Genomic DNA, 56,362 nt, shown 5'->3' on the forward strand with positions numbered 1-56,362 from the left:
TGGCGACCATAGCGTTTTGGACCCACCTGACTTCCATGCCGAACTCAGAAGTGAAACGAAATAGCGCCGATGGTAGTGTGGGGCTTCCCCATGTGAGAGTAGGACATCGCCAGGCTTTAAATTATGGACACTTGCTGATTACAAGTGAGTGATACCACTGCGGAGTGGTAGTTCAGTTGGTTAGAATACCGGCCTGTCACGCCGGGGGTCGCGGGTTCGAGTCCCGTCCACTCCGCCATTTATATTAAGCCCCAGTCGAAAGACTGGGGCTTTTTCGTTAATGCAAGTATATTTCTCCCTTCGTTCGAATGACTCCCGCAGAAGGCCTACTCGTAGCCCGGATCCGCTGCCACTTTTGAAAGACTAAGACTTTTGGTATCTGTAGTGCCAGCTTTCTCTGTAACCGAGTTGCACAATTCTAGTTGAATGTAATCTTGCCCATTTCTCTACAGATTCGAGCCTATAGTAAATGCTGGAGACCGATGAATCCGCATGAGCTAGCTCGTAGTTTGTATCCTTGTCACTGCGTATTTCGTTAACGCTCTTCTCTAATAAGAGTTTTCTACTGCCACTTCGCACATATTCATCGTTCTAGTGTTCTGGATAGTCCCTAGGAGAATGGATTGCTGGAGTTTGTTACCGCTAGTCTGATTTAGTCATTGGAAGAGAATGAGCGTCTAGACTGTTAAGAGAATAAAGTCATTCGAACATTCATGTCTTTTAGAAAACTTTGTTTTCTTTGCTGATCTTGCTAGTAAAGATTAACCTAAGAGGAGTTCTCGTAGGAGTAAGTTTGATGATGCAACAAATAAAAAATGAAACCTTGAAATCCGTATTTAAACAATGGTCTTCCGAAGAGGGAATTGTGGTCATCAACCCTGCAACTGAGCAAGAGTTAGTTCGACTAAAGCCCAGTGCTCTTGAGGAATTAGATGACATTATTGGTAAGTGTAAAACCGAGCAAATTCGCTGGGCAAAGTTAAGTGCTAAAGAGCGCTCTCGTCGCTTGAAAAAGTGGTATCAATTACTCCTTGATAATGCAGAAGACATTGCCACAATTATTACCTTAGAGCAGGGAAAACCATTAACCGAGAGTAAAGGGGAGGTGATGTATGGCGCCTCTTTTGTCGAGTGGTTCTCAGAAGAAGCCAAACGTGCTTATGGCGAAGTTATACCTGCCCCCACGACAGATCGACGCCTGTCTGCTATTCGCCAGCCTGTAGGAGTATGCGCTGCAATTACGCCGTGGAACTTCCCTATTGCGATGATTACAAGAAAAGCAGCACCAGCCCTGGCGGCAGGTTGTGGCATGTTGATCAAGCCCTCTGAGCTTACACCTCTTACTGCAATTGCTGTTGTTGAATTAGCTTATCAGGCAGGAATCCCAAAAGAACTGCTTCCTGTGGTGGTATCAGAGCAGGCAGCTGAGTTTGGCCAAGTACTAAGTACTGATCCTAGGATTAAGAAAGTTTCTTTTACGGGCTCTACGCGAGTCGGGAAGATTTTGATGAAACAAGCCAGTGACTCTGTCAAAGCGGTTTCGATGGAGTTAGGTGGTAATGCACCTTTTATTGTTTTTGAAGATGCAGATTTAGATGCGGCTGCGGAAGGGCTTGTCGCTTCGAAGTTCCGTAATGCAGGGCAAACATGTGTTTGTACCAATCGGCTGTATGTTCATGAAGGTGTAAAACAAGTTTTTATTGAAAAAGTATTGTCGAAGTTAAGCAAATTACAGCTTGGTAATGGTTTAGATAACGGTGTCACATTAGGCCCTGTTATTACGATGGCTTCTAAACATCGTCTAGAGGCGGTGATCGATCAAGCCGTACAAGAAGGGGCTTCTATTGCCAACTCTCCGCAGAGACGCTCTGGGCGCTTTATGGAGCCCGTTCTTTTGGATAGCGTCAAGCAGCATATGTCGATTGTTCAGCAAGAGCTATTCGGGCCTGTGTTACCTATTATTACCTTTGAGAATGATGAACAAGTTCTCGGAATGGCGAATGACACAGAGTATGGTTTGGCTTGTTACTTCTACACGAATAACTTCAAGCGTATTGTTGCTTTCAGTGAAGGTCTGGAATACGGCATGGTTGGTGTCAATGAGGGGATTATTTCTACTGAGGTGGCCCCGTTTGGTGGAGTGAAAGAGTCAGGAGTTGGCCGAGAAGGTGCGAAACAAGGGCTCGATGAATATTTGGAGACAAAGTATATTTGTCTCGGTGGTTTAAGCTGAGTTGGTTGATTTAAGCAAAAAGCTGGGTTTTACCTGGCTTTTTTTGATCTGGAAGGCGTACCACCCACTATGATTAATTTGGTTTATATTTATTGGTGAACATTGCTTATGGTGGGACTATCGATAGAAAGCAGAGTTGTTGGTGAGCAGATATTCCACTCTAAGTTAAGCGATGCCTTCAAGGTAATGATCTAAACTCTGATTTTCTTTCCTGAGTGACATGAGTAGAAAAGAGTTAGGCTTTAAACCAATGCAAAAAAGCCGTATCAAGAGATACGGCTTTTTCTAATATGGCTCCTCCTACTGGACTCGAACCAGTGACCTGCGGATTAACAGTCCGTCGCTCTACCAACTGAGCTAAGGAGGAACAAATTTTAATAAGTGGTGCCGACTACCGGAATCGAACTGGTGACCTACTGATTACAAGTCAGTTGCTCTACCTACTGAGCTAAGTCGGCACATTTTCGTTAATAAGTAATCGACTTACTAACTGAAAAATGGCTCCTCCTACTGGACTCGAACCAGTGACCTGCGGATTAACAGTCCGTCGCTCTACCAACTGAGCTAAGGAGGAATTGTCTTTTTAAAAGAATAAATGGTGCCGACTACCGGAATCGAACTGGTGACCTACTGATTACAAGTCAGTTGCTCTACCTACTGAGCTAAGTCGGCACACTATATTCTTTAACTATTGTTCGTGCTAAGCACCAACAATTAATAAATTGTGGTGCCCGGAGGCGGAATCGAACCACCGACACGAGGATTTTCAATCCTCTGCTCTACCGACTGAGCTATCCGGGCGACGAGGTGTATTAAACGGTTTTTCGGCTCTTAGGTCAACCATAAAATTAAAATAAAATATCGTTTGATGAAAATGTGCTCGGAGTGGGCTGTTTTTATGCATTTTTGATACAAATCCACCATCAACTAAGCTTTCTTTAATGGAAAGATAGGAGTTTGAAAGTAGAGTAAATGGATAAAAACAAAAAAAGCACGCTTGAAAACGTGCTTTATACTAAACAATTGACTTTAACCTAGTGCTTTACAGAGAACTTGTTTACCCAACCTTCTAGCTCATCCGCCAGCGAAGCTAAACTTTGAGTGCTTGATTGACTCTCCGTTACCACTGAGTTGAGCTGGCTTCCGCTTTCCTCGATAAGATTTACGCGCAGCGCAATATCATCGCTAACCTGAGTTTGTTCGGCTGCTGCAGTCGCGATCTGCTGACTCATTGCAGTGATAGATTCTAACGCCGTTACAATTTGCTGCAGAGCTTCAGAGGCATTCTTAGACTCTGTTACTGTGCCCTCACTGGTTTCTGCACACACTTCCATTGTGTGAATAGCGTTACGGGAACCTTCTTGCAGGTTGGAGATCATATGCTGAATCTCTTTAGTGCTATCTTGTGTTCGGCCTGCCAGGTTACGCACCTCGTCGGCAACAACGGCAAAGCCTCGACCTTGCTCTCCGGCACGTGCTGCTTCAATGGCAGCATTGAGTGCGAGTAAGTTTGTTTGCTCTGCAATATCGCCAATTACATCGAGCACTTTCACTATACTATTTACATCCTGATCTAGATCGGCGACCGCTTTACTTGCAGTATTTAATTGAGAAGCCAAACCTTGAATGTTTTCAACAGTACTGTGAATCAACTTCTGAGTATGCTGACTTTGTTTATCGGCTTCGTCTGTGTTGTTTGCTGTATCACTTGCCGAGTTGGCAACATGGTTGGCTGAAGAAGCCATTTCAGTCATCGCAGTGGCAATCATTGCTGTTGACTGCTGCTGGGATACGGTGAGATCGGCAATCGTATTTGAGCGAGATTCTACGGCAGATAACTCAGCGCGCAGTGCGTGCATGGATTTCTCAAGGTTTGTCACCATGGTGGCTAGTGATTGACTCATATCTTGCACCGCACGATAGATACTTCCTCTCGGCGCCACTGCATCAAAACTGGTCTGAATGTCGCCTTGTGCGACAGCTTGAACGGCTTTGCGCACATCGTTTGGCTCTCCACCAAGTAGATTGAGCATCTTGCGAATCGAGATTATCAGGCCACCGAGAATACTCCCCGCGATAACTAAACACAGTACAAGCTGCCATTGAGCGGTAGCCCAGAAGCGAGCATTCACCTCATTAAAGCCGATCCCTGTACCTACAACCCAGCCCCAATGTGGTGTTTTCTCGGCAATAGAGTGTTTTTCTTCAATGCTTCCGTCGGCCTGCTTTTGACTCCAAGTATATTCGATGATTTGACCTGTTTTGCGCCCCAAAACATCTAAGATAAGTTGGCCGACGCTGTTGCCATCTCCATCACGAAAGTCGTGAAAGCTTGTTCCATGTAATTGAGGGTCAAGCGGAGCTGCAACAAAAATCATGTTCTCATCTGCGACATAAACGTATTCGTTGTCTTTGTAGATATTATTACGGAGTAGGCGAGTGGCTAATGATTTCGCTTCGTCCTCTGGCATTTTGCCTTCGATAGCCATTTTTTCTACTTCGGTAAGAATGCTGTACGCACTTTTGAATAGCTCAGTAACCCGAGCTTTGTTATCAAGGTTACTTGCGACGCGAAGTGTCCATAAGCCCGTTGCGGTCAGTGCTAGGAGTGCTAGCAATATGATCGCAGATAATAAATAGGCTTGAGTTTTTAGTTTCATATTTGGCTCACAAATAAAGTGTCATCACTATGCAAGGCATAGCTAAAAGAAGAAATGTAATAACTCGGGCATCTTAGTGAAGATGAATATTCGCGCATACTAATGCGTATTGAAATTATGATGAGGATTAAATTTTTAGCGTAAAATAAGTATTTTTTAGAGATTGGGCTTAATATTTTGCGATGCTAGAAACAGAGAAACAGAGAAAATGAAATGAGCGTAGGGCAGGATGCCAAAAAGCCGCATCAAAAGATGCGGCTTTTTAAAAATGGCTCCTCCTACTGGACTCGAACCAGTGACCTGCGGATTAACAGTCCGTCGCTCTACCAACTGAGCTAAGGAGGAATTATTCGTGTATCGTGTTTAGCAATGACACCAAATAATGGTGCCTCGAGGCGGAATCGAACCACCGACACGAGGATTTTCAATCCTCTGCTCTACCGACTGAGCTATCGAGGCAAAAGAATGGTGCCGACTACCGGAATCGAACTGGTGACCTACTGATTACAAGTCAGTTGCTCTACCTACTGAGCTAAGTCGGCACACTTTATTCTTTTTAGAAGAGATGAACTCTTCGTTTTAAGAATCTCATTTATATGAAATTCTTGAAGTTGGCTCCTCCTACTGGACTCGAACCAGTGACCTGCGGATTAACAGTCCGTCGCTCTACCAACTGAGCTAAGGAGGAACTATTCTGTTTTGTGTCTTGCCAATGATTTAAAATTAAGCAAGCGCACCAAATATGGTGCCTCGAGGCGGAATCGAACCACCGACACGAGGATTTTCAATCCTCTGCTCTACCGACTGAGCTATCGAGGCAAAAGAATGGTGCCGACTACCGGAATCGAACTGGTGACCTACTGATTACAAGTCAGTTGCTCTACCTACTGAGCTAAGTCGGCACACTTTATTCTTTGTGCTTTTGTCCGTGTTATAACATTTCGTTAAGACACCAACAAATCAAATTGTGGTGCCCGGAGGCGGAATCGAACCACCGACACGAGGATTTTCAATCCTCTGCTCTACCGACTGAGCTATCCGGGCGACGGAGCGCTATTAAACGGATTTTCCCGCTTTGCGTCAACCACTTTTTTTAAATAATTTCAAAAAAGTGCTTGTTCGAACGCTTTTTATTCAACTGTCACTACAAAGTTTGCTTTGAGTTAAATTCCTTTTTGAAATTTGTAACTTTTTCTAGGTAACGACGTGCTTCTGCGTTCGGATGTTTCTTAGTTAATGCCCAATAAACTTGGTTGGGTTGCAACGAATTAAGATCTTGCATTGCGCGTTTGCGATCGTTGCGATTGAATGTGTTTAAAACACCCCCTGTACCGCCATTGTACGCGGAAATCATGCTGTACTCGAGAGAGGTAGGGTGATGGACTTCTCTTAAATAACGATTTTTTAAGATGTAGAAATACGCAGTACCGGTATCGATGTTGTTTTCTGGATTAAACAAATATTCCGGGCTTGGTTGGCCTGAGCGCTTTTTCACGAGCTTGAATACGTCTCGACCGGCGGTTTTAGGTACAACTTGCATTAAGCCATACGCATTTGCCCAACTTACTGCGTACGGGTTGAAGCTGCTCTCGGTTTTAATAATGGCGTATATCAAATCTTCTGGAATATCGTATTTCTTGGAAGCTCGGCGCACGATATCGGCGTATTGGTAGCTGCGTGTTGAAAAATGGTCTTCAACCATGGGGATTTCGACGTAATACGCTTTCTTGAAATCAACGTCTTTGGTCTTGATTTTGTTTGCGATGAGATACTCCGCAAATCGGTTTGCCCGCCAAGACCACTGAATTGGCTTATTGTCTTGGTCAACAACTTGTTTATACAGAAATGGTTGCCCTTCTAACGTGATTCCTTTTGAGGAGAACAAGTCGACGTGAGCTGGATCGTCTGGCGTGAGTAAGGTCGTGACAATCGCCTCTTTGAGGTGCTTTTGGGGCTCGGTCGGTGATACGGTTTCAATCGTGATCACGCCTTTGCGAAAGTCGACTTCGGCACGGCTAAGGTAGTTATCGATATATTTGACGTAATTACTTTTGCCTGCGTACTTAATTTCTTTTTTACCCCAGCGCTTTTGAATGTTACCAGAGAAACTATTGATCAGGGCGTCCAACGCGGCGGTATCTTTTTCAAATTGTCCAGGTAGCTCAGCTAAATTATTGGCAAAACGGTTTGTGGGCTCGTAGTTGACGTCATAAATCTTTTCGACGAATTCACGGCTACAGCCAGCCATTAAAAGTGCGGCAGCAATAAAGACAATTTTTTTCATAAGTATCAGGGCTATTGAAGGTAATAGAAAAATGACACCACAAGTGGTTGTGATGTCATTGTTTTAACTCAAGCGACTTTATTCGCTCGGCGGTGTGTAACCTTCGATATGAACGTCTTTTCCTTCAAAGAGGAAATTTACCATTTCTGTTTCGATCAGTTTGCGGTGTTCTGGATCCATCATGTTGAGTTTCTTCTCGTTGATCAACATGGTTTGTTTGTGTTGCCACTGAGCCCACGCTTCTTTCGAGATGTTGTCGAAAATGCGTTTACCTAGTTCACCAGGGTAAAGTTGAAAGTCTAGACCTTCGCCTTCTTTCTTTAGTCGAGCACAAAATACAGTGCGGCTCATAATGACTCCTTGTATTCAATTAACGAAGTTCGTGGGGTAGCGTTTCCAGCAATAGTTTTACTGGCGCGGCTAAACCGACTTCTTCAGGTTTAGATAAGTTATACCAAAGACCTTTGTTGCCTTCCATTATCACGTCCGGTTGCTTTGATAAATCAATCAAAATTGGCGTGATATCTAGGTGGTAATGGCTAAAGGTATGACGAAAGGTAATCAGTGTTTGCTGCTGTTTGATATTGCTGGCTTGAATGCCGCGTTGATCCAGTAGCAATTCAATGTCGCTTTCTGCATCCACATGTTCGGTTTGTGGGAAGCAGAATAAGCCACCCCAAATGCCTGTTTGTGGTCTTTGCTCCAACCACACCTCATGACCATTTTCGGTGTTGTGGTGAAGCATCACGAAACGAGTTTGCTTGATTGGTTTATCTTTCTTCGGTTTTTTGCCCGGGTAGTCGAGCACATTACCTTGTTGCTTTGCCACACACAGATCAGCAACAGGGCAGAGGCTACATTTGGGTTTGCTGCGTGTGCAGACCATTGCGCCCATGTCCATCATTGCCTGGTTATACTTATCTACATCCGCTTGTGGGGTATGCGTTTCGGCAATTTCCCACAGCTGGTTTTCAACCTTTTTTTGTCCTGGCCATCCTGCAACTGCGAAACAGCGGGATAGGGTGCGCTTCACGTTACCATCAAGAATCGCGTGTGGTTGTTTATACACAGACGATAAAATGGCGGCAGCGGTAGAGCGACCAATCCCCGGTAGGGCGTTCATTTTCTCTATATCAAGAGGAAACTCACCATTGTATGTAGAGGCGACCTCTTGTGCTGCTTTGTGAAGGTTACGGGCTCGGGCGTAATACCCTAAGCCAGTCCAAAGGTGTAGGACTTCATCTTGCTCAGCATTGGCAAGATCGATCACGGTTGGAAAGCGTTCCAAGAAACGTTGGTAATACGGAATAACCGTAGTGACCTGAGTTTGCTGAAGCATAATTTCAGACAACCAGACACTGTATGCGGTCTTATTTTGTTGCCACGGAAGATCTTTTCTTCCATATGCGTCATACCATTCTAGGATGGCACTGGCGAAAGGTGTCACGACTTGCTCTGTATTCTATTATTGGTTAGGTGCAAAATTGCACCACATAATGGGCAAGAAGTACAACGGATAAACAGTAGGGATATAAAGAGGTGTGTCGTTGCTTTTTGGTTGCCATAGACCAAGAGCTCAACAAATACTTGCACCTAAGTAAATTCTTTGGATAATCCCCGCTTTGATTAATCAATGTGCAGGCAAAATCAATGAGTGAAGTAACCACTAACGAATACAACGAAGACGGAAAGCTGATCCGCAAAATCCGCAGCTTTGTACGCCGTGAAGGGCGTTTGACTAAAGGTCAAGAGAGCGCGATGAATGAATGCTGGCCTACGATGGGTATTGACTTCAAAGCTGAACTTCTCGATTGGAAAGAGGTATTTGGCAACGATAACCCAGTAGTGCTTGAGATCGGTTTTGGTATGGGTGCTTCATTGGTTGAAATGGCAAAGAACGCGCCAGAGAAAAACTTCATCGGTATCGAAGTTCATAGCCCAGGCGTTGGTGCTTGTCTTGCCGATGCTCGCGAAGCGGGAATTACTAACCTGCGTGTAATGTGTCACGATGCGGTAGAAGTATTCGAACACATGATCCCAAATGGCAGCTTATCGACACTACAATTGTTCTTCCCAGACCCTTGGCATAAGAAGCGTCACCACAAGCGTCGTATTGTTCAATTAGGTTTTGCGGAAATGGTGCGTGAGAAGCTTATCCCTAATGAAGGTATTTTCCACATGGCGACCGACTGGGAAAACTACGCAGAGCACATGATTGAAGTGATGAACCAAGCGCCAGGTTTCGAAAACATTGCTAAAGATGGTGATTTCGTTCCTCGTCCAGACGATCGCCCGCTAACGAAGTTTGAAGCTCGTGGTCACCGTCTTGGTCACGGTGTTTGGGATATCAAATATAAGCGTATTGCGTAACCAGAGGAGTTCATGGGATGTACCATTACGCGATATTAGCGAATCCGGGTCATAACCGAATTTACTTTGATAGCGCAATGACCATTGCCTGTTCTGAGCTAAAAGCAATTTTAGCTTCACAAGGTGTGGATGTGACAGAAATTGGTAGTAAAGACGTTGGCTTACCTGCTGCGTTGGTGTTTTCTTGTCAGGAAGCGCTAACCGATGAGCAGGCGCGAAGAATCGCAGCCTCTTCGATTTACTATGCGCTATTTGAAGTGCGCGAAGATGGTTTACTTCGACCAGTTCAATCGCCCGTATTTAACACTTTCCCGGAAAGTATGAGTCAGATTTTGCGCTACACCGGGAAAACAAACGAGCAGTTTACCCGTTTGATGGTGAATATCGGCATTAGTGCGTCCAATACGGGAAGTGAACAACTGACCTTAATGGATCCAATGTGTGGTAAAGGTACAACCTTATTTGAAGGCTTGATCCACGGTTTGAACGTGGTAGGGGTTGAGATCAACGCCAAGTGGGTGCAAGAGATCCAGACCTTTATTGTTAAGTTCATGAAGAATGGCCGCTTTAAGCACAAAGTGAGCAAAGAAAAGCGCACTGCGGGTGGCAAGAAAGTGGCGGATGGTTTCGTGGTTGAAGCTGCAGCAAATAAAGAAGATTACAACCAAGGCAATCTTCAGTTTATGAAGCTGTATTCGGCTGATACTCGTATCGCTGATCAAGTCGTGAAAAAGAACTCAGTTGATGTGATGGTGTCTGATCTGCCTTATGGCGTGCAGCACGGCAGCAAAAATGCCAAGGACAGCAAACTGAACCGTAGTCCACTAGAGCTTTTAAAAGAGGCTCTGCCTGCATGGAAAGTGGTATTGAAAAAGCAAGGTTCAGTGGTGTTGTCTTTCAATGAATTCACATTGAAATGGAAAGATGTCGCGGCATTATTTGAAGAGCAAGGTTGGAAGGTACTTTCAGAAGAGCCTTACATCGGTTATCTTCACCGTGTTGATCAATCTATCAACCGCAATATTATTGTGGCAGTAAAACCATAATCGACTTGAGTCGAACGAACCCTATGGAAAAGCCAACGACACGTTGGCTTTTTTTACCTCTGAGCTCAACGAGTTCTCTTGTAAATAGAAGGTAGAGAATGAAACCGACAGTGGAAATTTTGACAGATATTTTGGCGGAAGTACGCCCTTTAATCGGCCAAGGTAAAGTGGCTGATTACATTCCTGCTCTGGCAAAAGTACCCAGCAACAAGTTAGGTATTGCGGTATACACCAACGAAGGTGAGGTTATTAAGGCGGGTGATGCCGATGAACCTTTCTCTATCCAATCTATTTCAAAAGCATTGAGCTTGACGTTAGCGATGTGCTTGTACAAGCAAGAAGAAATTTGGTCTCGAGTGGGAAAAGAGCCTTCGGGGCAGGCATTTAATTCGCTAATCCAGCTAGAAATGGAGCAAGGTATTCCTCGTAATCCATTTATAAATGCTGGAGCGATAGTAGTGGCAGATTTGTTACAAACTCGCTTATCTGCACCTCGTCAGCGCCTGTTGGAATTTGTGCGTCAGCTTTCTGGTGATACCCATATTGTGTATGACAAAGTCGTTGCGGCATCCGAAATGATGCATGGTGATCGTAATGCGGCGATTGCATATCTCATGCGCTCGTTTGGCAACTTCGAAAATGAGGTGATTCCAGTACTACAAAACTACTTCCACGCTTGTGCGCTGAAGATGAGTTGCGTCGATTTGGCTAAAACGTTTAGCTATTTAGCAAACAAGGGCACATCGGTACAAACGGGTAAGCCTGTAGTTTCTCCTGTGCAAACCAAACAACTTAATGCACTGTTAGCAACGTGTGGCCTGTATGATGGCGCGGGCGAGTTTGCTTATCGCGTTGGTATGCCTGGTAAGTCTGGTGTTGGTGGTGGCATTATCGCGGTAGTACCTGGTGAAATGACTATTTCAGTATGGTCTCCAGAGCTTGATCCTTCAGGTAACTCGCTTGCGGGTACTAAGGCGCTTGAGCTGCTCTCAGAGCGAATTGGCCGTTCAATTTTCTAATGTTGGAAATGTGTCAACCTTATTTAGGACGGCACAGTTTCTAAATAAAAAGCCTCTCAATTGAGAGGCTTTTTTTGTTTTGGGGTTGCGTTACTCTTCGCTTTCTTCGGCCATAAAGGCTTCGAGCAAATCATTAAGGAAGAGCTTCCCTTTTTCAGTAATTTGCCAATGGGTAGCCGTTTCACTCAGGTAGCCCATTTCTATCGCCCAGTCGATGGTTTCTTGAATCGTACTAAGCGGTAAGCCCGTGGTGTCCACATAATCTTGCTTCGGACAGGCTTCGATTAAGCGGAATCGGTTCATAAAAAACTCGAATGGACGATCTTCATCCGCGACGACATGTTCTGTATGCAGATAAGGTTTGACCATATTTTGATAAGCCGCTAAATAGCCTCGCGGGTGTTTTACCTTTGTCGTTCGAATAATACGTCCGTCGGTAAAACTGAGTTTGCCATGAGAGCCACAACCGATACCAAGGTAATCACCAAAGCGCCAGTAGTTGAGGTTGTGCTGACACTGATAGCCCGGCTTGCTGTAACCGGAGATTTCATATTGCACATAACCCGCGGCTGCAAGTTTTTGGTGTCCGAGCTCGAAAATATCCCACAAGTCATCATCGTCAGGTAGCGTTGGTGGCTTGTAGTAGAACATGGTGTTTGGTTCGATGGTCAGCTGATACCAAGACAAGTGCGGCGGTGCCAACTCAATCGCTTTGTCCAAATCTGCCAAGGCTTGTTCGATGCTTTGATCAGGTAAGCCGTGCATGAGATCGAGGTTAAAGCTGTTCAAACCGATTTGGTGCGCCAGCTGAGCAGCGTTGACGGCTTCGTCTTGGCCGTGAATACGCCCCAAACGCTCAAGCTTTTGTTGCTCAAAGCTTTGCACGCCGATAGAGATACGCGTTACCCCGGCTTTACGGTAGCCAACAAAACGCTCTGCTTCGATGGTGCCTGGGTTCGCTTCCATGGTGATTTCGATTTCAGGCTTGAACGGAATACGCGCTTCAATGCCCTTAAGTAGACGCTCGATGCCTTCTGCCGAAATCAAACTCGGCGTACCACCACCAATGAAGATTGAATGCAGTGGACGTGGCGCTTCGTTAAGTCTGTATTTCTCAATGTCGGTATCCAAATCTTCTAAAAGGGCACTGATGTACTCTTCTTCTGGAATCTCGGTTTTGAGCGCGTGAGAGTTAAAGTCGCAATACGGGCACTTTTGCACACACCAAGGGATGTGTACATACAAGCTGAGTGCTGGGGGCGTTAACATGGTCTAATTCGCTCGTGATTACTGAGACACTTGCTCAGACAGTTGAGCAAACAACGACTTGAGCGCTTTACCGCGGTGAGACAGTTGTTTCTTACGTGCAGGTTCAAGTTCGGCTGACGCACAGTTGTCTTCAGGAACAAAGAAGATTGGGTCGTAGCCAAAGCCATTTTCACCGTGTGCTTCAGTTAGAATTCGGCCTTCCCATTTACCGTGACAGACGATAGGCGTTGGGTCGTTCTCGTGACGCATGAGGACTAATACGCAGTGGAAACGTGCTGTACGCTCTGCTTCTGGTACGCCTTCCATTGCCGCTAGCAATTTTTCTAGATTCTCTTGATCAGATGCGCTCTCGCCTGCGTAACGTGCAGAGTAAATGCCCGGAGCGCCTTTTAAGAAATCGACTTCTAATCCAGAGTCGTCTGCAATGGCAGGAAGCCCTGTTTCTTGTGCGGCATGGCGAGCTTTAATGATTGCGTTTTCAATGAAAGTTGTACCCGTTTCAGCTACTTCCGATACATTGAATTCACTTTGCGCTAATACTTCAAAGCCGAAGTCAGACAACAAATCTGCCATTTCACGAACTTTGCCTTGGTTACCAGTTGCTAGCACAATTTTTTTCATGGGAATCTCTTTTAATAGTGATAGAGGAGAACAAATCGTTCTCCTCTAGATATTCTTTAACTAATAAGTGGTTTTTAGCCTGCTTAGATCCAAAAGCTTTTGGAACATCACAACCCAATTACTCTTCAACATAAAACTTCTGGGTGAATTTAAGCTTACCTGAGCCTTTGTTTCCAGCTTTTACGTCAATATCGAAAGTAAAAGTTTCTTCGTGGGTAATTGGCAGTTCGGCTAAATAGTATATCGCATTGCCTTCTTTGACTTCACGAAAGGTCAAGGTCTGAGTTTGGCCGATAAGGTTCTTCGCGCGTCCAGCAATTTTTGCTTCTAATGCTGGCTTACCCAATGAAGCTCTATCTAACACGCTAATATTAACCACAGCGAGGTATCCATTACGTTTGATATCGTAGCTACGTGCGACTTTGGGTGTTAGGAATGTTGAGTTAAACGCGACATAGTGTACTTCGATATCTTTCATATTTTTAAACTGATCGGCGAAGCTTGGTAACGACAACAGGCTAATCAGTAATGCGGTAATCCATTTGCTCATTGTTACTTCCTCAAAGCACTTGTTATAAAACAACCATAGCTGCAATTTTACCTTGGTCAGGGGGTAAAAAATGCGTACTCAGTCGTTGGTATTAGTAAGTGTGGTACAAAATCGTAAATAAAAAGCCATCATAAGATGGCTTTAATTTCTGTCGGTATCTGGGTAGGCGATTCTATCCGAACTTGTTTGTGCCGTCCTAATTCACCTTTTTCTATGTGAACCAAACCCTTAGCGATTTTAAACTGCTTGGCTAAGAACTTAGTTAGGTGCGCATTAGCTTTGCCATCGACAGGTGGAGCAGTAATGGCGATTTTGAGCTCTTCACCATGCAAGCCAACAATTTTATCGCGGCTTGCTTTAGGTTGAATATAGAGCTTTAGGATGATGTCCTCGCCATCTTGCCAAACTGCGGCTGACATTATAACTGGAACCAAATTGGACCAATGATATCACCCATCAAGAAGTTCGCGAACTGCAAGCCGATAAACAGTACCAGTACGCTCAAATCAAGACCACCAATAGCCGGGATAATACGACGGATTGGTGCGCACATTGGCTCGGTTAATTGATGGAATACGTACTCGATAGGGCTGCGACCTTGGCTTACCCAGCTCAAAATTGCACGGATCAATAGTACCCAGAACAGCAGACCTCCAGCGGCTTTGATTAATGATAACAAGCCCAAGAACAAGAAATCAGCGCTGAAAGAGACGGAACCGTTCGAAGCTATCAGGATCAGAACGACAAATTTAAGCACACACAACACGTAGGCAAACAACACTGTTGCTAGGTCAATATTCCCCACGGATGGGATAATGCGGCGCAGTGGACCAATGACCGGCTGAGTCGCTTTTACTATGAATTGCGAGAATGGGTTGTAGAAGTCTGCGCGTGCAGCTTGCAACCAAATTCGCAAAATTACGACCATGATGTACAGGTCAAATAGGGTTGAGATGAGAAAACTCATTGAATTCATAAGGTACCCTTAACAAGTGATGGATGATACTAAACGGAGTTCATCCAAATAATTAAAACAGTTTTTCCATTTCTTCCGCGCGAGCCACAGCAGCTTGCATGGCTTTAGCAACAATATCTGAAAGTTGATGTTCGTTGAATGTACGCAGTGCTTCTGCCGTTGTCCCACCTTTCGATGTCACGTTCTCACGCAGGGTCGATAGCTCAGTTTCTGGGTTGCTAACCACCATACTGGCCGCGCCCAATGCAGCTTGCTGAACCAATAGTCGAGCGGTGTCTTTATCAAAACCTTGAGCAATCGCTTCTGCTTGCATCGCCTCCATAAACAGGAAGAAGTATGCCGGAGCACTGCCTGCTGCGGCAATCACATTATTGATGCCAGACTCTTGCACAACCCAACATACTTTACCGACCGCTTCCATTAACTCTGCAGCAAAAGCTTTGTCTTGCTCAGTTACATGGGCTGGTGCGAATAAACCACTCATGCCCAACCCAAGTTGTGATGGCGTATTTGGCATAACACGAACCAAGTTCAATTTGGTGGCTAGCATATCATCCAATCGTGAACAGTTGATGCCAGCGGCAATAGAAATCACCAGTTTATTAGTGAAATCGATCGCTTGCAGTGGTTTACAAACATCAGCCATCATTTGCGGTTTCACAGACAATACCACCACATCCGCTTCGGTCGCAGCTTGGATGTTATCGCTGGTGGTACGGATGCCAAAATCTTGTTCTAGCGGAAGACGGCGAGCCTCTGAAGGAGCTGTCGCGGTAATGTTTTGCGCTGGGTATCCGTTAGCAACCAAGCCAGAAACAATGGCTCTTACCATGTTGCCAGCACCAATGAAGGCGATTTTTTTATGTTCCATTTGTCTGATTTCCATCATGATATTTAGAGTTTGTTGTGCGCTCAGGTGTATAATGGCGCCGCTGTTACTTACTGCTCCTATTGGCGAGTAAGATGATTACGCGATTTACTCTTTAATTTAACGACGAATTTATGTCGCTAGTGAGCGTTTTGTTGATTTAGCTGTAGTCTCGCGCGCCGAAAATAGCGGTTCCAATACGAACCATTGTACTACCAGCTTCGATTGCAGCGGTCATATCACCACTCATTCCCATTGATAATGTATCGATTTCTGGGAACTGAGCTTCGAGTGTTTGCTTCAATGTGGCCAACTTCTGAAACTCATGAAGTTGTGATTCGTAGTCAGACACGTTGGCAGGAATCGACATCAACCCTCTTAAAGTGAGGTTGGGTAGGCGAGAAATCAACTCCGCAAGCTCGAATACTTCCGCTTCAGTGACACCAGATTTAGATGTCTCACCACTGGTGTTAACCTGAATCAGAACTTGTAGCGGTTTAAGTTCATTGGGACGCTGATCATTCAGGCGTTGAGCAATCTTGGTTCGATCGATGGTGTGAACCCAATCGAAATGTTCGGCAACAAGTCGCGATTTATTCGACTGAATCGGGCCAATGAAGTGCCATTCGATTCGATTATCTGGATAATGCTCGGCAAAGTGCTGAACTTTACTGACGCCCTCTTGGACGTAGTTTTCACCAAAGGCGGTTTGTCCCGCTTGGTAGGCTTCGAGAATTGCCTCGACAGGTTTAGTTTTGCTTACCGCTAGAAGTTGCACTGACTCTGGAGTTCGACCACATTTTTGCTCGTCATATCGAATTTGAGAGGTGATATGTTCAATATTTTGTTGAATACTACTCATAGCTGTACTTTAGACTTAAGGATTTTAAATGGATATCACTGAGTTACTGGATTTTAGTGTAAAACATAATGCCTCAGATCTACATCTTTCTGCAGGTGTCCCACCAATGGTTCGTATTGATGGGGATGTGAGAAAACTAGGCATTCCAGCGTTTACACACCAAGAAGTGCATCGTTTGGTTTTCGAAATCATGAACGATGCCCAACGCAGTGAGTTCGAAGAAAAACTCGAAGTCGACTTCTCTTTTGAGTTGCATAACGTTGGTCGTTTCCGTGTCAACGCTTTCAACCAATCTCGTGGCTGTGCGGCAGTATTCCGTACCATTCCAAGTAGCATTCCAACTTTGGAAGAGCTGGAAGCTCCCGAGATCTTCAAAAAAATTGCGAACGCTGAAAAAGGCTTAGTTCTGGTTACTGGCCCAACAGGTTCTGGTAAATCGACGACCTTAGCAGCCATTGTTGACTACATTAACCGTAATCACAACAAGCACGTACTCACAATTGAAGATCCGATTGAATTTGTTCACAACAACAATAAATGTTTGATCAACCAGCGTGAAGTACACCGTGATACGCATAGTTTCCAAAACGCACTGCGCAGCGCATTACGTGAAGACCCGGATGTCATTCTGGTTGGTGAGATGCGTGACAAAGAAACCATCAGCCTTGCGTTAACGGCAGCGGAAACGGGGCACTTAGTGTTCGGCACGTTACACACCAGCTCGGCGGCAAAAACCATTGACCGTATTATCGATGTGTTCCCTGGTAGTGATAAAGATATGGTGCGCTCGATGCTTTCTGAATCCCTTCGTTCGGTTATCGCACAAAAATTATTGAAACGTAATGGTGGTGGCCGTATTGCATGCCATGAAATCATGATGGCAACGCCTGCGATTCGTAACTTGATCCGTGAAGACAAAGTCGCGCAGATGTATTCGATCATTCAAACTGGTGCGGCTCACGGCATGCAAACCATGGAGCAAAATGCTCGTCAGTTAATGGCACAAGGTATGGTCGCTCGTGAAGAGGTCGATAGTAAGATCGGGTTAGAAGTGCAGCAATTCTCGTAACGCTCATACAGATAATGGTGAATACGGAAGATGGATCTAAATAAATTTCTCGAAGGTATGCTGGCGCTGAAAGCGTCGGATCTGTACATCACGGTTGGTGCGCCAATTTTGTTTCGCGTGGATGGCGAATTGCGACCTCAAGGTGAAAAACTCACCGAGAGTGATGTGGCTGCATTACTCGACAGTGCTATGGAGCCAGATCGGCGTCAGGAATTTCGTAAAAGTCGTGAATCGAATTTTGCCATTGTGAGAGATTGTGGCCGCTTCCGTGTTAGTGCTTTTTTTCAACGGGAATTACCGGGTGCGGTGATTCGTCGTATTGAAACCAATATTCCCACCTTTGAGCAATTAAAGTTACCGTTAGTGTTGCAAGATTTAGCGATAGCCAAGCGTGGTTTGGTGCTGGTGGTTGGTGCTACTGGGTCAGGTAAGTCCACCACAATGGCGGCAATGACGGGCTATCGAAACAGCAACAAGACGGGGCACATTTTGACGGTCGAAGATCCGATCGAATTCGTGCATGAGCATAAGCGCTGTATCGTGACTCAACGCGAAGTTGGGTTAGATACGGAAAGCTATGAAGTTGCGCTTAAAAACTCGCTGCGCCAAGCACCAGATATGATTTTGATTGGTGAGATCCGTAGCCGTGAAACAATGGAATACGCGATGACGTTCGCTGAAACAGGTCACCTGTGTATGGCGACTTTGCACGCCAACAACGCCAACCAAGCCTTAGAGCGTATTCTTCACTTGGTACCGAAAGATCAAAAAGAACAATTCTTGTTTGATTTGTCGATGAACCTAAAAGGTGTGGTTGGTCAGCAGCTGATCCGAGATAAGAATGGGCAGGGGCGCCATGGTGTATTTGAGATCTTGCTAAATAGCCCACGAGTATCTGATTTGATCCGTCGCGGAGATTTGCATGAGTTGAAGTCAACCATGGCTCGCTCAAATGAGTTTGGTATGCTGACGTTCGATCAATCTCTTTATAAGTTGGTGATGCAAGGTAAGATCAGCGAAGAGGATGCGCTGCACAGTGCCGATTCGGCGAATGATTTGCGCTTGATGTTGAAAACACAGCGTGGCGAAGCATTCTCTACGGGCAGTCTTGCTAACGTTAAGATCGATATGGATTAAGCGTGTTTAGACGAAAAAAGGTTGGCACTTGCCAACCTTTTCTTGTTTTGAGTATTGTGTTTTATTCACCCCAGAGGGCTTCAAACCAGCTTTCTAGAATCACCACCGCTGACTGGCAGTCCACATTCCCTTTCGATAGGGCTTTGTAGCCGCCCATGCTGAACAACTCCGCACGAGCTTCTGCTGTAGATAATCGCTCATCATGCAGTTCAACAGGTAAGCCGTATCGGCCTTGCAGACGCTTAGCAAATTTTCGTGCACGAGGGGTTATGGTCTCAAGGTCTTTGCCATGAAGATCAGTTGGTAAACCGACCACTAGCAAATCTGGCTGCCACTCTTTGATTTGCTTTTCGATATCGTCCCAATTTGGAATACCGTCATTGGCTTTAAAGGCTTTTAATGGGGAAGCCGTACCAGTAATTTCTTGGCCAATAGCGCTACCAATGCTTTTGGTTCCAAAGTCAAAAGCCATAATTGTGCGTGACATAAGGTGTCTCTATCTAATGTAACTGTATTTCGGACTAAGCATGTCCAGAGTCTGCTGAAAGGTGACTTGGGTCGATGCCCAGCTTTTCGACCGCTTTCTTCCAACGCTCGTTGATTGGTGTATTAAAGATAATTTCAGGCGTCGCTTCAATGGTGAGCCAAGAGTTTTCGACCAGTTCACTTTCTAATTGACCTGCACTCCAACCTGAATAGCCAAGTGCCACTAAGTAATCACTTGGTTCTGCTTCTGTTCCTAACACCGAAAGAATATCACGTGAAGTGGTTACTGCGAGGTCATCGGTCATTTGGACGCTGGACTCGTAGTAATCTTTAGGTTTATGCAGAATAAAACCACGATCTTCCGAGATTGGGCCGCCATTGTAGACTGGTCTATCTAAACTGGCTTCAAATAGACGCGGGTGTACCGGCTGAACTTCCACCTGCTTGAGCATGTTGCCGACGGTGATATCAACAGGAGCATTGATCATCAACCCCATAGCGCCGTCTTCGTTGTGCTCACAAACGTAGATCACGCTGTTTTGAAAGTACGGATCTTTCATCCCAGGCATGGCAACTAAAAAGTGATTTGTGAGATTCATACTCATATTGACCCTTAACTCTCGTAAATGCCCCTAAGCAAACATCATACAGTTTACCTCTAGGTATGTGCATGAGTTTGCTTAAGTTAATGTACTACGCTCTCTATTAACTGTAATACAGTTTGAGTTATTCGCCTTTTACTCGACGCTCAATCGCATCCATCAGTTTGCCAGTGATTGAGATGTCAAAAGCCGCTTCAATTTCGCGAATACAGGTTGGGCTGGTGACGTTGATTTCTGTTAGCTTGTCGCCAATTACGTCAAGGCCAACAAAAATAAGACCTTTTTCTTTCAGTGTCGGAGCGACAGTTTGAGCAATCTTAATATCGGTCTCGCTTAGTGGTCTAGCCTCACCTGTGCCACCAGCTGCAAGGTTACCGCGCGTTTCACCTTTTGCAGGAATACGAGCTAGACAGTAAGGCATTGGTTCACCATCTACGACTAAGATACGTTTGTCACCGTTGCTGATATCTGGCACGAAGGTTTGCGCCATTGCGTAGTTTTGACCGTGGTTGGTAAGTGTCTCGATGATTACAGAGACGTTAGGGTCGTTTTCTTTTACGCGGAAGATAGATGCGCCGCCCATACCATCAAGCGGTTTTAGGATGACATCACCATGTTTTTCACGAAACTCTTTAATTTTCTCTGCTTTTCGCGTCACGATTGTCGTTGGTGTCAGCTCAGGGAACCACGCTGTAAACAGTTTTTCATTACAATCACGTAGACTTTGAGGTTTGTTAACGATCAGTGCACCTTGTTCTTCTGCACGCTCAAGGATGTAAGTCGCGTAGATGTATTCTGTGTCAAACGGAGGATCTTTACGCATTAGTACAGCGTCTAGCTCAGACAGTTCGATCGTTTGCTCTGATTTGAACTCGTACCAACCGTTTGGATCTTCTTTTAGTTCCACCACTTTAGTATCTGCAATAGCAACGCCTTGATCGAGATGCAGATCATTCATTTCCATGTAGTGGATTTCATAGCCGCGTCGTTGCGCTTCAAGCATCATGGCAAAGCTAGAGTCTTTTTTGATGTTAATGGACGAAATTGGGTCCATCACAATGCCGAGTTTGATCATTATTTTTCTCCGTTTAACCAAGATCGCCGAAACGAACTTGTAAGGCTGTAATTGCTGTCAGAGCCGCTGTTTCGGTGCGCAGAACGCGAGGGCCGAGTAGCGTTTCTTCAAATTGATATTCTCGAGTCATCTCGATTTCTTCAGACGATAAACCGCCTTCAGGGCCGATCAGTAGGCGCACTTTTTCAACCGGTGTTGGCAGTGTGTTGATTGAGTAGTTAGCACGAGGATGAAGATTGAGCTTTAAGCCATCGTACTCTTCTTTACACCACTCTTCCAAGCTCATAATTGGACGAATCTCTGGAACGACATTGCGTCCACACTGCTCACAGGCACTGATGGCTATTTTTTGCCATTGCGCGAGTTTTTTCTCAAAGCGCTTTTGGTCAAGCTTGACGCCACAACGTTCGGAAATCAGAGGTGTGATGGTATTGACGCCAAGTTCCACTGACTTTTGGATAGTGAACTCCATCTTATCGCCACGTGAAATAACTTGACCAAGGTGCAGGTCTAAAGGGGATTCAATACTGTTTTCTACACGCTCAGTAATGTTAACCAAAACCATCTTTTTGCTGACTTCACTGATAACCGCTGGGAATTCTGCGCCGCTGCCGTCAAATAGGAGAACGTCTTGGCCTTCTTTCATGCGCAGAACACGGCCAATATGGCCTGCTGCGTCGTCACTTAAAGCAAGTGAGCCAAGTTGATGAATGGTTTCTGGATGATAAATTCGAGGGATACGCATGAGATTTCCAGCAAGAGAATAAACTTAAACCCTAACATGGATGCTTTCCACCGAAAAAACAAGGGGCAAGAAGCGTTTCAATATCAGTTATTGAAACGCTTCAAGGTAGAGGAGCACTAGAGTGCACGACAGGCTTTTTGAACAAATGGGTTATGATTGCCTTGTACTTTGGCAATGCGCTCGTCACGCTCACATTCCCATTTATCGACTGGGTAGGTTTTGTTCCAAGCACTCATCAACTGCGTTTGCTGCTTTGATAATTTAAAACCGTACTCTTTGCTCATGTATAGGTAGGTACGAGCAATCGAACCTCGAGCACGGTCTGGTGGCATGACTTTACGCTGCTTAAAGTTCACTTGCATCTCACAGCGACCATAACTCACGCCATCGATACCGTTCCATTGGCTAAAGTTGTAGTTCGAACGGTCACCGTTTACTTCACCAATGGCAGGGGTTAGGTTGTGCAGGTCTGCTTCCATCAAGCGAAAGGTTTTGTCTTTTTTCTTGCAGTTTTTACGTCCACCATCTTGCCAGCATTGACGCTGGTGGCCAAATTGCCACGCAGGTACAACGTGCTCCCATTCGATTCGTGCGGCCCGCTTTTCCTGTTTACGGACTTGGTAACCGCAAGAGGCTAAATCTGGGGAGCCTTTTTTGCCTTGCCATTGAATGTTGCAGCCACAGTAAAAGCTCGTTGGATGGTCTTGATAAATTTTTACCGCCTCACGTTTGGCGGCAGAGAAGGAGCTTGGTGGCGCGGCAACCGCAGTGCTAGAAAGCGCGATAAGTAACAAAGAGAATAGGTATTTCATGATTAAAGTCTTTATAAAGTATGACTTTATTCATGATAACACGCATAAAATAGCTTTAGTGATGAGTAAGTTAACAATAAATGGCGAAGGGAAGGTTTTGATAAACTAGATCTTTATTTTGGGAACGCAAGTAACACTATGAGATATAGATTACGATAATTGAACGCCTGTAAAGTTAAGTGGTTGGCGGCATTTTTGACAAGAGTACGTCGCCTCTTTGCGCAGCACTTTATTATGACGGCGAATCGATAGAGGGTAGGTCATACAGCCACAACGATACTCAAAGGTTTTACCTTGAACGGATTTTACTTCAAAGCTGTGAGTGGTTTTGGCGGGCACTTTAAATACGGCTTCCATGACACCTTGCCATTCTTTGCCGTGAGGTCTAACTCGTCCGTAAACCTGATAAGTAATCAGGTGAGCCACCTCGTGAGGAATGACTTCATCTAAGAATGCTTGGGTGTTTTCGCGAAATAAAACGGGGTTTAGGCGAACTTGATTTAATTGAAGGTAGGCTTTTCCTGCCGCTTTTCCGCGGACGTTGAAGGTGACCGTTGGAATAGGAAAAGAACGTTTGAAAGCTTGCTCTGCCATCGCGATGCAGTCCGCCATCACTTGTTTGGCTTTATAGCTTAGTTCTATATCCACAACTCACCTCGATAAATCAAATAAAAAAGCCCCCGCATTCGCGAGGGCCAGATCATAGCATCAGTTAATTACGGAGTGTGTTTTTTCTTGATGGTGGCATGGTAAGCGTGCCATGTACCGTAGCCTAGAATTGGCATGGTAAACAACATTCCGATCCCGTACGTTGCAAAGCCGATAAGAATACCGCCGCAGATGATCGCCGCCCAAACAATCATCGCTGGAATGTTGGATTTCACCGCATTAAAGCTAGTAAATACAGCGGTCATCATGTCTACGCGACGCTCCATCATGAGCGGAATAGAAAAGGCTGAAATGCTAAACACCACACAAGCCAAAACAAAGCCAACTAGAGAGCCGATGACAAGGAAGGGGAGGAACTCACTTAAAGATGCCCCTTGAACAGAAGGGTAAAGCGCATGAAGTAGAGCGGCAATACGCATCCAAAATATCATACACACTGCGAGTAACACGGCGAATGCCCATTGAGATGTTGAATTACGACCGATCGCTTTCATTGAATGGAACAAGCTTGCTTTGTGTCCGCGCTCTCTCTCCCAACTGGCATCATACAAGCCGAGCGCGAGAAACGGACCGATTAACATGTAAACAATCAAACTGGGCATGACGACCAAGTGTGTGCCTTGCCACTGAACGAGCAAAACAATGCCTATCGCAGCTGCCATAAAACAGATGCCATAGAAAGCACTAATAAGCGGCATTCGCACGAAATCATGCAGACCTAATGCGAGCCAATGAAAAGGTGCAGAAAGATTGACCGTATTGCACGGTATGGTTCTGGCGTATTCGTTGTCTGGCACTTCCTTTCGCTTGTTGTGGAAGTCCGATGGATTAACAGTTCGAGGCATAACTCCTCCTTGATTTATTCCCACATTATCCGCTTATACCAACTGACAGCGGTTTTTGTTCAGTCAAACTTGAAGCGACTTTTTCAAGTTTACATCTGAGCATTGGCTTAGTTTGGTATCGGCCATAAAGATGCCTGACTCATGTCTTTACTTAAGTGTTGCTTCCACAGTCGCCAGCATCCGACGTCTCTATTTAAATTGGAATTAACAATATTTTAACTATTGGCGGAGATGGGATAATTTACAAATAATTGCTTAAAATTTATTCGGTATAAAAATGAGGGAGAAACAGGACTGCTTTGTGGGGCTGGGCGGTATGAGCTGAAATGGCTGGATAAACGTTGCTGAAAATACAAAGCCCCCGCCATAGGCGAGGGCTTGATTGATTCTTGCTTGGCTTGATTATTTGATGCCAGCGAAATCGCGTAGAAGTGCAGCTTTGTCTGTCGCTTCCCACGGGAATTCTTCACGACCGAAGTGACCGTAAGCCGCTGTCTTCTTGTAGATAGGTTGAAGAAGGTTAAGCATTTCTTGTAGGCCGTATGGACGTAGGTCGAAGAATTGACGAACTGCTTCAATGATGATGTCGTGAGATACTTTCTCAGTACCGAACGTTTCCACCATGATAGACGTTGGATCAGCAACACCGATTGCGTAAGAAAGTTGGATCTCACAACGGTCAGCCATGCCAGCCGCTACGATGTTTTTCGCTACGTAACGTGCTGCGTATGCTGCACTACGGTCAACTTTTGATGGATCTTTACCAGAGAACGCACCGCCACCGTGACGAGCTGCGCCGCCGTAAGTATCTACGATGATCTTACGACCTGTTAGACCACAGTCACCCATAGGACCACCGATTACGAAGCGACCCGTTGGGTTGATGAAGAAGTTTGTTTCTTTGTTGATCCACTCAGAAGGTAGCACTGGTTTAATGATCTCTTCCATTACCGCTTCACGCAGGTCTGAAGTTGAGATTGAATCACAGTGTTGAGTTGAAAGAACAACCGCGTCGATACCAACGATGTTACCTTGATCGTATTGGAATGTTACCTGAGATTTTGCATCAGGACGCAACCAAGGTAGTGTGCCGTTTTTACGAACTTCTGCTTGCTTTTGAACAAGACGGTGAGAGTAAGTAATTGGCGCTGGCATTAGTACTTCAGTTTCGTTACAAGCGTAACCAAACATGATGCCTTGGTCGCCTGCACCTTGTTCTTTAGGGTCAGCTTTATCAACACCTTGGTTGATATCTGGCGACTGTTTACCGATTGTGTTTAGTACCGCACAAGAATCTGCGTCAAAGCCCATATCTGAATGTACGTAGCCTATTTCACGAACGGTTTCACGAGTTAACTCTTCGATGTCTACCCATGCTGAAGTCGTGATTTCACCACCCACCATTACCATACCGGTTTTAACGTAAGTCTCACATGCAACACGAGCCTTTGGATCTTGCTCTAGAATCGCGTCAAGAACCGCATCAGAAATCTGGTCTGCAATTTTATCTGGATGACCTTCTGATACTGACTCAGAAGTAAACAGGTGCTTAGCCATGTTAGCTCCACTATATCTGGTTTAAAACTGGGGAATGATAAACTCTCCAGCGCAAATTAATACTAATTTTTGTAGGTGTATCTACATCTAGACGTCTATTCTAAATTTGATTGCTCGAATTACAAGCTCTTTTTTGGTTTTTGTTATAACCAAACGTTTGCCTGATTTATTGATAATTTTAAGAACTTCGAACGATTTGGCGCGAAAGGTGCAATATTTGTGAGGTTTTGGACTGGAAAACGTTTGCACACCCAACAGGGCTTTGAGAGAATTATGACCTACTTTTCGTTTCGCTTAATGTACTCAGGAGCAGACATGTCGTCTCGTAAACATCTTGCCAATGCAATTCGTGCTCTAAGCATGGATGGTGTTCAACAAGCTAACTCAGGCCACCCAGGCGCACCAATGGGTATGGCTGATATCGCTGAAGTTCTTTGGCGCTCTCACCTAAACCACAACCCATCAAACCCAGAGTGGGCCGACCGCGACCGCTTCGTGCTGTCAAACGGTCACGGCTCAATGCTTATTTACTCTCTACTGCACTTAAGCGGTTATGAGCTATCTATTGACGATCTGAAAAACTTCCGTCAATTGCACTCAAAAACCCCAGGTCACCCAGAGTACGGTTACGCGCCTGGTATCGAGACAACAACGGGTCCTCTTGGCCAAGGCATCACTAATGCTGTTGGTATGGCTATCGCAGAGAAAGCACTAGCGGCACAGTTCAACAAAGAAGGTCACGACATCGTTGACCACTTTACGTATGTGTTCATGGGTGACGGCTGTCTGATGGAAGGCATCTCGCACGAAGCATGCTCTCTAGCAGGTACGCTAGGTCTAGGCAAACTGATCGCGTTTTGGGATGACAACGGTATCTCTATCGACGGTCACGTTGAAGGTTGGTTCTCTGACGATACACCTAAGCGTTTCGAAGCTTACGGCTGGCACGTAATCCCAGCGGTAGACGGTCACGATCCTGAAGCAATCAACGCAGCGATTGAAGCGGCTAAAGCGGATCCTCGCCCGACTCTAATCTGTACTAAAACAATTATCGGTTTCGGTTCTCCTAACAAGTCTGGTTCGCACGACTGTCACGGTGCGCCATTAGGTCACGATGAGATTCAAGCGGCTCGCGAATACCTAGGTTGGGAGTACGGTCCATTTGAAATCCCTGCAGATGTTTACGCTGAGTGGGACGCAAAAGAAGCAGGTGCAGCGAAAGAAGCGGCTTGGAATGAAAAGTTCGAAGCATACGCAGCAGCTTACCCTGCAGAAGCAGCAGAGCTTAAACGTCGTCTAAACGGCGAACTTCCAGCGGAATGGGAAGAAAAAGCGAACCAAATCATTGCTGATCTTCAAGCAAACCCAGCGAACATTGCATCACGTAAAGCATCGCAAAATGCACTAGAAGCGTTTGGTCAAATGCTTCCTGAGTTTATGGGTGGTTCTGCTGACCTAGCGCCTTCTAACCTGACCATGTGGTCTGGTTCTAAGTCTCTAGAAACGGATGACTTCTCTGGCAACTACATCCACTACGGTGTACGTGAATTCGGTATGACCGCTATCATCAACGGTATCGCATTGCACGGTGGTTTCGTTCCCTACGGTGCGACATTCCTAATGTTCATGGAATACGCTCGTAACGCAATGCGTATGGCTGCGCTGATGAAAATTCAGAATATCCAAGTGTACACGCACGATTCGATCGGTCTTGGCGAAGATGGCCCAACTCACCAACCTGTTGAGCAAATGGCATCTCTACGCGTAACGCCAAACATGAGCACATGGCGTCCATGTGACCAGGTTGAGTCTGCCGTAGCATGGAAACTAGCGATTGAACGTAAAGATGCACCAACAGCACTTATCTTCTCTCGTCAAAACTTAGCGCAACAAGATCGTACAGCTGAGCAAGTAGCGAACATCGCGAAAGGTGCTTACATCCTGAAAGATTGTGAAGGCAAGCCAGAGCTTATCCTTATCGCAACAGGCTCTGAAGTTGAGCTAGCAGTAGAAGCTGCGACTCAACTAACAGCAGAAGGTAAGAAAGTGCGCGTGGTTTCAATGCCATCAACAGATGCATTCGACAAACAAGACGCCGCTTACCGTGAAGCAGTATTGCCATCAGACGTAACGGCACGCATCGCTATCGAAGCGGGCATCGCAGACTTCTGGTACAAGTACGTTGGTTTCGACGGTCGCATCATCGGCATGACGACATTTGGTGAATCTGCACCTGCTGGTCAGCTATTCGAGATGTTTGGCTTTACGACTGAAAACGTAGTGAACACAGCAAAAGAATTGCTAGCGTAACTGCTAGATTGTCTCAATAGTCCGAACGTAAAGGACGACTGTTAGATACTAAAGTTGAAAAGGCCATCATTGCGATGGCCTTTTTTGTTTTTTGTCAGGTTTTCCAACCTTGTGGAATGCTTTGGTGAATACAGTCTAAAAGTACGGATAAGCGCAGTGGTGGTCTTCCTGCAGGCGTATAGCAGTTAATGGAGATGGGCTCTGAAAGCCAACCTTCTAAGCAAGGTGTGATTCGACCCGGATGATGTTTCTCGTAGCCGCTTGCTGTCCAAGTTGGCAACAGTCCAATACCATGACCATTCGCGATGCTGTCGATCTGCATTGCGATGTTGTCGCTGTATAAGCGACTCACAAATGGCTCTAAAAAGAACTCACCGTGTTGAGGGTGTGTGAGCATCAATCCATTTTCTTGTACCGAGCCAAAATCGATCCACGGATGCGCTTCAAGCTCTTTGGGGTGCAGGATCGAACCGTGTTGTTCAAGATAAGCTGGAGAGGCAAAGGGCGTGTAACGAAATGAGCCTAATACCTCTTTGCGCCAATCGAGATCTTTACGCTCACCGAGCCAGATGAACAAATCTGGGTCATGGTGCGCTTCAGAAAAGTCACTGGTAAGTTGAACCCTAACGTCAGGATTATCGGCAAGAAAGCCGTTGAGCACACCTCCTAGCCAACTTCTAACTAATGCTGTGTGACAAACAATATGCAGCGGCCCTGAAACTTGGTTTGTTAAACCTTGAAGTGCGTCATAACTCTCTTCACTTAGCTCAAGAATCTGGCGACTGTAGTGGGCAAAAATTTCTCCCGCCCTTGTCAGAACTAATCGGTTACCTTGTCTTGCGGTGAGAGCCTGACCGAAATCTTCTTCTAATTGTGCTAAGCGACGACTCAGCGTTGATTTAGGCTGGTTAAGGGCCTTGGCAGCGGCGGTCAAACTCTTATGCTGATTGAGCGCATCAAAGGCTCGAATTGATGCTAAGTCGTGCATATTTCATTAACTCCTTACTGCGTTATGCACGGGTTCCATAAATGGGAAGAACCGTTCCATAACTCTCACTATGCATCTCATTCTATTTGTGAATAATTCACTTTCGAAAATAATAATCATTATCAATTATGGAGATGTAGATGTCTACTCTTAGACTGCCAGTTATTACTGCAACTGGTATTTTAGCCTTCGTCAGTGTCCCTCATGTGTTTGCCAATGATGCGGTTTCTAAAATGGAAACAGTGGTTGTAACTGCATCAAGTTATGAGCAATCTCAAGCGGACGCGCCTGCAAGTATTAGTGTGATTTCGCGTGAGGAGTTGGACTCTCGTTATTACCGCGATGTGACTGATGCACTAAAAAGTGTGCCTGGTGTCGTCGTAACAGGTGGTGGTGACACTACCGATATCAGTATCCGTGGTATGGGTTCTAAATACACTTTGATACTGGTCGATGGTAAACGTCAAAGCACACGTGAAACTCGCCCAAATAGTGACGGCCCTGGTATCGAACAAGGCTGGTTACCCCCTCTTCAAGCGATTGAGCGAATTGAAGTTATCCGTGGTCCAATGTCGACGCTTTATGGCTCTGATGCGATTGGTGGTGTAATTAACGTGATCACGCGAAAAGACGCGATGGAGTGGACAGGTAATGTTCAGTTAGGCACGGTTCTGCAAGAAAACAGTCGCTCGGGCGGAGAGCAGAGCGCGAATTTCTTCGTCAATGGGCCGCTAGCCGAAAATCTATCTCTCCAAGTATACGGTCAGTATACCGCAAGAGAAGAAGACGATATTGAATACGGTTATGAAGATAAAGATATGCAAAGTATCTCTTCAAAACTGACCTACCAGATTAATGACCGCCATTCTGTGCAACTAGAGGGTGGCACATCGGCACAAAGTCGTCGCGGTAACGTTGGCCTTTCCGTACCAACGACGGGTTGCCGAAGAGGTTGTGAGGATTCACTCAACGAATATCGTCGTAATTATGTAACGCTAAGTCACAATGGCGACTGGGACTCGGTTGGCATCTCAGATACTTACTTACAACGTGAAGAGAGCGAGAACAAATCTCGTGAGATGACGATCACCAACACCACGTTCAAATCGAGCTTGGTGACTGGTATTGGAAACCATACGTTGACGACTGGTGTGGACGCCACTCATGCAGAGCTTGAGGATTTCACCTCCAACAAAGCGTCATCGAAGACCGAAACATCGAATACGCAGTGGGCTGTTTTCATTGAAGATGAATGGAGAGTCGCCGATCCGTTTAGCGTTACGCTTGGTGGTCGTCTAGATCATGACGAAAACTATGGCGCGCACTTTAGTCCGCGTGTCTATGGTGTATGGCGAGTTGACCCGTCTTGGACTGTGAAAGGTGGCGTGGCAACAGGTTTCCGTTCTCCGCAATTACGTGAAATTACTCCTGGTTGGGCGCAAGTCAGTGGCGGCGGTAATATCTACGGTAACCCAGACCTTGACCCTGAAACGTCGCTAAACAAAGAAATCAGTGTCTTGTATCAAGGTGACTCTGGTTTAGATGTCTCTTTGACTGCGTTCCATAATGAGTTCAAAGACAAGATCACACGTGTTGTTTGCCCAGATACCATCTGTACAGATGGACCAAACCAATGGGGTGCAGATCCAACGTACCGCATTAACGTGGACGAAGCGGTCACACAAGGTATTGAAGCGACTTTAGCATCGCCATTAACGGAAACCATTTACCTCAGCTCGAGCTACACATTTACTGACTCAGAGCAAAAAACAGGTGAATACAAAGGCATGCCGCTGCAGCAGCTACCAAAGCATCTGTTTAATGTGGATGTAACTTGGCAAACAACAACAGATCTAGAAAGTTGGGCTAAAGTAACTTACCGAGGTAAAGAAATGGATCCGGTTACTGGCCCATCAAGAAACAGTATCGTAGAGCCTGCTTATACCTTTGTGGACGCTGGTGTGACATACCAGTTAACCGATAATACTCGTATTAAAGGCGCGATCTATAACTTGCTGGATGAGGAAATCAGTTACGAAGAATACGGATATGTCGAAGATGGTCGTCGCTACTGGTTAGGTTTAGACGTCGCATTTTAATTATTGTTGTAATAAGGCCGAGCATTGTCTCGGCCTTTTTTAATCCTGCTTTACTATGATTCAACAGGTGCGTTTTTCAGCCTGATCAGGTAGTATCTGTGACACGAAATTTTTGGTAGGGCGAAGGATAAATGCTAAAGGTTGCGATCAATGGATTTGGACGTATAGGTCGTAATGTTCTGCGAGCCGTATATGAAAGCGGAAAACATCAGCAGATCAAGGTTGTGGCGGTTAACGAATTAGCGCAGCCAGAAGCGATGGCGCACCTACTGCAATATGACACTAGTCATGGTCGCTTCGGTAAAAAAATCTCCCACGACCAAGAACACTTGCATGTTCATCATGACAGCGGCGAATATGACTCTATTCGCATTCTTCACCTCTCTGAACTCGAACTACTTCCTTGGCGCGATTTAGAAGTCGATATTGTCTTGGATTGCACTGGCGTGTTTGGTTCGCAAGCCGATGGGCAAGCGCATATAGAAGCTGGCGCGAAGAAAGTGCTGTTTTCACACCCGGGCGCAAACGACATAGATAATACGATTATCTATGGTGTGAACCACGAAACTCTGAAAGACGAGCACCGTGTTGTCTCCAATGGCTCTTGTACTACCAACTGTATCGTTCCCATCATTAAAGTGTTAGACGAAGCCTTCGGTATTGAGTCCGGTACCATTACCACGATTCACTCTTCCATGAACGATCAGCAAGTAATCGATGCGTACCATAACGATCTACGCCGTACCCGCGCTGCTAGCCAATCTATTATTCCGGTTGACACCAAGTTGCATAAGGGGATTGAAAGAATCTTCCCGAAATTTTCCAACAAATTCGAAGCAATTTCTGTTCGTGTCCCAACCGTTAACGTCACCGCAATGGATTTAAGTGTCACAATTAATACAAATGTGAAAGTTAATGACGTAAATCAAACCATTGTTAACGCATCTCAGTGTACATTACGTAACATTGTTGACTATACTGAATCGCCACTCGTTTCCATCGACTTTAACCACGACCCCCATAGTGCGATTGTAGATGGAAGCCAGACTAGAGTGAGTAACGGGCAACTCGTAAAAATGCTCGTTTGGTGCGACAACGAATGGGGCTTTGCTAACCGGATGCTGGATACTGCCTTAGCAATGCAAGCTTCTTCTCAAGTGGAGCAGTAATGACGAAGAAGTGATGGAGAATTTTTATTTCAAGCCTTGAAATAAATCCATGATATCTCCATATCATCTATAACCAGTTTGAAGAATTAACAGGCTTGGCAGGGTTGCCGAGTTTTCAAAAACTTTAATTATCAATATTTGAGAGGACACATCATGTCTGTAATCAAGATGACTGACCTGGATCTTGCAGGTAAACGTGTATTTATCCGTGCTGACCTAAACGTGCCAGTAAAAGACGGTAAAGTAACTTCAGATGCACGTATCATCGCATCTCTTCCAACTATTAAGCACTGCCTAGAAGCAGGCGCTAAAGTAATGGTTACGTCTCACCTAGGTCGCCCAACTGAAGGTGAATACGCTGAAGAGTTCTCTCTACAACCAGTTGTTAACTACCTAAACGACGCACTAGATTGTGAAGTTAAGCTAGCAAAAGACTACCTAGATGGCCTAGAGCTAAACGCTGGTGAACTTGTTGTTCTAGAAAACGTTCGCTTTAACAAAGGCGAAAAGAAAAACGACGAAGAGCTATCTAAGAAATACGCAGCACTATGTGACGTATTCGTAATGGATGCATTCGGTACGGCTCACCGCGCTCAAGCGTCAACTCATGGTGTTGGTATGCACGCACCTATCGCTTGTGCTGGCCCTCTTCTAGCAAACGAGCTTGAAGCGCTAGGTAAAGCAATGGACAACCCAGCTCGTCCAATGGTTGCTATCGTAGGTGGTTCAAAAGTTTCTACTAAGCTAACTGTACTTGAGTCTCTATCTAAAATCGCTGACCAACTAGTTGTTGGTGGTGGTATTGCTAACACATTTATCGCAGCTGCTGGCCACAACGTTGGTAAGTCTCTATACGAAGCGGATCTAGTCGACACTGCTAAGAAGCTAATGGATGAGTGTGCAATTCCAGTAGCAACTGACGTTGCATGTGCGAAAGCATTCGACGAAAACGCAGAAGCAGAAATTAAACACGTTTCTGAAGTACAAGACGACGACATGATCTTCGACCTTGGCCCAGATTCAACAGCTGAATTAGCAGAAATCCTTAAGAACGCGAAGACTATCCTATGGAACGGTCCAGTAGGCGTATTCGAATTCAAGAACTTCGAAGCAGGTACTAAAGGTATCTCAGAAGCTATCGCAGCATCTGAAGGCTTCTCTGTTGCAGGTGGTGGTGACACGCTAGCAGCTATCGACAAGTTCGGTATCAAAGCTGACGTTTCTTACATCTCTACAGGTGGCGGCGCTTTCCTTGAGTTCGTAGAAGGTAAAGTTCTTCCAGCAGTAGAAATGCTAGAAGCACGCGCTAAGTAATTAAAGCAAAGCGGGGGAGTGATTCTCCCGCTTTCTTGTTTGCTGCAACGTGTGAGGAACTCTGCTAGAATAGCCTCAGTTGTGAGCAAACGTTTGCAAGATTTTCAACTTAACAAGTTTTGTTTAAAAACGACAGATAAATAGGATTACATCCATGTCTAAGATCTTCGACTTCGTAAAACCAGGTGTTATCTCTGGCGATGACGTTCAGAAAGTATTTGAAGTTGCAAAAGAAAACAGCTTTGCACTTCCAGCAGTAAACTGTGTGGGTACTGACTCTGTAAACGCAGTACTTGAAGCAGCTGCAAAAGTTAAAGCTCCAGTTATCGTTCAATTCTCTAACGGTGGCGCTGCTTTCTTTGCTGGTAAAGGTCTAAAACTTGAAGGTCAAGAAGCTCAAATCCTAGGTGCTGTTGCTGGTGCGAAATACGTTCACGCTGTAGCTGAAGCTTACGGTGTACCAGTAATCCTACACACTGACCACGCTGCTAAGAAACTACTTCCTTGGATCGACGGTCTACTAGACGCTGGTGAAGAGTACTTCGCGCAAACTGGTAAGCCACTATTCTCTTCTCACATGATCGACCTTTCTGAAGAGTCTCTAGAAGAGAACATCGAGATTTCTGCTAAGTACCTAGAGCGCATGGCTAAAATGAACATGACTCTAGAAATCGAACTAGGTTGTACTGGTGGTGAAGAAGACGGCGTAGACAACTCTGATATGGATGCGTCTGAGCTATACACTTCTCCAGAAGACGTTGCATACGCATACGAGAAACTAAGCGCAATCAGCCACCGTTTCACTATCGCAGCATCTTTCGGTAACGTACACGGCGTGTACAAGCCAGGTAACGTTGTTCTAACTCCAACTATCCTACGTGATTCTCAAGCGCACGTTTCTGAGAAATTCGGTCTTCCAGCGAACTCTCTAAACTTCGTATTCCACGGTGGTTCAGGTTCTTCTCTAGAAGAAATCCGTGAGTCTATCGGTTACGGTGTTATCAAAATGAACATCGATACTGATACACAGTGGGCAACTTGGGATGGTATCCGTAAGTTCGAAGCTGAAAACCACGATTACCTACAAGGTCAAATCGGTAACCCAACTGGTGAAGATGCACCAAACAAGAAGTACTACGATCCACGCGTATGGCTACGTGCTGGTCAAGCTTCAATGGTAGCTCGTCTAGAGCAAGCATTTGCTGACCTAAACGCAGTTGACGTACTATAATCGTTACTGATTAAGTTACTTAAAAACCCGCTTTTTGAGCGGGTTTTTTTATGTCTATCATTTTGCCCCTATGTTTCTTTCCCTGTTTTCCTATTGATATCTTTATGCGTCAGGTTGTATTTTCTGGTGGGATGTTCCCCCTTTAACGTTTTTAAATAAAAACATAGGAATATCAGTCATAGGAGTGGCGAAATAAGAGTGCATTGCGTAACCTGTAACAAGCCAATATCAGAAAACTCTGATAAAGTCTTGTTTTGCATATCTTTGCGAAACTCTGACTTTGAAAAAAGTCAAAGTTGGGATATTGTGCCAAAAATCTGACACTGTTCAGTGGGGCAATAGGGATGTTGTTTTAGAAAAGAGCCTTTAAAAAACAAGGTTCATAAATTAACGGCAATTGGATTTATATATCTTTATTTTTGAGGATAAGAATTATGGCAGGTGAATCGGTGGGTATCGATACCACTTTAACGGATGGTCTAACTCAGGCTGAAACTTGGCTGACAAACAACTCAGATCTACTGGTTCAGTACGGTGTGAACATTATCTCTGCGCTGCTTATTCTGTTTATCGGTAATATTATCGTTAAAGCAGTCGCTGGTAGTGTTTCTAAAGTACTAGAAAAGAAAAACATGGATAAGGCTGTCGTTGAATTTATTCACGGTCTTGTTCGTTACTTGCTATTTGTAATTGTACTTATCGCCGCTCTTGGTCGATTAGGCGTTCAAACCGCTTCAGTCGTGGCTGTAATCGGTGCGGCAGGTCTTGCTGTTGGTCTTGCGCTACAAGGTTCACTATCAAACTTTGCAGCTGGTGTACTCATTGTTGCGTTCCGCCCATTCAAATCTGGCGACTACGTAGAAATTGGCGGTGTAGCGGGTAGTGTTGAAGCAATTCAAATCTTCCAAACTGTTCTAAAAACACCAGACAACAAGATGGTTGTTGTGCCTAACTCGTCAGTAATCGGTGGTGCAATTACTAACTACTCTCGTCATGCAACGCGACGTGTCGACTTAGTGATTGGTGTGTCATACAAAGCGGATCTTAAACTAACGAAGAAAGTAATTCGCGAGACGCTAGAAAAAGATCCGCGTATCTTGAAAGATCCTGACATCACAATCGGTGTACTTACACTGGCAGACTCTTCAGTAAACTTTGTGGTTCGCCCATGGGTGAAAACTGCAGATTACTGGGGCGTATACTTTGATGCAATGCAAGGTATTAAAGAAGCATTGGATGAAAATGGTATCGAAATTCCATTCCCACAAATGGATGTTCATCTGAACAAAATCGACGCTTAATACAAGCGGTAGATATTCGAAAGCGAGGCCAATTGGCCTCGCTTTTTTATATCTCATAAAGAATGTGATTACCGGCAAGCAATAGACGTTTTAGATGTTTACCGGCAAAGCCAAAGGTGAATTCAGGCAACCCTGGCGTATAGAGCAACTCTTCGTGTTGATACAGGGTTGTATCAACAATGAGCGTGACATATTCAGGTAAGCCAATCGGACATACCGCTCCAGGCAAACAACCTAACACTTCGACCATTTCATCGTCGTCACAAATTGAGGGGCGTTTACCTGTGACGGCCTTTATTTGTTTGGCATCGAGGCGAGAGTCTTTTTCTGTTAGATAAATTGCGTAGCCTTGCCCTTTAAGTTTTAAGAAGAGGCTTTTGGTGTGCGTGCCTGTCCATCCAAGCTCGGACGCAATTCTTATATCCGTGTCAAAGTCTAAGATGGCTTCATGCTGCCATTCCCGAAAAGGAATAGAGAGCGCGTTGAGTCGCTCTCTATTGATATCATAGATACGCTTTAGTGACTCCATGTCTATGTTGTCCTGTTGATTACCAGTACTTTTCAATAAGTTCGCTAGCTAAAATATACGCTATCGTGAACATCATTACTGCGACCGCGATGTCGATGCCTTTTTTCACTCTTGGCTTTGATAGGGTAGGGCCTAGTTTTGCGGCTCCTATCGACAAGGTATAGAACCAAACAAAGGAAGCCATCATCGTACCTAGTGCAAAAGCAATTCGGTCATGGCCTTCAAACTGCCCACCAATAGAGCCCAGAATAACGACTGTATCTAAGTACAAGTGTGGGTTAAGTACTGTGACGGCTAACGCGCCTAATATGACCGTTCGACGACCACGAGCGACGACTTCACCTTTTGATTCTGACTCACTGTCTGACTTAAACGCACTCTTAAGTGACAGTAATCCATAAAAGCTCAGGAAGGCAATACCACCAAGCGTCACCGATGTTAGCAAGATTTCATTTTGAGACAAAATCGCACCACCACCAAAGATACCTAGAGAAATGAAGATCATATCTAGGATGCTACAAATAGTGGCAGTCGTCAGGTGATGATTGCGCTTTATGCCTTGATTTAAGACATACGCATTTTGTGCGCCGATCGGAATGATCATTGATGCCCCTAAACCAAACCCTTGCAATAGAACCCACAAGCTCACACTTCACCTCACTTCAAAATAACCAATAAATTCTCAGAAGAGTGAAAGATAAAGAGTTTATCTAAATAAGTATAATTAATGATTTTAATATTATATTAGCCAAGCTAATTTAAGGGTTGGTGTTTTATCAGGAGAGGAAGAGTAGGATGATAGGGTTGGACTACAAATGGATTGAGGCATTAGATGCCGTGGTTTATCAGGGGAGCTTTGAGCGTGCAGCTGAGCATTTATTTGTCTCGCAATCAGCGATTTCTCAACGTATTAAACAATTAGAGAAGTTTCTTGCACAACCCGTTTTGGTTCGTAGTCAACCACCCAAGCCAACGCCGATTGGTAAAAAGTTATTAGGCCTTTATCGTCGAGTGCGCTTACTCGAGCATGAAATTCTGCCCGAACTCAAGAATGATACCAGTACTCGACCTGTACAACTCTCTTTGGCGACCAATGCTGATAGCCTTGCTACTTGGCTACTGCCTGCACTGCAAGATGTCATGAAGCAGCGTCAAGTTGAACTCAAACTCACTATCTACGGTGAATCTCGTTCCATCGAAAAGCTAAAAAGTGGCGAAGTGACGGGGGCGATCAGCTTAGAATCCCAGCCGATACCTGGCTGTAGAGCGGATTACTTGGGACGTGTTGATTACGTTTGTGTCGCGAGTCCGGAGTTTTATCAGCGTTACTTTGCTCAAGGCGTCAATAACCAGACTTTGGCCAAGGCGCCGGCCGTTTCGTATGATCAATATGATGACCTACATAAAACCTTTCTTACCGAGCATTTCAATGTCAGCCCTGATAGCGTCATTCACCATAACATCAGCAGCTCTGAAGCGTTTCTAAAAGTGGCGTTAGCTGGTGTAGCCTATTGCTTAATCCCTCGTTTGCAAATTACCGACGAGCTAGAGCGTGGCGCGTTGGTTGATGTTACTCCCGGTTTTTTAATGTCCCATCGGATTTATTGGCATCATTGGCAACTGGAAACGGGGGTTCTACAAGAAATCTCACACGCGATAGTCGGGTATGCTCAGCGACACTTACCTCAATAAGTTCATTGTCACAGCGATGGGTTCATTGCCGATAGAGTGTTTCGTTGAAAAATTACGCCAATGTTACATAGTCAAAGTTGTGTTAGAAGTCATTCTGAGTGCTTGGATAATCGACAGAAGTTTCTATTATGAAACCATACACTTTCTCAGTAGTGATAGTTTTGTCTGAATCTTGAGCCTTTCTGCTGAGAGTAAGTACTTTATTTTTGTATGGATGGATTTATTGAATGAGACTGTATTCATTTTTGCTGGCTTCTGCACTCAGCCTTACTAGTGCTTCAGTGTTGGCGAACTCGCCTGAATTTGCTCACGTAACGACGACGGGTTATGGTGAAGTTATTGCTACACCAGATATGGCGACGTTTTCTGTGAAAGTGGTAGATACGACAATGACTGCTGAACAGGCCAAGCAGTCAGTTGACAAAACCGTTGAGCAATTTCTGAAAAATCTATCCGATGCTGGCTTATCAAAAGACAATGTTACCAGCTCGAATTTATACCTTGCGCCTCAATACCACTACCCTAAATCAGGCAAAGCAGAGCTCGTTGGTTATCGCGCTTCTCGTAGCATTGATGTGACGGTTACGGATCTAAAAAACCTAAACCAGTACCTCGATATGGCGTTAGAAGCAGGGATTAATCAGGTTGATAATATTCAACTTAAGGTAAGCAACCAGGCTGAGTATCAGCAAAAGGCACGCATGGCGGCTATCCAAGATGCGCGAGAAAAAGCAGCGTCACTGGCTACTGGCTTTGAGAAAAAGTTGGGTGATGTCTGGCAGATCAATTACAGACAGATGCACGTTCAGCCAGTTCTAATGCGCTCGATGGCGATGGACAGTAAAGAAGGGGCAAACAGCTACCAGGATTCTACCATGATTATTCGCGATCAAGTTGACGTGATTTACAAGCTGAAATAAGGCAGGGTGCAAAAAGAAAAGGCAGGGTATTCCCTGCCTTTGTTATTTCTGCTTCACAAATTAGTGAAGGATACGAGCACGGATAGTGCCTTCAATACTTTTCAGTTTCGCTAGTGCTTCTTCTGAGCGCTCGGTTTCAACATCGATCACCACGTAGCCGATTTCAGCGGCTGTTTGTAGGTACTGTGCGGCAATGTTAATACCGTCTTCCGCGAAGATGGTGTTGATCTGAGTAAGAATACCAGGACGGTTTTTATGGATGTGAAGCAAGCGAGAGCACTCACCACCGTGCTCTGGCAGTGACACCTCTGGGAAGTTTACGCTTGAAAGCGTAGAGCCGTTGTCAGAGTACTTCGCCAGTTTTCCTGCGACCTCAACACCGATGTTCTCTTGTGCTTCTTGCGTTGAGCCACCAACGTGTGGAGTGAGGATGACATTATCGAACTTCTGCAAAGGAGATTCGAACGGGTCGGCATTCGTTTTTGGTTCTGTTGGGAATACATCAATCGCTGCACCCGCAATATGACCTGCTTCTAAACTATGGCAAAGCGCTGGAATATCCACGACAGTGCCGCGTGCTGCATTAATAAAGATTGAGCCTGGCTTCATGCGAGCAAACTCAGCTTCACCCATCATATTTTTTGTTTCTGGCGTTTCAGGAACGTGTAGAGAAATTACGTCACACTTGTTTAGTAGTTCACTCATAGTATGTACTTGCGTCGCATTACCAAGGGACAGCTTGTTCTCGATGTCGTAGTAGTAAACGCGCATACCTAAGTTTTCGGCAATAATACCTAGCTGCGTACCAATGTGGCCGTATCCGATAATGCCAAGACGTTTGCCACGTGCTTCGTAAGAGTTGTCAGCACTTTTCTTCCAAATACCGCGATGTGCAAGCGCATTCTTTTCAGGAATGCCACGCAGAAGTAGTAGGATTTGACCAAGCACTAGCTCAGCCACACTGCGTGTGTTAGAGAACGGTGCATTAAACACAGGAATGCCGCGTTTTGCTGCTGCGTCTAGGTTTACTTGGTTAGTACCGATACAAAAACAGCCAATTGCAACCAGTTTATTCGCCGCATTGATTACCTCTTCGGATAGGTTCGTACGGGAGCGAATACCGATGAAGTGCACGTCTTTAACCGCTTCAATCAATTCTTCTTCCGGAAGGGAACCTTTATGGTACTCAATGTTGGTATAACCAGCTGCTTGAAGAACTTCAACTGAAGAAGGGTGGAGTCCCTCTAACAAGAGGATCTTAATCTTTTCTTTTTCCAGTGAAACTTTGGCCATTTTTTCTCGTCCTTAAAATGGAAAGGTGGGCTAATGTGGCGCACATTGGGCAAAACTATTAAAAAGGGGATAATTGATAGTTTTGTAGGAGGACAAACGTTTCCTTGTGCGTCTTCTGTTCAATAAAGTAACAAAAAAAAATTGCTTTGGGTAAGAAAATTACGGAATAAGAGATAATTTTCTTAGAGAAAGGAATAAAAAACGGTGCCTTGCAGCACCGTATGTAATGAAATAACAGAAAAGTGAACCAGATAGGTCGATTTGAGCTGTTATTTATTCTTCAATTTTTGCGCCTTCTGGTGTACCTGTGATTACGACGTCAGCACCACGGTGAGCAAAAAGACCCACAGTCACCACACCCGCGATACCGTTGATCTTGTCTTCCATTTCTTTCGGGTTAGTAATCTGCATGTTGTGTACATCCAAAATTACGTTGCCGTTGTCAGTCACAACGCCTTCACGGTAAGCCGGGTCACCGCCCAGTTTTACTAATTCGCGCGCGACGTAAGAGCGTGCCATTGGGATCACTTCTACAGGTAGTGGGAACTGACCTAGTACGTCAACTGCTTTGGTGCCGTCAACAATACATACAAACTTATCAGAGATTGCTGCGACAATTTTCTCACGAGTCAGAGCCGCGCCGCCGCCTTTGATCATTTCACGTGCTGGGTTAATTTCGTCTGCGCCATCAACATACACATCCAGCTTCATTACGTCGTTACACTCGTATACTTCAATACCAAGCTCTTTAAGGCGCTCAGTTGAAGCGACAGAGCTAGACACTGCACCTTTAATATCGTCTTTGATAGTGCCTAGTGCATCGATGAAGTGATTCACGGTAGAGCCAGTACCAACACCGACAATGCTGCCTTTCTCAACATATTTTAGTGCTGCCCAACCAGCCGCTTTTTTCATTTCATCTTGAGTCATGCCAATCTCCTGAATAGATGTTCGTTAACGTTTGCGGGCGTGATTATAGCGGCTTACTTGCCACTTTCCCATTGCCATATTCGGCTTGGGGTCACGATCTTAGGTAATGGAATGTCCCAGCTTTCGATTGGTAAGCGTTCTACATGTTGGCAGTCGTGAGCGATACCAACAGGCTTGGCACCTTCTCCGGTTATAAACCAATGAGACAGGGTACGGTCATAATACCCTCCGCCCATGCCTAAGCGGTGGCCGATGCTGTCGAATCCAACCAAAGGTGTACAAATGATATTAAGTTGACGAACGGGCTTGAGATGGCGGATGTCCAGTTTGGGCTCTAAGATGCCGTATTTGTTGTAGACCAATTGATCATCACTTACGTACAGAAGAAACAGTAACTGACCTTTGGCAAACGGATGGATGACAGGTAGATAAACCGATTTTCCCTGTTGCCACAACCACTCAATGAGCGGCTTGGTATCAAGTTCACCGTCAGCAGAAAGATAAATAGCAATATGCTGTGCTTGCTGGATTTCAGGAAGTTGAGAGAACTGAGTGACAAGGTCGATCCCCGCTTGGAATTGCGTGTCGCTACACAATGCGTTGCGCTTTTCACGAATCAGTTTGCGGAAGTCTTGTCGAGAGAGGTCTGACATAGAGAGAATACCCCAGGGTGCCGTTGAGGATTGTGGCCCTTGAACCAGCTGGTTCAAGGCGGATCAGCAATGACAACCGTAGGCTTCTCGGTGCATGCCGAGCTTGCTCAATAGTTACCAAATACTAACCCTTAGGTATTGCTTATCGGCTCAGGGACTTAAATCCTGCTGACGCACACCCCAGGGTAAATTTTGTATTTACTGCTGTCCTTGCGTAACTTTGCTTAGTGCGTTCTCAAGAGACGCAGTGAGCTTTTCCATTCGCTCAGTAATTTCTTGCTGTTGACCGTTTGATTCGTATGACTTGGTGTGCAACTCATAACAAATATTCAATGCAGCGAAGGTCAGCAGTTGGATTTCATTGGTTACCTTAGTACGTTCGCTCATTTCTTTCAATCGGCGATCCAGATCTTTTGCCGCTGCAACAAGAGACTCTTCTTGTCCTGTCGGACAATTCACTCGTGTAACTTTGCCTAATATTTCAACGTCGATCGCTTGATTGCTCATGATGAATAAACTCTATATTCGCGCTATCTAAGGTGTTGCTTCATACAACTACCGAGGAGCAAACTATAGGAAAACCGCTATTAAGATTCAAGCATTTCCCATCACAGAAAGAGAAATGATGACGAGATCACACAGGAATTGGGCAAATTGAGCAAATGCTGTTCAAAATTGAATTTGATAGCCGTTTCAGACCACTAACCTTGATGGTAGGATATACCAATACATTATTATGCAAGAATGAGCCAAGTTATGAGTGAAATCACCCTTCCTGAATACCAATCTATTGCTGCTGAACTGCAATCTGCAAGCCTAGCAGTAACACCTGCGGAATTACATGGCTTATTTGTCGGCATGTTAAGTGGTGGATTGGCGATTAATGATCAAACTTGGCAGCCTATTCTGTTTGACTACACCAATGATGGGATGGGGTGGCCTTCTACCGCGCTAGCGTTTGCTCAAAGCGTATTCACCGTTACTGTCAATGAACTCACGGGCACGTCGATGGAGCTGTCTTTATTATTGCCAGATGAGCCGGGAGAAGAAGGCTTATTCACGTTGGCTGACAGCGTGTCCGATTTCGTAAACCATTTTATTTCTGGGTTAGGTCTAGCAGGTGTTGCGCTAAATAAAGCGTCAGATGACGCTAAAGAAGCATTGGCTGACCTAGAAGAGATTGCCAAATTAGGCATTGATGAAGATGACGACCTCGGTGAACAAGCGCAATTGCTAGAACAAGTGATTGAACACATCAAAGCTTGCGTACTAACGATTCATGCTGAGTTTGGTGTTCGCCCTGAAAGTAGCGATAAAAAGCCTACTATTCATTAATCGTAGATGGTCCAGAGGTTAGCATGAAGCAATATGATGTAGTCATTGCTGGTGGTGCCATGGCAGGGGCAACGTTGGCATTAGCGATTGACCATTTGTCTCAGGGAAAGCTCCGCATTGCCGTCGTTGAGCCTTTTAAAGCGCAGTCAGATATGCACCCTGGTTTTGACTCTCGCTCAATCGCATTGTCTTACGGTACTGTCAATCTGTTGCGTCAACTACAGCTCTGGACCTCGATAGAGCCGTTTGTCACACCCATTGAACATATCCACGTTTCTGACCGCTCTCATGCTGGGATGACGGAAATTACCAAGCAAGAGATTGGCGTTGAAGCACTAGGGTATGTTGTCGAATTAGCCGATGTTGGTCGCGTATATCAAGAATTATTAGATAGCAGCGCATCCATTACGCTGTTTTGCCCTGACTCTGTTACCGATATCGAGCGCGAGCAACACTGTACCCATATTACGTTGAAAAGCGGTGGGAAGCTTGAAGCAAAACTGTTGGTGGCAGCCGATGGTGCTGTTTCAACCTGCTGTCAGAAAATTGGTTTAGAGCTTTCTGAGCAAGATTTTGAACAAGTGGCTGTCATTGCCAATATTGTGACTCAAGAACCTCATCAAGGTAGAGCCTTTGAACGTTTTACTGAAAATGGCCCTGTTGCTTTATTGCCAATGAGTGACAATAGAATGTCCTTAGTTTGGTGTCTGCACCCTGAGGAAGCCCAAGCAGTTCTTGAGTTATCTGACCAAGCATTTCTCCAACGTTTACAACAAGATTTTGGCTGGCGTTTGGGCGCGATGAAAAAAGTGGGACGACGTGCGAGTTACCCATTGCTTCTTCGCCATCGAAAGCAAAATATCTCTCATCGTTTTGCGATTGTTGGGAATGCGGCGCAAACGCTGCATCCGATAGCTGGACAAGGTTTTAATCTTGGTATTCGCGACGTTGTCTCGCTAGCAGAAGAAATCGTGCAGCAAAGCGGTGATGTTGGTCTTTATCAAGGCTTGATGCGCTTTAGTCAGCGTAGAGAGGCAGATCGAAGCGAAACGATCTGGCTAACCAGTGCCTTAGTGCATATTTTTTCAAATGATTTACCCGCGATGCGAATTGGGCGAAATACAGCCTTAGCAGCGATGGATAACCTTTCTATTTTTAAGCAGCCGCTACTGCGCCATACGCTTGGTTTGGTAAAACGATGAACGGCCGCACTGAATTAGGTAATAAAAAGCAATGATGCAAAGTGTAGATATCGCCATCATCGGCGGAGGGATGGTTGGGTTGGCACTTGCTGCCGCGTTCAAGGACAGCGATATGCGTGTCGCCGTAATAGAAGGCAAGGTGCCAGATGAGTCGTTGAAAGAGTTACCTGATGTGCGTGTGTCTGCGTTGAGCCGTTCTAGTGAGACTATCTTGCGTAAGCTTGGCGCTTGGCAGGGGATAGAGCAACGCCGAGCTTCACCATACTACGGTATGGAAGTGTGGGAGCAAGATAGCTTCGCTAGTATTGAGTTCAATGCACAAAGCATGGCACAACCTGATTTAGGGCATATTGTTGAGAATCGAGTGATTCAACTCGCACTGCTCGAACAAGTCCAAAAGCTCGATAACGTCACTATGTTTATGCCTGCACGTTGCGCGACCTTAGCGGTGGGCGAACAAGAAAGTTGGTTGACGCTCGACAATGGTCAAGCCATGACGGCTAAGTTAGTGGTCGGAGCCGATGGGGCAAACTCGTGGCTTCGTCATCAAATGGATATTCCGTTAACGCATTGGGATTATGGACATCATGCTCTGGTCGCGAATGTTAAAACCGCTGCTCCGCACAATAGCATTGCTCGACAGATTTTTACTCCTCAAGGGCCATTGGCGTTTTTGCCAATGTCGCAACCAGATATGTGCTCTATTGTTTGGTCCACTGAGCCAAATCGTGCAGAGCAGCTATTGGCAATGAGTGAGCATGATTTCAACAAAGCGTTGACGAGCGAATTTGATACACGACTTGGTCTATGTGAAGTCGTGGGAGAACGTGCCGCGTTTCCTCTGAAAATGCGTTATGCGCGAGATTTTGTTGTGGAGCGAGTCGCGCTGGTTGGCGATGCAGCTCATACCATTCACCCACTAGCGGGACAGGGTGTGAATTTAGGTTTATTAGATGCAGCCAGCCTCGCTCAAGAGGTGTTAGCACTATGGAAGCAAGGCCAAGATATTGGCAGCAAACGCAATCTAAGAGGTTATGAGCGTTGGCGCAAAGCGGAAGCAGCAAAGATGATCGCTGCAATGCAAGGGTTCCGAGACCTGTTCTCTGGAGAGAATCCTGCTAAGAAGCTGGTTCGTGGCATTGGTTTGAGTTTAGCGGGTCAATTGCCGGGAGCGAAAGATGAGATCATGAAGCGTGCGCTTGGTCTAAAAGGTCATCTGCCGGATCTGGCACGTCAGTAGGTGTAAAGCGAACTTCAAATACACAAAAGGCTGGTTAATCCAGCCTTTGTTTTATCAACGTTTTGCTAAGCATATGCGCATCGGAGTTTCATTATTTCTTGGTTGATCTCTTTGACCGCTCGGAAATGGCGTTGCTCTGCTTTCTCCGGCAGTATTAACTTGCCGTTATCAAACTCGAATCTACCGACCCCGTAAATATAAATTCTTCCTTTAAAAAGACGACTTATATGTTTAGCAATCATACTTGGTGTATAGCGCTTAAACAGTCTCATATTTACTTTCCTTTTATCTAACCTAGCCTAGGTATTCTACGTTTTGGACGCGAAAATTATTGTGACAGCCATAGTATTAAATACAGATGTAGGGTGTTGCGTCAGAGATTTGTGTTGTCTTAGACAATTTGACAGTGTCATCTCTTAAATAGCGTGAGGATTACCCCAAAAAATCACCGTTCAAGGAACCCTTACGACAATACACTCCTTTTTACGTGACGCATTAAGCAATAGTTTTGTTACAGAATTAAGAATAGAACGAAAATGATTGTTTGCTAATTGTTTCTATTAAGGTGGTATCCGACAGAACAAGCTTTACGTCCTAACGGTTAGAGAAAGAGGAAGAGAAAAAAGTTCCGCACAAAAAAAAGCCCGCTTCAGCGGGCGAATAGTCACAGATGCATTACACAAAAGTGGACAGCTGACGGCATGAATACTGTCATTCAGTCAGCTGATTCACTTTATGTTGGTTAAGTGCTTGTTTGAAACTTAACCAACAAATTCAGCATATACGAGTTTTATCTTTGTGACTATTTATGTTTTATATGTGATTAAAAATTCTCTCGTCTATTTTTATAGATATGAGCGAGATCACGTGATGATAGAAACACTACGTGCTATTACATTATTTTTAGACGACTAACGACATATCTCAGCTACGGTCGGCTGACACAATTGAATAAGATCTTGGATAGAAAGCGCCAGTCCAGCCATGCGATCGCCACTGCTGATCGTGACTTCCTGTTCTTCTAGTAAGCTAGGATCGAACACGATCGGCATGTGTCGTTTGAGTAATAGTGGAGTGACAGTACCAATTTTGTAACCCGTGATGGCCTCAACGTCGGCTTGATCAACGCAAGTCATCCGGCGGCATTGCAGTAACGAGCGCACTTTTTTGGGATCGACACTACGATCACCAGGCGCACAGGCGAGAGCATATTGATTACCCATGTCTCGTAGCAAGATCGCTTTTACCATTTGAGAAGGGCGAATGCCGCGTTGTTGCGCGGCATCCTCAATAGTGGTTGCTGGTCTTTGATGCGGTAACAGACGAAACGGAATGTGTTGGTCTGTGAGAAATTGCATCAAAGGAGTATTGATTGTATTACTCATCATCAAGGCTGTAAGGCAGTGATTCGATTGTCCATTCACATTCTGGTTGAGCAACCAAACGAAGACGAGTGTCTTCATCGAGATTATTGGGCAGTACGATCAGGCCAATCGCTTGATTGTCGCTGAACTGGTAGTGGTTTAATAAAGCACCCACTGAACGCCAGTTTTCACCCACGCTGCGTTCGAGCTCAATTGGCTCGTCACTAAATGGAGCAGAAGTTGCCCCTTTTACGATGTACATCGCACGTTTATTTGTACCGCGATACTTAGCTCGTGCTACCGTTTCTTGTCCTGTGTAGCAGCCCTTTGTGAAGCTAATGCCTCCTAAAGCTTGCACGTTGAGTGCTTGTGGAATGTGAGCATTCTGCGCGGATGCAGAGACAAATGGTAAACCAGCTTCAATGTCGAAACGATTCCAAAGCTCATTTGTCGTAAGGGCAGCATCTGTATTTTCAACGACTTGTTGCGCAGCTGACGCACTTAATATCAGTAGCCAGCGGCTTTGTGAAACTTGTACCGCGGTGCCGCCTTCAACAGGGCGAACGCTGCCAGTCGTTTTGCTCATTGAAGAAATAAGCTCGTCGGCTTTTACGCCGGCAACACCTAAGATAACTTCATCAGAAGCTTCAATCGTTACTTTAGAGAAAATGGCGTATTTTTTTATTTCGCTAAGTTCTACGTCAATCGCCGATTTTGGTTGGACCATGCCGTAGCCATCGTGGTGATGGAAAAGGCGGAACACACTCCACACTTTACCTTTCGCATCACAATGTGCGCCTAACGTTGATTGGTCTTGTTCTAAAGAAACGACATCGCAGGTAACCTGACCTTGTAAGTATGATTTTTTATCGTCACCGACCATGGTGATCATGCCGAAATTGTCCAGCAGCGAGATAGATAACTCTGGAAGTGCGTCTTGAGTTGAGAGAGGTAGTGCTGAAAAACGAGTTTGCCATTCCATAATTACAATGCCTTTTGAAGATATTTTTCCGCTATGTTATACCCAAATAACCTTGAGATACTAGGGGAGCGATTTACGAATCAACATTTGTCTGCTTTCACTATCGTATTGTGACCCGCACACTAGTGACGTTGCACATCCCTTGTTACACTCCGCACTAACAACAAGACATCTATGAAGGAATAGTGAATGTACACTCCGGAAGAAAAAGCGCGTATTAAATGGGCTTGTCGTCGAGGCATGCTTGAGCTTGACGTAGTAATTATGCCGTTTTTTGAAGAGTGCTTTGATACTCTGAGTGAACAAGAGCAGCGTGACTTTGTTTCTTTACTTGAATGCGATGATCCTGATCTGTTTACTTGGATAATGGGGCATGGCCGCAGCGAAAACTTAGGTCATGCTGCAATGGTTGATAAAATTGTCGCCCATAACCTCAGCAAAGTTCGTTAATTTTACCGCTTCTCCCTCTCTGACTGCCCGAGTTCTCAATGTAATACTTTTCTTACTGATGACTTGGGCCGTTACCCTCTCTAGCATCCCTCTCGTATTATCGATTTATTTGTTATTAATGATTGTTAAGGCACTATTGAGCCAAGGCTTTGTTAAACCGACAAGTCAGGGTTATTGGTATGTGCATTGCGATGGCTCGGTTAGGTTTGAGGCCTTTGAGTATGGCGAATACTCGGAAGATATTGAGTCCGAAAAGGGTCATTTACAGCGAGTCGATACATCGGCATCACCATTCAAGATAACATTCCAATTGCAATCTGGCCGTAGTGTTACGATTTGGCGTGATAGCTGTGACGATGAGCAGTATCGTCAACTATCTTTGGTATTACGCCAATGGGAAATGAAACAGGGAGCTAATGCTCCCTGCTGATGTAATAGTTTACTTGGTAGAGTTAAAGCTGTTTAGCTGGAACCAAAATCGTTGGTCCGCTGTTTTCCAGTTGGTTCGGATAATCAAGCGTGTAGTGCAAACCTCGACTCTCTTTACGCTGCATCGCACAACGAACCATCAACTCTGCTACTTGTAAAAGGTTACGCAGTTCTAATAAGTTGTTCGAGACACGGAAATTGCTGTAGTACTCATGCGTTTCTTGTTGCAACAGTTGGATACGGCGCAAGGCGCGTTCTAAACGCTTGTCAGTTCGTACAATGCCCATGTAGTCCCACATAAACAGACGAAGCTCGTGCCAGTTGTGCTGAATGATCACTTCTTCATCACTATTGGTTACTTTGCTTTCATCCCAACATGGCACCTGTGAGGGTAGCTCAACGTTAGTGTGATGTTTTAGAATATCTTTTGCCGCAGACCAAGCATAAACCACGCATTCGAGAAGTGAATTTGATGCCATGCGGTTAGCACCATGCAGCCCTGTATAGCTGACTTCGCCAATTGCATACAAGTTTTTAAGATCGGTGCAGCCATTTCTATCCACCATGACACCGCCACAAGTGTAGTGCGCAGCAGGTACGATTGGGATTGGCTCTTTGGTCATATCAATGCCCAAGTCCATTAAACGTGAGTAAATGGTTGGGAAGTGCTTAGTAATAAAGTCCGCAGGTTTGTGACTGATGTCGAGGTACATACAGTCGGCACCCAAACGCTTCATTTCGAAGTCGATAGCACGAGCCACGACGTCACGCGGAGCAAGCTCTTTACGCTCATCGAAATCTGGCATAAAGCGAGAACCATCGGGACGACGCAGGTAAGCACCTTCACCACGTAACGCTTCGGTCAACAAGAAGTTACGTGCTTCTGGGTGATATAAACACGTCGGGTGGAACTGGTTAAACTCCATATTTGCCACACGACACCCTGCACGCCAAGCAATGGCAATACCATCACCAGACGAAACATCTGGGTTAGAGGTGTATTGATAAACTTTTGAAGCGCCACCTGTAGCGAGAACCACAAATTTGGCCCGCACGGTTTCGACATGCTCTTCGTTGCGGTTCCAAATATAAGCACCGATAACTTTGTTTTTATCACCGCCAATTTTATCTTCGGTGATTAAGTCCAGCGCATTGTGACGTTCGAGAACATGAATGTTTGGATGGTTGTGAGCGTTATCTTGCAGAGAGGTTTGCATCGCCATACCTGTCGCATCTGCCGCGTGAAGAATACGACGACGGCTATGGCCACCTTCACGAGTTAAGTGGTAACGAGGCTCATCGTCAGAGTCATCCTCTTCACGATCAAATGGGACACCACCGTCGATCAACCACTGTACGCACTCTTTTGAATGTTCAGCAATGAACCTCACGGTGTCCTCATCGCAAATACCATCGCCGGCGATTTGCGTGTCTTCAACGTGTGAATCAATGGTGTCTGACTCATCAAATACAGCAGCAATACCACCCTGGGCATAATAGGTCGCCCCTTCGCTGCGTGGCCCTTTACTCAGCACCATCACTTTACAGTGGTTAGCAACGCGCAAAGCCAACGACAAACCAGCCGCGCCACTCCCTACCACTAACACATCACACTCATGTTCACGATTTGTGTTCATATAACTTTTATAATCCCAAGCTAAGGTAACAAAGTCACCTTGTGTATTATTTGCACACCATGTGCATTCCATTATCGCGACACCTGTCGCTAAGGGCTAAGTTGGGAGACCTATCGACATCCGTGTTACTGCGGTGACTGAGCCACTCTTCTTTTTCATGCAGAGCATGAGCATGCTTCCTAAGTTATATTTGTAACGCGGTGTTCAGATAGCCATTAGCCATGCAAATGAAAAGTAATAGTTTGTCAATGCCATTGCTTTTCCATGCTCGACCCAGCACAATCTGGGACAGAGATCATTCATTATACCCATTTCCCCTCAAGATGCTCGCTTGTCAAACTTAGACTAAAGTCAGGCAACGGTGGTTATTTGGGTATAGACATCACACTGTGAAAAAACAATGACAAAAAACTTGAGAAACCATGGAACTTTCTCATTCACGTTAGGGTCACAATAGTGCTCAAGTAAGCAGTGGTGTCAATACTACGTTTTGCATAATTAGTACCCATATCTGAGAAGAGTAGGGGCATAACAAATAGGAGTATCCGCTCGAATGAACGAGCAGCTGACCGATCAAGTATTGATTGAGCGAGTTCAGAATGGCGATAAGCAAGCATTCAACCTGCTGGTAACGAAGTACCAGAACAAGGTATGTAATCTTATTTCCAGATACGTTAGTAATCCTGGCGATGTACCAGATGTAGCACAAGAAGCGTTTATTAAAGCTTACCGAGCTATTCCCAGCTTTCGTGGGGAAAGTGCGTTTTATACGTGGCTGTATCGCATTGCAGTGAATACTGCGAAAAATCACATTGTTGCTCAAGGGCGTAGACCTCCAGCGACAGATGTCGATGCTGAAGATGCTGAATTTTACGAAACAGGTAGTGCACTTAAAGAAATATCGAACCCTGAGAACTTAACGTTGTCCAAAGAATTGCAACGGGTGGTGTTCAGTGCAATCGAAGCTTTACCTGAAGATTTAAAAACCGCAATGACATTACGAGAGCTCGATGGCTTGAGTTATGAAGAAATTGCAGAAGTGATGGATTGCCCGGTAGGAACGGTACGATCGCGTATCTTCCGTGCTCGTGAGGCGGTGGAAAAGAAAATCAGACCTCTTTTGCAACGCTAGTACAAGTAATAACTATGGTGAAAATAATGGCTGACAAAGAAAAACTTTCAGCTCTCATGGATGGAGAATTGGTCGATAAGGCTTTAATTCAAGAGTTAGAGCAAGACCAAGAGAGCCGTGATGCTTGGCAGAACTACCACCTGATTGGTGATGTGATGCGAGGCGAAGCGCCAGCAAAACCTGAGTGGAATATTGCTGAAAGCGTGGCGTTAGCGTTAGAAGATGAACCTGCGCACCGTGCGTTTGATGCGCACAGTGCAAATGTTATCTCAATTGCTGATACGCCAAAAGAGTCGCAACCAGAACCGCAAAAAGCAAAACGTCAGTTGCCAGGTTGGTTGACACAGTTTGGTCAAGTTGTTGTTGCTGCATGTGTATCGCTTGTTGTTATTTTAGGTGTACAGCAGTACGGTGGTAGCGATTCAATGTCGCCGCAAACAGACCAATTGCCTGTGTTGCAGACAGTTCCGTTTGCTGGCAGCGCAGAGCCTGTGAGTTTAACTCGTGAGTCTGTTGAGCGTTCTGTAGGTGAAGCAAATATGCAAGAGCAACGTAAGCGTGTTCATGCTATGCTGCGAGACTACGAATTGCAGTTACGAATTAACAGTGATGCATCTCAACAAGATGCAAATCTGAATCCGGATATTGAATGAAAAAATTTCTGATCAGCGCTTGCGCTCTGTTCAGTATGATGTCTTCTCAAGCCTTTGCTGGTGATAAGCCAGCGGAGGCTTTATTGCATCAAATGAGCGAGGCGAGTAAGAATTTAAGTTACGAACTCTCTTATATCCTTATCAAAAAGAACAGCATTGAGCCGTTGCTGTATCGTCATGCGACGCATGGTGACGATCAATATGCTCATCTTGTTTATTTAAGTGGCCCTGTGCGCGAAGTGATTCGTCGTGGCACAGAAGTAAGCTATATCGAAACGGGTTTAGAACCATTCACCATCGAGTCAGGTAAAATGGTCGCTCCGACCATGCCTATGCTCAACACCAATATCGATGAGCTAAACTTGTATTACGACTATGTAAAAGTGGGTAGAGCTCGTGAAGCAGGTGTAGCAACACAAGTGCTGCGTGTCGTCCCTAAAGACGGTCTGCGCTATTCATACGTACTATGGATTGATGAAAAGAGTAAATTGCCGTTACGTGCCGACCTTGTGGACCGTGATGGTGAGATGCTTGAACAATATCGCACTATTTCTTACACGGTGAATCCAAAAATCGCAGAGTTAATGAGTGGCCTACAAGATGTTCAATTACCAGCTGTTCTCACCATGCCAAAAGGCGATATTGGAACCAGCAATTGGCAGGTAGGTTGGATCCCTGAAGGTTTCGAACCGAACGAGCTCAACCGCTATCGTATGGCCGTTACTAATCAAATGGTGGAGAGCCAGCTGTATTCTGATGGTCTGTTTAGCTTCTCTGTTTACGTAGCAAACAAAGATGAGCATTCGTTAAAAGGGCAGTTGGTTCGCCAAGGCAGAAGAACGCTACACAGTTTTGTGAGCGGTCAACATGAAATCTCCGTTGTAGGAGACATTCCGCCGACCACAGCACAACGTATCGCCCAATCTGTCACATTTAATGTAACAAAGAGTAAACAACAATGATGACCGCGTTGGCTACTGTGACAGACGTACATCGTCGCGGTAAACAATACGAAATTGGTTTAAGCTGCGAACAGCAGACCAGTTGCAGTAGTTGCTCTTCACAGAAAAGCTGTGGAACGGGCGTTGTGACTAAAGCCATTGGTAACAAGAGTTTATCTTGGCACCTGCGCACGGATAAATCAGTGAAGATAGGTCAAGTCGTCGAGATAGGCTTTCCTGAGTCGAGCCTGATAAAATCAGCAATGGCGGTTTATTTACTGCCGTTGTTTGGTTTGATTATCGGTGCGATGTTTGGTCACTTCCTATTAGCGCCGCTGACCGCGGGCGGGGAAGGTATCATCATATTGGCATCAGTACTATTTGCAGCTGGTGGAATGTGGATCGCAAAACGTGTTTCTCGTCCGTTAGAGGATGAATCCAAGCGCCAAGTTACCCTCGTTCGGGTACTTGGAGAGCCAATCCAGTAAGTGTTGTCCCCCTCCACTAAAGGTTATTTGGGTATGTACTTTAAATTACGTGCGCCCGTTAACGAAATTCGGTAGAATCTGCCAACTTGATTGAAATGCCGTCAGTAGATGGCGTTTCTTACTGTCCCTATTTGTAAAGAGTTAGTCACCCTAAATCTATGAAGCACATTCGTAACTTTTCGATTATCGCCCACATCGACCATGGTAAGTCGACCCTATCAGACCGTCTAATCCAAGTTTGTGGCGGGTTAACCGATCGTGAAATGGCCGCACAGGTTCTGGATTCTATGGATCTTGAACGTGAGCGTGGTATCACCATTAAATCTCAGAGTGTGACGCTAAACTACACCGCTAAAGACGGTGAAACGTATCAGCTGAACTTCATCGATACTCCGGGGCACGTTGACTTTGCATATGAAGTATCACGTTCTCTAGCGGCTTGTGAAGGTGCGTTATTGGTTGTAGATGCGGGTCAAGGTGTTGAGGCTCAAACACTGGCTAACTGTTACACCGCGATCGAAATGGATCTAGAGGTTGTGCCAATCTTGAACAAGATTGACCTACCAGCAGCCGATCCTGAGCGCGTGGCAGAAGAAATTGAAGAAATCGTTGGTATCGATGCAATGGAAGCAACCCGCTGTTCTGCGAAGACAGGCATCGGTGTTGATGACGTTCTAGAGAACATTGTGTCAGCGATTCCAGCACCGGAAGGTGATCCAGATGCGCCACTACAAGCGCTGATCATTGACTCATGGTTTGATAACTACCTTGGCGTTGTTTCTCTAGTACGTATTAAAAACGGCGAACTGAAGAAGAACGACAAGATCAAAGTGATGAGCACGGGTCAAGTTTGGGGTGTAGACCGTCTTGGTATTTTTACACCAAAACAAGTAGATACCGACATCCTTCGTACTGGTGAAGTAGGTTGGGTGGTTTGTGGTATTAAAGACATCCTTGGTGCACCAGTTGGTGATACGCTGACTATGGCTAAGAATGGCTGTGAAAAACCGCTACCAGGTTTTAAGAAAGTAAAACCTCAGGTTTACGCAGGTCTGTTCCCGGTATCTTCTGACGATTACGAGAACTTCCGTGATGCGCTGGGCAAATTAAGCCTAAACGACGCATCGCTATTCTACGAGCCAGAAAACTCCGCGGCACTTGGCTTTGGTTTCCGTTGTGGTTTCCTTGGCATGCTGCACATGGAAATCATCCAAGAGCGTCTAGAGCGTGAATACGACTTAGATCTCATCACCACGGCACCAACCGTAGTTTACGAAGTTGAAAAAACGGATGGTGAACTGCTGTACGTTGATAGTCCTGCCAAACTACCAGCGATCAATGATATTGAAGAAATTCGTGAACCGATCGCTCGTTGTAATATCCTGGTACCTTCAGAGTATCTAGGTAACGTCATCACGCTGTGTGTTGAAAAGCGTGGTACTCAGGTCGATATGGTTTACCACGGTAACCAAGTCGCCGTGACTTACGATATTCCAATGGCCGAAGTGGTACTGGATTTCTTCGACCGTCTGAAATCGACCTCTCGTGGTTATGCGTCTTTGGATTACAACTTCCAGCGCTTTGAAGCGTCGAACATGGTGCGTGTAGACGTTCTTCTGAACGGTGACACCGTTGATGCACTGGCGATGATCACACACAAAGACCAGTCTCAAACTCGCGGTCGTCAGCTGGTAGAGAAGATGAAAGAATTTATCCCTCGCCAAATGTTTGATATCGCAATCCAAGCAGCGATTGGTAACCACATTATCGCACGCTCAACTGTAAAACAGCTACGTAAGAACGTAATCGCGAAATGTTACGGCGGTGACGTAAGTCGTAAGAAGAAACTTCTGAAGAAACAGAAAGAAGGTAAGAAGCGCATGAAGCAGATCGGTAACGTTGAGCTGCCTCAAGAAGCGTTCCTAGCTATCCTTCACGTAGGTAAAGACTAAAGTTGAACTTTGTCTCACACTTGTCGGTCTTAAGACGTTAGATATTAAAATAAGTGAAAGGGTTTCGGCTCTTTCACTTTCGTATTTTTAGATAAGGGAATTTAATGGCGAATACATTCTCACTGATGCTGGTTATTGCGACTTTGGTAACTGGCGTGGTTTGGCTACTGGAAAAGCTGGTTTTCGCGAAAAAGCGTCAGGAAAAACTGGCTGAGATTCAAGCTCAGACGTCTAATGGTTTGGATGCAGTGACCTTGCAAAAAGTTGAGCGTCAGCCTTGGTGGGTTGAAAATAGCGTCTCAATTTTTCCTGTGATTGCGTTCGTTTTAGTATTGCGTTCTTTTATCTACGAACCATTTCAAATCCCATCAGG

The 56,362-nt window shown here is 45.2% G+C and carries 55 protein-coding genes, 13 tRNA genes, 1 rRNA gene and 1 other RNA gene (1 of these 70 cut by a window edge); 27 read left to right on the forward strand and 43 right to left on the reverse strand.

Annotation, left to right across the window (positions count from 1 at the left end; genetic code table 11):
- From rrf to NL644_RS08280, 3 genes are all read left to right on the forward strand, one after another.
- A 5S ribosomal RNA gene (gene rrf / locus NL644_RS08270) occupies nt 1-115 on the forward strand; the annotation flags it as partial.
- A 46-nt stretch (nt 116-161) separates the two neighbouring features.
- A tRNA-Asp gene (locus tag NL644_RS08275) sits at nt 162-238 on the forward strand.
- A 558-nt stretch (nt 239-796) separates the two neighbouring features.
- On the forward strand, nt 797-2,233 hold the full coding sequence (locus NL644_RS08280) for an NAD-dependent succinate-semialdehyde dehydrogenase (protein WP_181869533.1): 1,437 nt from the start codon (nt 797-799) through the stop codon (nt 2,231-2,233).
- A 291-nt stretch (nt 2,234-2,524) separates the two neighbouring features.
- Here NL644_RS08280 and NL644_RS08285 read toward each other — a convergent pair.
- From NL644_RS08285 to mutY, 16 genes are all read right to left on the reverse strand, one after another.
- Nucleotides 2,525-2,600 (reverse strand) — tRNA-Asn (locus NL644_RS08285).
- Between the two features lie 15 nt (nt 2,601-2,615).
- Nucleotides 2,616-2,691, reverse strand: a tRNA-Thr gene (locus NL644_RS08290).
- A gap of 40 nt (nt 2,692-2,731) precedes the next feature.
- Nucleotides 2,732-2,807 (reverse strand) — tRNA-Asn (locus NL644_RS08295).
- 22 nt (nt 2,808-2,829) lie between these two features.
- A tRNA-Thr gene (locus tag NL644_RS08300) sits at nt 2,830-2,905 on the reverse strand.
- Between the two features lie 53 nt (nt 2,906-2,958).
- Nucleotides 2,959-3,034: transfer RNA gene (locus tag NL644_RS08305), tRNA-Phe, on the reverse strand.
- Between the two features lie 233 nt (nt 3,035-3,267).
- Nucleotides 3,268-4,893 (reverse strand): methyl-accepting chemotaxis protein, encoded by a 1,626-nt coding sequence (locus tag NL644_RS08310; protein WP_114323656.1) that lies wholly within the window; start codon nt 4,891-4,893, stop codon nt 3,268-3,270.
- 269 nt (nt 4,894-5,162) lie between these two features.
- Nucleotides 5,163-5,238 (reverse strand) — tRNA-Asn (locus NL644_RS08315).
- A gap of 38 nt (nt 5,239-5,276) precedes the next feature.
- A tRNA-Phe gene (locus NL644_RS08320) sits at nt 5,277-5,352 on the reverse strand.
- A gap of 7 nt (nt 5,353-5,359) precedes the next feature.
- Nucleotides 5,360-5,435: transfer RNA gene (locus NL644_RS08325), tRNA-Thr, on the reverse strand.
- Nucleotides 5,436-5,505: 70 nt separating this feature from the next.
- Nucleotides 5,506-5,581: transfer RNA gene (locus tag NL644_RS08330), tRNA-Asn, on the reverse strand.
- A gap of 55 nt (nt 5,582-5,636) precedes the next feature.
- A tRNA-Phe gene (locus NL644_RS08335) sits at nt 5,637-5,712 on the reverse strand.
- Between the two features lie 7 nt (nt 5,713-5,719).
- Nucleotides 5,720-5,795: transfer RNA gene (locus NL644_RS08340), tRNA-Thr, on the reverse strand.
- Nucleotides 5,796-5,861: 66 nt separating this feature from the next.
- Nucleotides 5,862-5,937, reverse strand: a tRNA-Phe gene (locus tag NL644_RS08345).
- Nucleotides 5,938-6,037: 100 nt separating this feature from the next.
- Nucleotides 6,038-7,177: a membrane-bound lytic murein transglycosylase MltC gene (gene mltC, locus NL644_RS08350; protein ID WP_114323655.1), complete on the reverse strand. Its 1,140-nt coding sequence runs from the start codon at nt 7,175-7,177 to the stop codon at nt 6,038-6,040.
- A 78-nt stretch (nt 7,178-7,255) separates the two neighbouring features.
- Nucleotides 7,256-7,528, reverse strand: coding sequence for an oxidative damage protection protein (locus tag NL644_RS08355; RefSeq protein WP_005381002.1), 273 nt, complete (start codon nt 7,526-7,528; stop codon nt 7,256-7,258).
- Between the two features lie 19 nt (nt 7,529-7,547).
- Nucleotides 7,548-8,624, reverse strand: coding sequence for an A/G-specific adenine glycosylase (mutY, locus tag NL644_RS08360; protein WP_253658311.1), 1,077 nt, complete (start codon nt 8,622-8,624; stop codon nt 7,548-7,550).
- Nucleotides 8,625-8,827: 203 nt separating this feature from the next.
- Here mutY and trmB point away from each other — a divergent pair, with 203 nt between their 5' ends.
- From trmB to glsB, 3 genes are all read left to right on the forward strand, one after another.
- A complete protein-coding gene (trmB, locus tag NL644_RS08365; RefSeq protein WP_005384506.1) occupies nt 8,828-9,547 on the forward strand; it encodes a tRNA (guanosine(46)-N7)-methyltransferase TrmB in 720 nt (239 codons plus the stop codon).
- Between the two features lie 17 nt (nt 9,548-9,564).
- The gene (locus NL644_RS08370) at nt 9,565-10,593 is read left to right on the forward strand and encodes a TRM11 family methyltransferase (protein WP_053304146.1); all 1,029 of its coding nucleotides are present in this window, start codon (nt 9,565-9,567) and stop codon (nt 10,591-10,593) included.
- Between the two features lie 98 nt (nt 10,594-10,691).
- On the forward strand, nt 10,692-11,612 hold the full coding sequence (gene glsB / locus NL644_RS08375; RefSeq protein ID WP_005381007.1) for a glutaminase B: 921 nt from the start codon (nt 10,692-10,694) through the stop codon (nt 11,610-11,612).
- A 90-nt stretch (nt 11,613-11,702) separates the two neighbouring features.
- Here the strand turns inward: glsB and hemW are convergent, their stop codons facing one another.
- The 7 genes from hemW to NL644_RS08410 all read right to left on the reverse strand — a co-directional run bounded on the left by hemW (nt 11,703) and on the right by NL644_RS08410 (nt 16,758).
- Complete coding sequence (hemW, locus tag NL644_RS08380) at nt 11,703-12,881, reverse strand: radical SAM family heme chaperone HemW (protein ID WP_042521300.1); 1,179 nt, start codon at nt 12,879-12,881, stop codon at nt 11,703-11,705.
- A gap of 18 nt (nt 12,882-12,899) precedes the next feature.
- Complete coding sequence (locus NL644_RS08385; RefSeq protein WP_005381009.1) at nt 12,900-13,502, reverse strand: XTP/dITP diphosphatase; 603 nt, start codon at nt 13,500-13,502, stop codon at nt 12,900-12,902.
- A 118-nt stretch (nt 13,503-13,620) separates the two neighbouring features.
- A complete protein-coding gene (locus tag NL644_RS08390; RefSeq protein WP_005381010.1) occupies nt 13,621-14,052 on the reverse strand; it encodes a DUF4426 domain-containing protein in 432 nt (143 codons plus the stop codon).
- A 128-nt stretch (nt 14,053-14,180) separates the two neighbouring features.
- Entirely contained in the window at nt 14,181-14,471 is a 291-nt protein-coding gene (gene yggU / locus NL644_RS08395) for a DUF167 family protein YggU (protein WP_005384515.1), read from the reverse strand.
- Entirely contained in the window at nt 14,471-15,028 is a 558-nt protein-coding gene (locus NL644_RS08400) for a YggT family protein (protein WP_012841393.1), read from the reverse strand. The genes yggU and NL644_RS08400 overlap by 1 nt, the downstream gene beginning before the upstream one ends.
- A 52-nt stretch (nt 15,029-15,080) precedes the next feature.
- On the reverse strand, nt 15,081-15,899 hold the full coding sequence (proC, locus tag NL644_RS08405) for a pyrroline-5-carboxylate reductase (RefSeq protein WP_114323650.1): 819 nt from the start codon (nt 15,897-15,899) through the stop codon (nt 15,081-15,083).
- Nucleotides 15,900-16,056: 157 nt separating this feature from the next.
- The gene (locus tag NL644_RS08410) at nt 16,057-16,758 is read right to left on the reverse strand and encodes a YggS family pyridoxal phosphate-dependent enzyme (protein WP_005393975.1); all 702 of its coding nucleotides are present in this window, start codon (nt 16,756-16,758) and stop codon (nt 16,057-16,059) included.
- Nucleotides 16,759-16,786: 28 nt separating this feature from the next.
- Between NL644_RS08410 and NL644_RS08415 the strand changes: the two genes are divergently transcribed.
- Nucleotides 16,787-17,827 carry a type IV pilus twitching motility protein PilT gene (locus NL644_RS08415; RefSeq protein ID WP_005381015.1) on the forward strand — a complete coding sequence of 347 codons (1,041 nt, stop codon included), beginning with the start codon at nt 16,787-16,789 and terminating at the stop codon, nt 17,825-17,827.
- A gap of 30 nt (nt 17,828-17,857) precedes the next feature.
- Nucleotides 17,858-18,964, forward strand: coding sequence for a PilT/PilU family type 4a pilus ATPase (locus NL644_RS08420; protein ID WP_006743091.1), 1,107 nt, complete (start codon nt 17,858-17,860; stop codon nt 18,962-18,964).
- 61 nt (nt 18,965-19,025) lie between these two features.
- On the opposite strand, the gene ruvX is transcribed toward NL644_RS08420, so the two are convergent.
- The 8 genes from ruvX to metK form a co-directional block, all read right to left on the reverse strand.
- A complete protein-coding gene (gene ruvX / locus NL644_RS08425) occupies nt 19,026-19,451 on the reverse strand; it encodes a Holliday junction resolvase RuvX (protein WP_005381017.1) in 426 nt (141 codons plus the stop codon).
- Nucleotides 19,452-19,485: 34 nt separating this feature from the next.
- Nucleotides 19,486-20,049 (reverse strand): YqgE/AlgH family protein, encoded by a 564-nt coding sequence (locus NL644_RS08430; protein ID WP_005381020.1) that lies wholly within the window; start codon nt 20,047-20,049, stop codon nt 19,486-19,488.
- Between the two features lie 127 nt (nt 20,050-20,176).
- Nucleotides 20,177-21,127 (reverse strand): glutathione synthase, encoded by a 951-nt coding sequence (gene gshB / locus NL644_RS08435; RefSeq protein WP_006743090.1) that lies wholly within the window; start codon nt 21,125-21,127, stop codon nt 20,177-20,179.
- 13 nt (nt 21,128-21,140) lie between these two features.
- Nucleotides 21,141-21,872, reverse strand: coding sequence for a 16S rRNA (uracil(1498)-N(3))-methyltransferase (gene rsmE / locus NL644_RS08440; RefSeq protein WP_114323649.1), 732 nt, complete (start codon nt 21,870-21,872; stop codon nt 21,141-21,143).
- 116 nt (nt 21,873-21,988) lie between these two features.
- Nucleotides 21,989-22,684, reverse strand: coding sequence for a deoxyribonuclease I (gene endA, locus NL644_RS08445; RefSeq protein WP_047008832.1), 696 nt, complete (start codon nt 22,682-22,684; stop codon nt 21,989-21,991).
- A 150-nt stretch (nt 22,685-22,834) separates the two neighbouring features.
- Nucleotides 22,835-23,332, reverse strand: a complete 498-nt coding sequence (locus tag NL644_RS08450) for a SprT family zinc-dependent metalloprotease (RefSeq protein WP_012841396.1) — start codon at nt 23,330-23,332, stop codon at nt 22,835-22,837.
- 68 nt (nt 23,333-23,400) lie between these two features.
- A complete protein-coding gene (locus NL644_RS08455) occupies nt 23,401-24,198 on the reverse strand; it encodes a DUF2189 domain-containing protein (RefSeq protein WP_005393959.1) in 798 nt (265 codons plus the stop codon).
- Between the two features lie 402 nt (nt 24,199-24,600).
- The gene (gene metK / locus NL644_RS08460; RefSeq protein WP_005381027.1) at nt 24,601-25,755 is read right to left on the reverse strand and encodes a methionine adenosyltransferase; all 1,155 of its coding nucleotides are present in this window, start codon (nt 25,753-25,755) and stop codon (nt 24,601-24,603) included.
- A gap of 315 nt (nt 25,756-26,070) precedes the next feature.
- Between metK and tkt the strand changes: the two genes are divergently transcribed.
- On the forward strand, nt 26,071-28,065 hold the full coding sequence (tkt, locus tag NL644_RS08465; RefSeq protein WP_005393956.1) for a transketolase: 1,995 nt from the start codon (nt 26,071-26,073) through the stop codon (nt 28,063-28,065).
- A 94-nt stretch (nt 28,066-28,159) separates the two neighbouring features.
- On the opposite strand, the gene NL644_RS08470 is transcribed toward tkt, so the two are convergent.
- Entirely contained in the window at nt 28,160-29,053 is an 894-nt protein-coding gene (locus NL644_RS08470; protein WP_006743086.1) for a LysR family transcriptional regulator, read from the reverse strand.
- A 140-nt stretch (nt 29,054-29,193) separates the two neighbouring features.
- Between NL644_RS08470 and NL644_RS08475 the strand changes: the two genes are divergently transcribed.
- From NL644_RS08475 to mscS, 5 genes are all read left to right on the forward strand, one after another.
- Nucleotides 29,194-31,152, forward strand: coding sequence for a ligand-gated channel protein (locus tag NL644_RS08475; protein ID WP_104970965.1), 1,959 nt, complete (start codon nt 29,194-29,196; stop codon nt 31,150-31,152).
- A 131-nt stretch (nt 31,153-31,283) separates the two neighbouring features.
- The gene (epd, locus tag NL644_RS08480; protein WP_006743084.1) at nt 31,284-32,321 is read left to right on the forward strand and encodes an erythrose-4-phosphate dehydrogenase; all 1,038 of its coding nucleotides are present in this window, start codon (nt 31,284-31,286) and stop codon (nt 32,319-32,321) included.
- A 153-nt stretch (nt 32,322-32,474) separates the two neighbouring features.
- A complete protein-coding gene (locus NL644_RS08485) occupies nt 32,475-33,635 on the forward strand; it encodes a phosphoglycerate kinase (RefSeq protein ID WP_005393948.1) in 1,161 nt (386 codons plus the stop codon).
- A 154-nt stretch (nt 33,636-33,789) separates the two neighbouring features.
- Nucleotides 33,790-34,866 carry a class II fructose-bisphosphate aldolase gene (gene fbaA, locus NL644_RS08490; protein ID WP_005393947.1) on the forward strand — a complete coding sequence of 359 codons (1,077 nt, stop codon included), beginning with the start codon at nt 33,790-33,792 and terminating at the stop codon, nt 34,864-34,866.
- 434 nt (nt 34,867-35,300) lie between these two features.
- Nucleotides 35,301-36,167 (forward strand): small-conductance mechanosensitive channel MscS, encoded by an 867-nt coding sequence (mscS, locus tag NL644_RS08495; protein ID WP_005393946.1) that lies wholly within the window; start codon nt 35,301-35,303, stop codon nt 36,165-36,167.
- Nucleotides 36,168-36,213: 46 nt separating this feature from the next.
- Here mscS and NL644_RS08500 read toward each other — a convergent pair whose 3' ends face one another.
- Both NL644_RS08500 and NL644_RS08505 read right to left on the reverse strand, forming a co-directional pair.
- On the reverse strand, nt 36,214-36,696 hold the full coding sequence (locus NL644_RS08500) for a YbaK/EbsC family protein (protein ID WP_074191803.1): 483 nt from the start codon (nt 36,694-36,696) through the stop codon (nt 36,214-36,216).
- 19 nt (nt 36,697-36,715) lie between these two features.
- Nucleotides 36,716-37,345: a LysE/ArgO family amino acid transporter gene (locus NL644_RS08505; RefSeq protein WP_012841398.1), complete on the reverse strand. Its 630-nt coding sequence runs from the start codon at nt 37,343-37,345 to the stop codon at nt 36,716-36,718.
- Nucleotides 37,346-37,491: 146 nt separating this feature from the next.
- Between NL644_RS08505 and NL644_RS08510 the strand changes: the two genes are divergently transcribed.
- The gene (locus NL644_RS08510; RefSeq protein WP_253658312.1) at nt 37,492-38,388 is read left to right on the forward strand and encodes a LysR family transcriptional regulator ArgP; all 897 of its coding nucleotides are present in this window, start codon (nt 37,492-37,494) and stop codon (nt 38,386-38,388) included.
- 227 nt (nt 38,389-38,615) lie between these two features.
- The gene (locus NL644_RS08515) at nt 38,616-39,308 is read left to right on the forward strand and encodes an oxidative stress defense protein (protein ID WP_005393939.1); all 693 of its coding nucleotides are present in this window, start codon (nt 38,616-38,618) and stop codon (nt 39,306-39,308) included.
- 60 nt (nt 39,309-39,368) lie between these two features.
- Here NL644_RS08515 and serA read toward each other — a convergent pair whose 3' ends face one another.
- The 5 genes from serA to NL644_RS08540 all read right to left on the reverse strand — a co-directional run bounded on the left by serA (nt 39,369) and on the right by NL644_RS08540 (nt 42,691).
- The gene (gene serA / locus NL644_RS08520) at nt 39,369-40,601 is read right to left on the reverse strand and encodes a phosphoglycerate dehydrogenase (RefSeq protein ID WP_005393937.1); all 1,233 of its coding nucleotides are present in this window, start codon (nt 40,599-40,601) and stop codon (nt 39,369-39,371) included.
- Nucleotides 40,602-40,874: 273 nt separating this feature from the next.
- Nucleotides 40,875-41,531, reverse strand: coding sequence for a ribose-5-phosphate isomerase RpiA (rpiA, locus tag NL644_RS08525; protein ID WP_005380982.1), 657 nt, complete (start codon nt 41,529-41,531; stop codon nt 40,875-40,877).
- Nucleotides 41,532-41,584: 53 nt separating this feature from the next.
- Nucleotides 41,585-42,184, reverse strand: coding sequence for a 5-formyltetrahydrofolate cyclo-ligase (locus NL644_RS08530; RefSeq protein ID WP_253658313.1), 600 nt, complete (start codon nt 42,182-42,184; stop codon nt 41,585-41,587).
- Between the two features lie 5 nt (nt 42,185-42,189).
- Nucleotides 42,190-42,374, reverse strand: a non-coding RNA gene (gene ssrS / locus NL644_RS08535) — 6S RNA.
- Nucleotides 42,375-42,382: 8 nt separating this feature from the next.
- Entirely contained in the window at nt 42,383-42,691 is a 309-nt protein-coding gene (locus NL644_RS08540) for a cell division protein ZapA (protein ID WP_005393932.1), read from the reverse strand.
- Between the two features lie 249 nt (nt 42,692-42,940).
- On the opposite strand from NL644_RS08540, the gene NL644_RS08545 reads away from it, so the two are divergent.
- From NL644_RS08545 to NL644_RS08555, 3 genes are read left to right on the forward strand one after another with little or no spacing between them, the layout of a single operon-like run.
- Entirely contained in the window at nt 42,941-43,519 is a 579-nt protein-coding gene (locus NL644_RS08545) for a YecA family protein (protein ID WP_005393931.1), read from the forward strand.
- 23 nt (nt 43,520-43,542) lie between these two features.
- Nucleotides 43,543-44,721, forward strand: a complete 1,179-nt coding sequence (gene ubiH / locus NL644_RS08550) for a 2-octaprenyl-6-methoxyphenyl hydroxylase (protein WP_114323645.1) — start codon at nt 43,543-43,545, stop codon at nt 44,719-44,721.
- 31 nt (nt 44,722-44,752) lie between these two features.
- Nucleotides 44,753-45,961, forward strand: coding sequence for an FAD-dependent 2-octaprenylphenol hydroxylase (locus tag NL644_RS08555; RefSeq protein ID WP_114323644.1), 1,209 nt, complete (start codon nt 44,753-44,755; stop codon nt 45,959-45,961).
- A 65-nt stretch (nt 45,962-46,026) separates the two neighbouring features.
- On the opposite strand, the gene NL644_RS08560 is transcribed toward NL644_RS08555, so the two are convergent.
- The 3 genes from NL644_RS08560 to ygfZ all read right to left on the reverse strand — a co-directional run bounded on the left by NL644_RS08560 (nt 46,027) and on the right by ygfZ (nt 48,307).
- Nucleotides 46,027-46,233, reverse strand: coding sequence for a DUF1107 domain-containing protein (locus NL644_RS08560; protein ID WP_005380970.1), 207 nt, complete (start codon nt 46,231-46,233; stop codon nt 46,027-46,029).
- Nucleotides 46,234-46,872: 639 nt separating this feature from the next.
- Nucleotides 46,873-47,346 (reverse strand): aminoacyl-tRNA deacylase, encoded by a 474-nt coding sequence (locus tag NL644_RS08565; protein ID WP_031780369.1) that lies wholly within the window; start codon nt 47,344-47,346, stop codon nt 46,873-46,875.
- A complete protein-coding gene (ygfZ, locus tag NL644_RS08570) occupies nt 47,339-48,307 on the reverse strand; it encodes a tRNA-modifying protein YgfZ (protein ID WP_114323643.1) in 969 nt (322 codons plus the stop codon). The genes NL644_RS08565 and ygfZ overlap by 8 nt, the downstream gene beginning before the upstream one ends.
- Nucleotides 48,308-48,496: 189 nt before the next feature.
- Here ygfZ and NL644_RS08575 point away from each other — a divergent pair, with 189 nt between their 5' ends.
- Both NL644_RS08575 and NL644_RS23100 read left to right on the forward strand, forming a co-directional pair.
- The gene (locus NL644_RS08575; RefSeq protein WP_005393925.1) at nt 48,497-48,757 is read left to right on the forward strand and encodes a succinate dehydrogenase assembly factor 2; all 261 of its coding nucleotides are present in this window, start codon (nt 48,497-48,499) and stop codon (nt 48,755-48,757) included.
- Nucleotides 48,705-49,187 carry a protein YgfX gene (locus tag NL644_RS23100; RefSeq protein ID WP_338328521.1) on the forward strand — a complete coding sequence of 161 codons (483 nt, stop codon included), beginning with the start codon at nt 48,705-48,707 and terminating at the stop codon, nt 49,185-49,187. The genes NL644_RS08575 and NL644_RS23100 overlap by 53 nt, the downstream gene beginning before the upstream one ends.
- A gap of 22 nt (nt 49,188-49,209) precedes the next feature.
- Here NL644_RS23100 and nadB read toward each other — a convergent pair whose 3' ends face one another.
- Nucleotides 49,210-50,823 (reverse strand): L-aspartate oxidase, encoded by a 1,614-nt coding sequence (gene nadB / locus NL644_RS08585; protein ID WP_031780368.1) that lies wholly within the window; start codon nt 50,821-50,823, stop codon nt 49,210-49,212.
- Between the two features lie 553 nt (nt 50,824-51,376).
- Between nadB and rpoE the strand changes: the two genes are divergently transcribed.
- The 6 genes from rpoE to lepB all read left to right on the forward strand — a co-directional run.
- Nucleotides 51,377-51,955 (forward strand): RNA polymerase sigma factor RpoE, encoded by a 579-nt coding sequence (gene rpoE, locus NL644_RS08590; RefSeq protein ID WP_005380946.1) that lies wholly within the window; start codon nt 51,377-51,379, stop codon nt 51,953-51,955.
- A gap of 26 nt (nt 51,956-51,981) precedes the next feature.
- Nucleotides 51,982-52,608, forward strand: coding sequence for a sigma-E factor negative regulatory protein (locus NL644_RS08595; protein ID WP_181869532.1), 627 nt, complete (start codon nt 51,982-51,984; stop codon nt 52,606-52,608).
- Nucleotides 52,605-53,570, forward strand: a complete 966-nt coding sequence (gene rseB, locus NL644_RS08600; RefSeq protein ID WP_005393918.1) for a sigma-E factor regulatory protein RseB — start codon at nt 52,605-52,607, stop codon at nt 53,568-53,570. The genes NL644_RS08595 and rseB overlap by 4 nt, the downstream gene beginning before the upstream one ends.
- Nucleotides 53,567-54,037 (forward strand): SoxR reducing system RseC family protein, encoded by a 471-nt coding sequence (locus NL644_RS08605; protein WP_253658315.1) that lies wholly within the window; start codon nt 53,567-53,569, stop codon nt 54,035-54,037. Before rseB ends, NL644_RS08605 begins: the two co-directional genes overlap by 4 nt.
- Nucleotides 54,038-54,195: 158 nt before the next feature.
- A complete protein-coding gene (lepA, locus tag NL644_RS08610) occupies nt 54,196-55,989 on the forward strand; it encodes a translation elongation factor 4 (protein ID WP_005393909.1) in 1,794 nt (597 codons plus the stop codon).
- A 104-nt stretch (nt 55,990-56,093) separates the two neighbouring features.
- Nucleotides 56,094-56,362: the start of a signal peptidase I gene (gene lepB / locus NL644_RS08615; RefSeq protein WP_005380933.1), read on the forward strand. It continues 631 nt past the right edge of the window; only the first 269 of its 900 coding nucleotides appear in the window; the start codon lies at nt 56,094-56,096; the stop codon falls past the right edge of the window.

The sequence above is a fragment of the Vibrio sp. Y10_XG_PY6 genome (assembly GCF_024181795.1).
GTDB lineage: Bacteria > Pseudomonadota > Gammaproteobacteria > Enterobacterales > Vibrionaceae > Vibrio > Vibrio diabolicus.

Coding starts and splice junctions, on each gene's coding strand:
- NL644_RS08280 (WP_181869533.1), top strand. CDS start 797: ATGATGCAACAAATAAAAAATGAAACCTTGAAATCCGTATTTAAACAA.
- NL644_RS08310 (WP_114323656.1), bottom strand. CDS start 4,893: ATGAAACTAAAAACTCAAGCCTATTTATTATCTGCGATCATATTGCTA.
- mltC (WP_114323655.1), bottom strand. CDS start 7,177: ATGAAAAAAATTGTCTTTATTGCTGCCGCACTTTTAATGGCTGGCTGT.
- NL644_RS08355 (WP_005381002.1), bottom strand. CDS start 7,528: ATGAGCCGCACTGTATTTTGTGCTCGACTAAAGAAAGAAGGCGAAGGT.
- trmB (WP_005384506.1), top strand. CDS start 8,828: ATGAGTGAAGTAACCACTAACGAATACAACGAAGACGGAAAGCTGATC.
- NL644_RS08370 (WP_053304146.1), top strand. CDS start 9,565: ATGTACCATTACGCGATATTAGCGAATCCGGGTCATAACCGAATTTAC.
- glsB (WP_005381007.1), top strand. CDS start 10,692: ATGAAACCGACAGTGGAAATTTTGACAGATATTTTGGCGGAAGTACGC.
- hemW (WP_042521300.1), bottom strand. CDS start 12,881: ATGTTAACGCCCCCAGCACTCAGCTTGTATGTACACATCCCTTGGTGT.
- NL644_RS08385 (WP_005381009.1), bottom strand. CDS start 13,502: ATGAAAAAAATTGTGCTAGCAACTGGTAACCAAGGCAAAGTTCGTGAA.
- NL644_RS08390 (WP_005381010.1), bottom strand. CDS start 14,052: ATGAGCAAATGGATTACCGCATTACTGATTAGCCTGTTGTCGTTACCA.
- yggU (WP_005384515.1), bottom strand. CDS start 14,471: ATGTCAGCCGCAGTTTGGCAAGATGGCGAGGACATCATCCTAAAGCTC.
- NL644_RS08400 (WP_012841393.1), bottom strand. CDS start 15,028: ATGAATTCAATGAGTTTTCTCATCTCAACCCTATTTGACCTGTACATC.
- proC (WP_114323650.1), bottom strand. CDS start 15,899: ATGGAACATAAAAAAATCGCCTTCATTGGTGCTGGCAACATGGTAAGA.
- NL644_RS08410 (WP_005393975.1), bottom strand. CDS start 16,758: ATGAGTAGTATTCAACAAAATATTGAACATATCACCTCTCAAATTCGA.
- NL644_RS08415 (WP_005381015.1), top strand. CDS start 16,787: ATGGATATCACTGAGTTACTGGATTTTAGTGTAAAACATAATGCCTCA.
- NL644_RS08420 (WP_006743091.1), top strand. CDS start 17,858: ATGGATCTAAATAAATTTCTCGAAGGTATGCTGGCGCTGAAAGCGTCG.
- ruvX (WP_005381017.1), bottom strand. CDS start 19,451: ATGTCACGCACAATTATGGCTTTTGACTTTGGAACCAAAAGCATTGGT.
- NL644_RS08430 (WP_005381020.1), bottom strand. CDS start 20,049: ATGAATCTCACAAATCACTTTTTAGTTGCCATGCCTGGGATGAAAGAT.
- gshB (WP_006743090.1), bottom strand. CDS start 21,127: ATGATCAAACTCGGCATTGTGATGGACCCAATTTCGTCCATTAACATC.
- rsmE (WP_114323649.1), bottom strand. CDS start 21,872: ATGCGTATCCCTCGAATTTATCATCCAGAAACCATTCATCAACTTGGC.
- endA (WP_047008832.1), bottom strand. CDS start 22,684: ATGAAATACCTATTCTCTTTGTTACTTATCGCGCTTTCTAGCACTGCG.
- NL644_RS08455 (WP_005393959.1), bottom strand. CDS start 24,198: ATGCCTCGAACTGTTAATCCATCGGACTTCCACAACAAGCGAAAGGAA.
- metK (WP_005381027.1), bottom strand. CDS start 25,755: ATGGCTAAGCACCTGTTTACTTCTGAGTCAGTATCAGAAGGTCATCCA.
- tkt (WP_005393956.1), top strand. CDS start 26,071: ATGTCGTCTCGTAAACATCTTGCCAATGCAATTCGTGCTCTAAGCATG.
- NL644_RS08470 (WP_006743086.1), bottom strand. CDS start 29,053: ATGCACGACTTAGCATCAATTCGAGCCTTTGATGCGCTCAATCAGCAT.
- NL644_RS08475 (WP_104970965.1), top strand. CDS start 29,194: ATGTCTACTCTTAGACTGCCAGTTATTACTGCAACTGGTATTTTAGCC.
- epd (WP_006743084.1), top strand. CDS start 31,284: ATGCTAAAGGTTGCGATCAATGGATTTGGACGTATAGGTCGTAATGTT.
- NL644_RS08485 (WP_005393948.1), top strand. CDS start 32,475: ATGTCTGTAATCAAGATGACTGACCTGGATCTTGCAGGTAAACGTGTA.
- fbaA (WP_005393947.1), top strand. CDS start 33,790: ATGTCTAAGATCTTCGACTTCGTAAAACCAGGTGTTATCTCTGGCGAT.
- mscS (WP_005393946.1), top strand. CDS start 35,301: ATGGCAGGTGAATCGGTGGGTATCGATACCACTTTAACGGATGGTCTA.
- NL644_RS08500 (WP_074191803.1), bottom strand. CDS start 36,696: ATGGAGTCACTAAAGCGTATCTATGATATCAATAGAGAGCGACTCAAC.
- NL644_RS08510 (WP_253658312.1), top strand. CDS start 37,492: ATGATAGGGTTGGACTACAAATGGATTGAGGCATTAGATGCCGTGGTT.
- NL644_RS08515 (WP_005393939.1), top strand. CDS start 38,616: ATGAGACTGTATTCATTTTTGCTGGCTTCTGCACTCAGCCTTACTAGT.
- serA (WP_005393937.1), bottom strand. CDS start 40,601: ATGGCCAAAGTTTCACTGGAAAAAGAAAAGATTAAGATCCTCTTGTTA.
- rpiA (WP_005380982.1), bottom strand. CDS start 41,531: ATGACTCAAGATGAAATGAAAAAAGCGGCTGGTTGGGCAGCACTAAAA.
- NL644_RS08530 (WP_253658313.1), bottom strand. CDS start 42,184: ATGTCAGACCTCTCTCGACAAGACTTCCGCAAACTGATTCGTGAAAAG.
- NL644_RS08540 (WP_005393932.1), bottom strand. CDS start 42,691: ATGAGCAATCAAGCGATCGACGTTGAAATATTAGGCAAAGTTACACGA.
- NL644_RS08545 (WP_005393931.1), top strand. CDS start 42,941: ATGAGTGAAATCACCCTTCCTGAATACCAATCTATTGCTGCTGAACTG.
- ubiH (WP_114323645.1), top strand. CDS start 43,543: ATGAAGCAATATGATGTAGTCATTGCTGGTGGTGCCATGGCAGGGGCA.
- NL644_RS08555 (WP_114323644.1), top strand. CDS start 44,753: ATGATGCAAAGTGTAGATATCGCCATCATCGGCGGAGGGATGGTTGGG.
- NL644_RS08560 (WP_005380970.1), bottom strand. CDS start 46,233: ATGAGACTGTTTAAGCGCTATACACCAAGTATGATTGCTAAACATATA.
- NL644_RS08565 (WP_031780369.1), bottom strand. CDS start 47,346: ATGAGTAATACAATCAATACTCCTTTGATGCAATTTCTCACAGACCAA.
- ygfZ (WP_114323643.1), bottom strand. CDS start 48,307: ATGGAATGGCAAACTCGTTTTTCAGCACTACCTCTCTCAACTCAAGAC.
- NL644_RS08575 (WP_005393925.1), top strand. CDS start 48,497: ATGTACACTCCGGAAGAAAAAGCGCGTATTAAATGGGCTTGTCGTCGA.
- NL644_RS23100 (WP_338328521.1), top strand. CDS start 48,705: ATGCTGCAATGGTTGATAAAATTGTCGCCCATAACCTCAGCAAAGTTC.
- nadB (WP_031780368.1), bottom strand. CDS start 50,823: ATGAACACAAATCGTGAACATGAGTGTGATGTGTTAGTGGTAGGGAGT.
- rpoE (WP_005380946.1), top strand. CDS start 51,377: ATGAACGAGCAGCTGACCGATCAAGTATTGATTGAGCGAGTTCAGAAT.
- NL644_RS08595 (WP_181869532.1), top strand. CDS start 51,982: ATGGCTGACAAAGAAAAACTTTCAGCTCTCATGGATGGAGAATTGGTC.
- rseB (WP_005393918.1), top strand. CDS start 52,605: ATGAAAAAATTTCTGATCAGCGCTTGCGCTCTGTTCAGTATGATGTCT.
- NL644_RS08605 (WP_253658315.1), top strand. CDS start 53,567: ATGATGACCGCGTTGGCTACTGTGACAGACGTACATCGTCGCGGTAAA.
- lepA (WP_005393909.1), top strand. CDS start 54,196: ATGAAGCACATTCGTAACTTTTCGATTATCGCCCACATCGACCATGGT.